At 67.3% G+C, this 56,921-nt stretch carries 46 protein-coding genes and 1 tRNA gene; 29 read left to right on the top strand and 18 right to left on the bottom strand.

Going from position 1 to position 56,921, the window contains the following annotated elements:
* Nucleotides 1–174: 174 nt before the first annotated feature.
* From CLG85_RS16900 to CLG85_RS16875, 6 genes are all read right to left on the bottom strand, one after another.
* Nucleotides 175–306 (bottom strand): hypothetical protein, encoded by a 132-nt coding sequence (locus CLG85_RS16900; RefSeq protein ID WP_260349665.1) that lies wholly within the window; start codon nt 304–306, stop codon nt 175–177.
* A gap of 268 nt (nt 307–574) precedes the next feature.
* On the bottom strand, nt 575–1,993 hold the full coding sequence (locus CLG85_RS16895) for a hypothetical protein (protein WP_260349663.1): 1,419 nt from the start codon (nt 1,991–1,993) through the stop codon (nt 575–577).
* Nucleotides 1,990–3,066 carry a family 8 glycosyl hydrolase gene (locus CLG85_RS16890; RefSeq protein ID WP_095882030.1) on the bottom strand — a complete coding sequence of 359 codons (1,077 nt, stop codon included), beginning with the start codon at nt 3,064–3,066 and terminating at the stop codon, nt 1,990–1,992. The genes CLG85_RS16895 and CLG85_RS16890 overlap by 4 nt, the downstream gene beginning before the upstream one ends.
* Nucleotides 3,063–3,611, bottom strand: coding sequence for a hypothetical protein (locus tag CLG85_RS16885; protein WP_260349662.1), 549 nt, complete (start codon nt 3,609–3,611; stop codon nt 3,063–3,065). The genes CLG85_RS16890 and CLG85_RS16885 overlap by 4 nt, the downstream gene beginning before the upstream one ends.
* A gap of 25 nt (nt 3,612–3,636) precedes the next feature.
* Entirely contained in the window at nt 3,637–5,271 is a 1,635-nt protein-coding gene (locus CLG85_RS16880; protein WP_260349660.1) for a cellulose biosynthesis cyclic di-GMP-binding regulatory protein BcsB, read from the bottom strand.
* A 4-nt stretch (nt 5,272–5,275) separates the two neighbouring features.
* Nucleotides 5,276–7,108 carry a glycosyltransferase family 2 protein gene (locus tag CLG85_RS16875; protein ID WP_260349668.1) on the bottom strand — a complete coding sequence of 611 codons (1,833 nt, stop codon included), beginning with the start codon at nt 7,106–7,108 and terminating at the stop codon, nt 5,276–5,278.
* 126 nt (nt 7,109–7,234) lie between these two features.
* Between CLG85_RS16875 and CLG85_RS16865 the strand changes: the two genes are divergently transcribed.
* The gene (locus CLG85_RS16865) at nt 7,235–7,429 is read left to right on the top strand and encodes a hypothetical protein (protein ID WP_260349670.1); all 195 of its coding nucleotides are present in this window, start codon (nt 7,235–7,237) and stop codon (nt 7,427–7,429) included.
* A 226-nt stretch (nt 7,430–7,655) separates the two neighbouring features.
* Here the strand turns inward: CLG85_RS16865 and CLG85_RS16860 are convergent, their stop codons facing one another.
* Entirely contained in the window at nt 7,656–8,186 is a 531-nt protein-coding gene (locus CLG85_RS16860) for a hypothetical protein (RefSeq protein ID WP_095882026.1), read from the bottom strand.
* Between the two features lie 1,076 nt (nt 8,187–9,262).
* Between CLG85_RS16860 and CLG85_RS16855 the strand changes: the two genes are divergently transcribed.
* A complete protein-coding gene (locus tag CLG85_RS16855; protein WP_095882024.1) occupies nt 9,263–10,693 on the top strand; it encodes a ferric reductase-like transmembrane domain-containing protein in 1,431 nt (476 codons plus the stop codon).
* Here CLG85_RS16855 and CLG85_RS16850 read toward each other — a convergent pair.
* Complete coding sequence (locus tag CLG85_RS16850) at nt 10,678–10,959, bottom strand: cytochrome c family protein (protein WP_095882023.1); 282 nt, start codon at nt 10,957–10,959, stop codon at nt 10,678–10,680. The genes CLG85_RS16855 and CLG85_RS16850 overlap by 16 nt on opposite strands.
* Before the next feature lie 180 nt (nt 10,960–11,139).
* Between CLG85_RS16850 and CLG85_RS16845 the strand changes: the two genes are divergently transcribed.
* Nucleotides 11,140–12,414 (top strand): MgtC/SapB family protein, encoded by a 1,275-nt coding sequence (locus CLG85_RS16845; protein ID WP_260349657.1) that lies wholly within the window; start codon nt 11,140–11,142, stop codon nt 12,412–12,414.
* On the opposite strand, the gene CLG85_RS16840 is transcribed toward CLG85_RS16845, so the two are convergent.
* Nucleotides 12,411–15,104, bottom strand: a complete 2,694-nt coding sequence (locus CLG85_RS16840; protein ID WP_095884209.1) for a cation-transporting P-type ATPase — start codon at nt 15,102–15,104, stop codon at nt 12,411–12,413. The genes CLG85_RS16845 and CLG85_RS16840 overlap by 4 nt on opposite strands.
* A gap of 471 nt (nt 15,105–15,575) precedes the next feature.
* Here CLG85_RS16840 and CLG85_RS16835 point away from each other — a divergent pair, with 471 nt between their 5' ends.
* Nucleotides 15,576–16,214 (top strand): hypothetical protein, encoded by a 639-nt coding sequence (locus CLG85_RS16835; RefSeq protein ID WP_095884210.1) that lies wholly within the window; start codon nt 15,576–15,578, stop codon nt 16,212–16,214.
* A 545-nt stretch (nt 16,215–16,759) separates the two neighbouring features.
* Nucleotides 16,760–18,085 carry a helix-turn-helix transcriptional regulator gene (locus CLG85_RS16830; RefSeq protein WP_260349666.1) on the top strand — a complete coding sequence of 442 codons (1,326 nt, stop codon included), beginning with the start codon at nt 16,760–16,762 and terminating at the stop codon, nt 18,083–18,085.
* Here CLG85_RS16830 and CLG85_RS16825 read toward each other — a convergent pair.
* Together CLG85_RS16825 and CLG85_RS16820 are read right to left on the bottom strand one after the other, a co-directional pair.
* On the bottom strand, nt 17,997–20,297 hold the full coding sequence (locus tag CLG85_RS16825; protein WP_095882113.1) for a TRAP transporter permease: 2,301 nt from the start codon (nt 20,295–20,297) through the stop codon (nt 17,997–17,999). The genes CLG85_RS16830 and CLG85_RS16825 overlap by 89 nt on opposite strands.
* A 68-nt stretch (nt 20,298–20,365) precedes the next feature.
* Nucleotides 20,366–21,421 (bottom strand): TAXI family TRAP transporter solute-binding subunit, encoded by a 1,056-nt coding sequence (locus CLG85_RS16820; RefSeq protein ID WP_095882114.1) that lies wholly within the window; start codon nt 21,419–21,421, stop codon nt 20,366–20,368.
* A 141-nt stretch (nt 21,422–21,562) separates the two neighbouring features.
* Between CLG85_RS16820 and CLG85_RS16815 the strand changes: the two genes are divergently transcribed.
* The 3 genes from CLG85_RS16815 to CLG85_RS16805 all read left to right on the top strand — a co-directional run bounded on the left by CLG85_RS16815 (nt 21,563) and on the right by CLG85_RS16805 (nt 24,569).
* Complete coding sequence (locus tag CLG85_RS16815; RefSeq protein ID WP_095882115.1) at nt 21,563–22,072, top strand: MarR family winged helix-turn-helix transcriptional regulator; 510 nt, start codon at nt 21,563–21,565, stop codon at nt 22,070–22,072.
* Nucleotides 22,069–23,715: a sulfatase-like hydrolase/transferase gene (locus tag CLG85_RS16810; protein WP_095882116.1), complete on the top strand. Its 1,647-nt coding sequence runs from the start codon at nt 22,069–22,071 to the stop codon at nt 23,713–23,715. Before CLG85_RS16815 ends, CLG85_RS16810 begins: the two co-directional genes overlap by 4 nt.
* Before the next feature lie 71 nt (nt 23,716–23,786).
* A complete protein-coding gene (locus tag CLG85_RS16805; protein ID WP_260349655.1) occupies nt 23,787–24,569 on the top strand; it encodes a hypothetical protein in 783 nt (260 codons plus the stop codon).
* Between the two features lie 100 nt (nt 24,570–24,669).
* On the opposite strand, the gene CLG85_RS16800 is transcribed toward CLG85_RS16805, so the two are convergent.
* On the bottom strand, nt 24,670–26,580 hold the full coding sequence (locus CLG85_RS16800) for a hypothetical protein (protein WP_095882118.1): 1,911 nt from the start codon (nt 26,578–26,580) through the stop codon (nt 24,670–24,672).
* Nucleotides 26,581–26,849: 269 nt separating this feature from the next.
* Here CLG85_RS16800 and CLG85_RS16795 point away from each other — a divergent pair, with 269 nt between their 5' ends.
* The 12 genes from CLG85_RS16795 (at nt 26,850) to CLG85_RS16740 (ending at nt 37,833) form a co-directional block, all read left to right on the top strand.
* The gene (locus CLG85_RS16795; protein WP_095882119.1) at nt 26,850–27,131 is read left to right on the top strand and encodes a hypothetical protein; all 282 of its coding nucleotides are present in this window, start codon (nt 26,850–26,852) and stop codon (nt 27,129–27,131) included.
* Nucleotides 27,128–27,496, top strand: a complete 369-nt coding sequence (locus CLG85_RS16790; RefSeq protein WP_095882120.1) for a response regulator — start codon at nt 27,128–27,130, stop codon at nt 27,494–27,496. Before CLG85_RS16795 ends, CLG85_RS16790 begins: the two co-directional genes overlap by 4 nt.
* A complete protein-coding gene (locus tag CLG85_RS16785; protein ID WP_095882121.1) occupies nt 27,493–29,394 on the top strand; it encodes a chemotaxis protein CheA in 1,902 nt (633 codons plus the stop codon). Before CLG85_RS16790 ends, CLG85_RS16785 begins: the two co-directional genes overlap by 4 nt.
* A complete protein-coding gene (locus CLG85_RS16780) occupies nt 29,391–29,900 on the top strand; it encodes a chemotaxis protein CheW (protein ID WP_095882122.1) in 510 nt (169 codons plus the stop codon). The genes CLG85_RS16785 and CLG85_RS16780 overlap by 4 nt, the downstream gene beginning before the upstream one ends.
* 10 nt (nt 29,901–29,910) lie before the next feature.
* Entirely contained in the window at nt 29,911–31,590 is a 1,680-nt protein-coding gene (locus CLG85_RS16775) for a methyl-accepting chemotaxis protein (protein ID WP_095882123.1), read from the top strand.
* A 9-nt stretch (nt 31,591–31,599) separates the two neighbouring features.
* A complete protein-coding gene (locus tag CLG85_RS16770) occupies nt 31,600–32,115 on the top strand; it encodes a chemotaxis protein CheW (RefSeq protein WP_095882124.1) in 516 nt (171 codons plus the stop codon).
* Nucleotides 32,091–32,918, top strand: a complete 828-nt coding sequence (locus tag CLG85_RS16765) for a CheR family methyltransferase (RefSeq protein ID WP_095882125.1) — start codon at nt 32,091–32,093, stop codon at nt 32,916–32,918. The genes CLG85_RS16770 and CLG85_RS16765 overlap by 25 nt, the downstream gene beginning before the upstream one ends.
* On the top strand, nt 32,915–34,048 hold the full coding sequence (locus CLG85_RS16760; protein WP_260349653.1) for a protein-glutamate methylesterase/protein-glutamine glutaminase: 1,134 nt from the start codon (nt 32,915–32,917) through the stop codon (nt 34,046–34,048). Before CLG85_RS16765 ends, CLG85_RS16760 begins: the two co-directional genes overlap by 4 nt.
* A 345-nt stretch (nt 34,049–34,393) precedes the next feature.
* Complete coding sequence (locus CLG85_RS16755) at nt 34,394–35,182, top strand: SDR family NAD(P)-dependent oxidoreductase (RefSeq protein ID WP_095882126.1); 789 nt, start codon at nt 34,394–34,396, stop codon at nt 35,180–35,182.
* A 4-nt stretch (nt 35,183–35,186) separates the two neighbouring features.
* Nucleotides 35,187–35,870 carry a TetR/AcrR family transcriptional regulator gene (locus CLG85_RS16750; protein WP_176476580.1) on the top strand — a complete coding sequence of 228 codons (684 nt, stop codon included), beginning with the start codon at nt 35,187–35,189 and terminating at the stop codon, nt 35,868–35,870.
* A 276-nt stretch (nt 35,871–36,146) separates the two neighbouring features.
* The gene (locus CLG85_RS16745; RefSeq protein WP_095882128.1) at nt 36,147–37,268 is read left to right on the top strand and encodes an outer membrane protein assembly factor BamB family protein; all 1,122 of its coding nucleotides are present in this window, start codon (nt 36,147–36,149) and stop codon (nt 37,266–37,268) included.
* Entirely contained in the window at nt 37,156–37,833 is a 678-nt protein-coding gene (locus CLG85_RS16740) for an outer membrane protein assembly factor BamB family protein (RefSeq protein ID WP_446323475.1), read from the top strand. Before CLG85_RS16745 ends, CLG85_RS16740 begins: the two co-directional genes overlap by 113 nt.
* Nucleotides 37,834–38,044: 211 nt before the next feature.
* Here the strand turns inward: CLG85_RS16740 and CLG85_RS16735 are convergent, their stop codons facing one another.
* From CLG85_RS16735 to CLG85_RS16720, 4 genes are all read right to left on the bottom strand, one after another.
* Nucleotides 38,045–40,345 (bottom strand): xanthine dehydrogenase family protein molybdopterin-binding subunit, encoded by a 2,301-nt coding sequence (locus CLG85_RS16735; protein ID WP_095882130.1) that lies wholly within the window; start codon nt 40,343–40,345, stop codon nt 38,045–38,047.
* 3 nt (nt 40,346–40,348) lie between these two features.
* Nucleotides 40,349–40,801: a (2Fe-2S)-binding protein gene (locus tag CLG85_RS16730; RefSeq protein WP_095882131.1), complete on the bottom strand. Its 453-nt coding sequence runs from the start codon at nt 40,799–40,801 to the stop codon at nt 40,349–40,351.
* 188 nt (nt 40,802–40,989) lie between these two features.
* A complete protein-coding gene (locus CLG85_RS16725; protein WP_095882132.1) occupies nt 40,990–41,385 on the bottom strand; it encodes a (R)-mandelonitrile lyase in 396 nt (131 codons plus the stop codon).
* Nucleotides 41,386–41,623: 238 nt separating this feature from the next.
* Nucleotides 41,624–42,709 carry an alpha/beta hydrolase gene (locus CLG85_RS16720; RefSeq protein WP_260349649.1) on the bottom strand — a complete coding sequence of 362 codons (1,086 nt, stop codon included), beginning with the start codon at nt 42,707–42,709 and terminating at the stop codon, nt 41,624–41,626.
* Nucleotides 42,710–42,888: 179 nt separating this feature from the next.
* Between CLG85_RS16720 and CLG85_RS16715 the strand changes: the two genes are divergently transcribed.
* The 8 genes from CLG85_RS16715 (at nt 42,889) to CLG85_RS16680 (ending at nt 54,523) form a co-directional block, all read left to right on the top strand.
* Nucleotides 42,889–43,785, top strand: coding sequence for a LysR family transcriptional regulator (locus CLG85_RS16715; RefSeq protein ID WP_095882134.1), 897 nt, complete (start codon nt 42,889–42,891; stop codon nt 43,783–43,785).
* Nucleotides 43,786–43,985: 200 nt separating this feature from the next.
* A complete protein-coding gene (locus CLG85_RS16710) occupies nt 43,986–45,110 on the top strand; it encodes an ABC transporter substrate-binding protein (protein WP_095882135.1) in 1,125 nt (374 codons plus the stop codon).
* Entirely contained in the window at nt 45,103–46,170 is a 1,068-nt protein-coding gene (locus tag CLG85_RS16705) for a FecCD family ABC transporter permease (RefSeq protein WP_095882136.1), read from the top strand. Before CLG85_RS16710 ends, CLG85_RS16705 begins: the two co-directional genes overlap by 8 nt.
* A complete protein-coding gene (locus CLG85_RS16700) occupies nt 46,164–46,940 on the top strand; it encodes an ABC transporter ATP-binding protein (RefSeq protein ID WP_224844910.1) in 777 nt (258 codons plus the stop codon). The genes CLG85_RS16705 and CLG85_RS16700 overlap by 7 nt, the downstream gene beginning before the upstream one ends.
* 176 nt (nt 46,941–47,116) lie before the next feature.
* A complete protein-coding gene (locus CLG85_RS16695) occupies nt 47,117–47,620 on the top strand; it encodes a hypothetical protein (protein WP_260349646.1) in 504 nt (167 codons plus the stop codon).
* On the top strand, nt 47,617–48,969 hold the full coding sequence (locus CLG85_RS16690; protein ID WP_260349644.1) for a GAF domain-containing protein: 1,353 nt from the start codon (nt 47,617–47,619) through the stop codon (nt 48,967–48,969). The genes CLG85_RS16695 and CLG85_RS16690 overlap by 4 nt, the downstream gene beginning before the upstream one ends.
* A 200-nt stretch (nt 48,970–49,169) precedes the next feature.
* Nucleotides 49,170–50,525 carry an FAD-binding oxidoreductase gene (locus CLG85_RS16685; RefSeq protein ID WP_260349643.1) on the top strand — a complete coding sequence of 452 codons (1,356 nt, stop codon included), beginning with the start codon at nt 49,170–49,172 and terminating at the stop codon, nt 50,523–50,525.
* 275 nt (nt 50,526–50,800) lie between these two features.
* The gene (locus CLG85_RS16680) at nt 50,801–54,523 is read left to right on the top strand and encodes an FG-GAP-like repeat-containing protein (protein ID WP_095881114.1); all 3,723 of its coding nucleotides are present in this window, start codon (nt 50,801–50,803) and stop codon (nt 54,521–54,523) included.
* Nucleotides 54,524–54,746: 223 nt separating this feature from the next.
* On the opposite strand, the gene CLG85_RS16675 is transcribed toward CLG85_RS16680, so the two are convergent.
* Nucleotides 54,747–54,821: transfer RNA gene (locus tag CLG85_RS16675), tRNA-Phe, on the bottom strand.
* Between the two features lie 148 nt (nt 54,822–54,969).
* On the opposite strand from CLG85_RS16675, the gene mnmH reads away from it, so the two are divergent.
* The gene (gene mnmH / locus CLG85_RS16670; protein ID WP_095881115.1) at nt 54,970–56,028 is read left to right on the top strand and encodes a tRNA 2-selenouridine(34) synthase MnmH; all 1,059 of its coding nucleotides are present in this window, start codon (nt 54,970–54,972) and stop codon (nt 56,026–56,028) included.
* On the opposite strand, the gene selD is transcribed toward mnmH, so the two are convergent.
* Nucleotides 56,010–56,921 (bottom strand): selenide, water dikinase SelD (selD, locus tag CLG85_RS16665; protein ID WP_260349641.1); only part of this gene is annotated, 912 nt, incomplete at its 5' end. The genes mnmH and selD overlap by 19 nt on opposite strands.

Genomic DNA, 56,921 nt, shown 5'->3' with positions numbered 1-56,921 from the left:
TCCCGCAACCAAAACCCAGATCACAATCCACCGCCAGCGCCCAAACGGGCGCTTTGCGCGTTTCGGCGCCGGGGTTCCGGGCGGGGCAGGCGCTTCGGCGTTGGTCTAGGACCTTCGCCTGCCCCCGCCAGGTGGCGCCTGACGGAGGCCGGGGGTTTTGGCGGGCTTTGAGCGTCAGCTGCCAGCGCCGAAGTGGGCGATGACCCAGAGGATGATCGCCGCGCCTGCCAGCAGTTCGACGATCTGGGCCCTGCGTCGGCGGCGGCTGTTCTGGTGGCGCTCGCGTTCGATTTCGATCTTGGTCATGAAGCAGTTCCTAAAAAAATTTGACTTGTGAAAAATGTGTCCGGGGACCGGCTAAACGCAGCGCGTTTAAAGTTATATTAACCTTTAAGCTGTTGAAAATATCGAGAAACGGAGAAATTCCCGTCAATCCCGGGCAAAGCGGTGGGTGGTGCTCATAGGGCGCCCTGTGAGACGCCCTATGCGTGTTTTATGGAGAGGGTCTCGACCCCTTCGGCGAAATCACCGCGCCGTCCGGGGCGTGCGCCAAGAGCAGGGCGAATCGGCACGCTCAGTGCAGTGCCCGAGAGAGGGCGCGGCGCGATTCGGGCGTGGCGAGCTTGTCATGGATGGCCTGGAATTCGGCCCGGGCGCGGGCGCGCTGGCCCGAGTTGAGGTAGGCGTAGCCCCGCAGCAGCGCGATGTCGCGTCGGACGACGCCGCTCAGCCGTTCGAGCTCGTCGAAATAGGCGATGGCGCGGCGGTAGTCGTGGCGCTGGTAGGCGGATATGCCGCGCTTGTCGAGGATCTGCGTCTCGACTTCCAGGCGCTGCTGCTCAGAGAAATGCGTGGTCGCGGCGACAGTTGCGGCCTGGTCGACCATGTTGAGCTGAAGCATCACCAGAGCCAGCCCGTAGCGGGCATCGCGTCGGCCCTCTGCCGTGGGTGACTGGCTCGCGGCGTATTTGAAATCGTTCAGGGCCTGCATGGGACGTTTCGCATTCAGCGCGCACCAGGCGCGCTGCGAGACGATCTGGGGGCTGGTGCCCTTGACCGAGGCGGCCAGGCAGGTGGACCAATCGGCGCGTTGCGCGGCAGCGCGCGCCTGTGTCAGCGCCGCAGTGTCGCCGCCGGACGATTTGCGGTTCGGGGCGGGGGCCAGCGGGCGCTGCGCTGGCTGCTGGCTCTTCGTCGAGGTGAGCCCGCCACCACTGTCGGGCGCTTCGAACCGGGCGGGGGTGCCGCTCGGCGTGGCCGAGGCGAGCTGGCGTGGCTGGGCCTGCAGCCCGGCGCGTAGGCGGGTCTCTACCGAGGTCAGCCGTTCGGCGGCGCCCGGCGCGAGGGCGCGCGCCGCGTCAGCCATTGCGGCGAGTTGCTCGAGGCTCGCGACGGCAACGGATTTCTCCAGCGTTGCGACAAGGATGTTGGGATCGGTGCAGCTGCGCACGATGGCGTTCAGCGTGGTCAGCGCAAGCGCGGGCTCGCGCGCGGCCTGGTATTGCTCGGCGAGGAGCCAGGCGTTGTTCACCCGCTCGCAGCGCAGCAGATCGGGGTTGGCGCGAGCGATCTTGATGGCGGCTCCCGGCTCGCCGCGCGAGACGGCCTGGTCGAAGTTTGATTGGGACTCGGCGATAGACAGGGCCGCGAGCAGCTCGGGCGAGGGGGCCCAGCTTGGGGTCGCACGGCCGGTCTCCTCGATGATGGCGCGGGCGCGGGCGAAATTGCCCGAGCGAATCTCGCGGTAGATGTCGGCGACCGCCGCGTCGGGCGAGCCTTGCTGCAGCGCGCCGAGATCCTCGGGAACCACCCAGTCGGGGTAGCGAAGCTGCAGGCGCCGCACCTCGGAGCGGGCGGCCTGGTCATTGGCCTCGTTCATGTAGAAGCGCAGAGCCTGAAGGTCGCTGTCGGTTGGCGACTGTGCCTGCCCGGGAAGCGCAGCGAAGGTTTGCGAAAAGGCGAGAAGTGCGAGGGTAAAATGGAACTTTTTCATAACGGTACACACGTGGGTAGGGCTTCGGCCTGGGCGAGAAGGGCGAAGAGTTGCAGGGTTGCCGGGTAGTAGGGGGCCCCGGGCGAGAAGGGCGGGATCCGCGCGCCGACCTCTTGGCGCGCCGAACAGGTGGCGAGCGCGGCGATGGCCTTGTAGCCCGGCTCCGCGCTGGTCGAGAGGGCCTCTCCGGTGCCGCGGCTGATCCGGGTGGCGGCGAGACCGGGGGGCACCCGCGACTGTGCCTCGGCGAAGCGCAGGACAGCGGGGTGATCGTGCAGGCCCGACCAGACGAAATACAGCGGCACCCGCATCGCCTCGTAACCGGCATCGAAGGAGAACCCCTTCGCCGGCCCGACGGCTTGCGGTGTCACCTCGACCCAGTCCGGGACAACACCTTCGAGCGCGAGCTGGCGGGCCAGCTCGACCGCGCCGCGGGCCGCCGCGGCAAGGACCGGCTGGTTGAATTCGGTCGCCAGCTCATGCATGGCTAGGGGCATCGTGTAGCAGGGATTGTAGAGGAACCCGGCCTCGGTCTCGAAGCCCCGGGCTGCGGGCAGCAGCAACGGGTCGGCGCCGGGGCGATGGACGATGCAGCTCTTGGCGAGGTCGCGCACGATGGCTTCTGCTGCCGCCCGGTACTCGGGGGCTTCGAAGCGCTGCGCGGCGCGCAGCAGCGCCCAGGCCCGGAAGAGGTCGCCATCGCTGGCATTGTTGAGGTCGGGCACCCGCACCGGCGCGTCGGGAAGCCAGCGCCAGGCCATCAGGGAGTCCTGCCGGATGGCGAGGTTGAGCCGGGTCCAGGCGTCCATCCGCTCGAAGGCCGCGCGGTCGCCCATCATGGCGGCCAGGAGCATGCCATAGGCCTGCCCCTCGGAATGGCTCGACGACTTCTGCAGCCGGTCGATCACCCGTCCGGTCGCGTCCATGTTGGCATCGCGCCAGGCCTCCCAGACATCGCGAAGGCTGGCCTCTAGGCCGGTGCCGGATGTCGCGGCCAGCGCTGCGGCCGGCAGGGACAGCGCGCCGGACAGGCTGGTTGCGCAAAGCGAGGCCAGAAGCTCTCTTCGGTTCATTTCTTCCTCCGTCGCGTGATGATCATGACGCCCATCGCGAGGATCGCGGAGACCAGGGACAGCGCCAGCATGGGAACGATGAAGACAGGCGGCGCGAGAGAGGCGTAATTGCCGACCACCTTGCGCGCATTGTCGAGGGTGAGCGGCTCGTGCAGCTCCAGGCGTCGCGCCGAGGAGTGCCAGCTCTGCCAGCCGGCGTCGGGTGTGAACAACGAGACCTGCCCGCGCGGGATATCGAGCGTCCCGCCGCCGTGGATCAGCGATGCGACGAGCTTCTCGAGGGGCAGGTTGGGCCGGAGGATGAGCCAGATGTTCCCGGGTCTGTCGAGGTCGGGCTGCAGCAGCATGGCGTCGGCGGCACGTCCGTCGAGCCAGGCATCGAGTTCCGACTGAGGGCCGCGCCAGATCGCGGCAAGCCTGTCGCGGAACGTTCGCACTATGGCGCCGGCCTTGGCAGGGTCGTAGACCGCCTGCCACCAGCGGCCCCCGTCGACCTTTGCCCAGGTGTCGATGTCCTTCGGCTCGGGGCGCGGCGCGATCAGCATCGCCTCCTGCAGCGTCGAGGTGGCGTCACCAAGAATGCGCCCTCCGAGTGTCGACAGGTCCGAGGGAACGCCGATGGTCAGCGATGCGGGTCCCGGTCCCTCTGTGTTCTGGCCGACGAAGACCGAGGCGAGGCGCGGCAGGAGGCCCAGCGGCAGGGCTTCCCCGGCGGCCTCGCTCAGCCGGACGCTCTCGGGGCTCAGCCCTGCGAGGACCTGGTCGAGCCGGGCGACGGACATGCTGGGTGCCGTGGGGATGTCCAGTGTCGTCGTGTCGAATATCTCGAAGATCGGTGTGCTTCGCGGCGCGCAGGCCTCGTCGGGGGGGATCGCCGGGAACCAGCGCTTCGAAGGTCAGGTGATTGACGCCAGGCTCGAGCATGTTCGCTGCGAAGGGAATGCGCAGCGTCTCGACCCGTTGTCCCGCCTTGTCGTCCTCGTCGAGCGGAAGGAGGTGGACGGTCGCATCGTTGATCTTCACCAGCAGCAGGGCGCCCTTCGGGAGATTGCGATCGAACCCGTAGTCGAGCCGAAGCTCCGCGCGTTGCGCCGAAAGCACCAGCCAGTCCCAGGGAAGCCTGAAGCGCACGGTCTCGCGGATGTAGTGGCCCTGTCCGACCAGGCGCCCAACGCCGAGATCGGCAAGGGATCGCGTCGTGCCGGGCTGCAGCGTCGGCACCGGGTTGGCGGGGTGTCCTTCGCCGAAGGCGCCGAGCATGACCTCTGCGACCTGCTCGGGATGGGCGGCATTTGCCACCAGCACCAGAGCCCCATCGCCGCCGCGGCGGAACTGCGGCAGATCGGGCGGAGATGTCTCATCGGGCAGCAGCGTCACCCGCGCCAGCGCCGGCGGGGTCGTTGCGACCGCGTAGGGATCGGTGATCTCGATCTCCGGGGGAAGGCCCTCGAACAGGCTTTCGACCCGGGCCATGGCGGAGCTCAACGATGCAACGTCGGTCGAGCCCGTGGTCTCGGCGACGACCAGCGGCTTCCCGCGCCCGAGCTGCGCCGCGACCGCGGCCAGGAAGCCGGGCGCGTCGGCGCCGAAATCGCCGGGCGCGACCCTGATGCCGCTCTGCGACAGCAGGACATGGGTCCAGAGATCAAAGGCTGCGTCGGGACCGCAGAACACGCGGTGGACCTGCTGGAAGCGCAGGGTCACGACGTTCCGTCCGGGCTTCAATGCGCCGCCTGGAATGGCGAGCGCATCGGTTCCGGCCTTGTCGAAATTATCGGGGATGATGGTTCCGATGGTGGTGCCGTTGACCTCGACCCGGATATTCGACTGCTCGGGAAGAAGGTTGATCGAACTCAGCGTGGTCAGCTCGAGCTCGGCGCCTTCTGCGGCACTCGGAAGAAAAAGGACGAAGCGGGCTTCGCCGAATTGCCCCTGAACGCGGTAACCCTCGGTCTCGGCGCCTTGTGGCATCGTCGGGCGCAGCGGCAGCAGAACCGGCAGCATGTCGGTCACCTCCGCCGTCGCCGCGGGTGCGGCGGGCGACCAGTCCATCCGGGGAACCGCGCTCTCCGCCGATCGCTCGGAAGGGGCGAGCGGAGCCTCCTGCACCGGCAGCTCGTTCAGGAGGATTTGCTGCGCGCGGCCACCGCCCGCGAAGGCGGGCAGGAGCGCGGCGGTCAGAATGGGAAGGATCCAGTGTTTCATGGCGTCACTCCTCGATCACAAGGTAATCGGCTGCGCCGACTGCCGCGGCGGCCTCGAGCGGGGCCCTTGCAGGTCGCGGATCCGGGCGGTCCAAGACCGGGGCCACGAACGCGGGCTCGCTGTGCATGGCCTCCTCGGTGGCCTCGCGGCGGCGGCGGGCCGGCTCGGTGACGAAGCCAATCGCCGACTTCGGCACCGACACTAGGCTCTTTCCGGCGACATAGGCGAGCCCCGCGATCAGCGTGCTGCCCTGGGGATAGACCTTGCGGAAGAAGTGCCATCTCAGGCTGTCGCCGTAGACCAGATGCGCGGTCAGCCGACTTGCCGCGATCATCTGCGCGGGCGCGACGTCGAGCTCGATCAATGTTCCGTCCACGTCGGAGCGTACGGTCCTTACCTTGAGGGGCAGGGGCGCTTCGAGCTCGGGGTTCCGCGGAAGGATCGGCGCGAGCTCTACCTGCAGGCCGGTCGAGGCCCCCTCGCGGAACACCCGCCCGTAGCGCGATCGCGTGTCATTGCCGAGATGCAGGCTGACGCGGCGCGGTGTGATGGCCACGATCTCGGCGGAGACCTCGGGAACCTGTTCGTCGTCACTCAGAGCGACCCCGCACCAGCGCAGCAGCGCGGCGCTGGAGATCCCGCAGCGCGGGCGTTCCAGCCGATCCGGGCGCTCGAAGACCGCCCGCAGCGCATAGGCGACCAGCAGGAAGTTGTAGAGGTTCCACGCGCCGACGATCTCGACCACCGCGCGGTCGCCGGGGAAGGCGGCCCAGCGGAACGCTCCGGCGACCAGACCCGCCAGAAGCAGCGCGGCCAGCACCGCAAGCGGGGCATAGACCGGGGACAGGAAGCTGTGGTCCAGCGTTTCATCCTTGGCCGTGACCTTGAAAGAGGCATCGCGCGGACGCAGCACTGTGTGCACCACCGCCTTGAGCAAGTAGGGCGTCTGGGCGATCTCGTAGACCTCCGAGATCTGCGGCCAGCGGAAGCTGCCGAACAGCGCGTTCTGCACCATGAAGCCGATCAGCAGGTAGGGCACGATATAGGCCAGCACCTCCTGCGTCGTGACCACGTAGATCTCGAGGCCGAAGAACAGGTAGAGCAGGGGCATGAGCAGGAAGACCATCCGGATGGCCGGGAACAGCCAGAAGCTCATGGAGTTCAGGTAGCACAAGCGCTGCTTCAGCGAGAGTCCGCTGCGGAAGATCGGGTTCTTCAGCATCAGCATCTGGATCATGCCGGTCGCCCAACGGCCGCGCTGCTGGATGAACGAGGCAAAGGTCTCGGGCTGCAGTCCGGCCACCATCGCGTGGTCGAGATAGAGGCTCTCCCATCCGCGCGAATGAATATCCAGTGCCGTTTCGGCATCCTCGGTAATGGTTTCGCCGGCGATGCCGCCCACCTCGTCCAGCGCCTGCCGCCGCAGCAGCGCCGCCGAGCCGCAGAAGAACGCCCCGCCGAAGCGATCGAGGCCGCGGTGAATCTGGGCGTAGAACATCTCGTTCTCGGAGGGCGAGGTCTCGGGCAGTTCGAGATTGCGCTCGATTGGATCGCGGTTGGTGAAGAAATGCGGCGTCTGCACGAGGAAGAGCCGCGGATTCTCGACCATGTAGCCGACGGTCCGCGCCAGGAAGTCACGGCTCGGCACGTGGTCCGCGTCCAACACCAACACCAGTTCGCCCTCGAGATGCTGCAGCGCGGCATTGAGATTGCCGGCCTTGGCGTGCTCGTTGCGGGCACGGGTGGTGTATACGACGTCGAGTTCCTTGCAGAGTGCCTGTAGGCTCGCCCGCCGCTCGCGCGAGCGCGCCGCATCTCGAGGTCTGTGTGGTTGCAGCGCTCGTCGGTGCCGCCGTCATCGCAGAGCACGACGGTCATCTTGCCTGCGGGGTAGGTGATCCGCTTCGCCGCGGCGAGGGTGACCGCGAGCAGCTCCTCGCTCTCGTTGTAGCTGGGGATGAGGATGTCGACCGTTGGCACGTCCTCGAGCCGCACCGGCGCGGGCTTCGGCGGGTCGACCGGATCGGAGTTGATCAGCGCAGTCAGGAAGAAGATGGCGACGGTGAAGCTCTCGGCCCCGAAGAGCACCAGCGCCGCGGCAAGCGAGACCGGGTCTTCGAACGAAGGAAGCGTTTCGAACAGCCGCCACAGCCAGTAACGCAGCACGAAGGCGCCGGCGATCGACAGCACGACGAAGCGTAGGGTCATGTTCGAGGTCACGCCCGGTTTCATCACGTAGATCAGGCTGCAGGCCAGAAGCGAGAGCAGCGCCTGCGTGGCGACGGAGGTCGGTACCGAGGCGAGGAATACCACCACGGCAAAGAGCACGGCCCATGCGAAGGAGAGGGCGGCGGCCCCCGATGCGGAAACAAAATCACGGAATTTCATGGCAGCGGTCCTGCGAGCGGCGACAACATCTTGGGGGCGGACTCTTCGGTCAGCCCCGTGGCGGCAAAGCTCGCCCCCTGCGGGCTGATCGGTGCGAGCGCCTCTTCCACGGTGCCGTAGACGCAATTGCGCATGGCGAGGTCCATGGCCCCGGCGCCGGCGGGAATGGTACGGTTCGCACCGTCGAAGCGGCGGAAGGCGAGCACGCAGGTCAATCCGGAGTAATTGGTCCAGAGCGCCCAGTCGATCTGGCCGAGCGCATCGGTCTCCGTCGTCATGCCGCGGATCGCGGCGGCGGTGAACGGATAGGGAATGCCTCCGGCGGATTTCAGCAGCTCGAACGGCCTGAAGCGCCCGATATTGGCACCGCGGCTGCCATGCGATCGAAGAAGGATGTAATTCTCGCCCGAAACCGCGGTCCGGTTGGGCAGCAGGATGTGCTGTTCGCTGCGGCCACGGAAGCGCCGTTCGAAAACGACCTGTGCGTTTCGGGTCGACAGCCAGGCATCTGATTGCGGCTGCACCACGAAGGGCGCCTGCTGAAGCTCCCTGTCGAATTCCGTCGGGGTCAGCGGGAAGGTGTCGCAGGCCGCAAGGAGGACAAAAGCGACGATCTCGAGTCGAATTCTACGTCTGCATTGCGCAATGCGGCGCAACGATAGGTAATTGCCAGGCAAAACAAGGCACCCCTCAAACAAACACACCAATTTACTTCACAAATATTCAAGTCAATTCATGTCGGGAGGGCAAAACGCCCCGGAGACACGGTCTTACCAAAAGCAGAATTCTCTCACGAATCCATGACAAAATTGGCGAGCATCCCAGTTTTTTGGATTTGTGCTCAAAAATCCATCACTCTGGAGGGGTCGTTTGGGCACATTATCGTCAAATTCTTCCGCAACTCGTGGCGACGAGTGGCGCGCCGGTCCGGTTCTCATCGGGCCGGCACAAGTGAGTCGGCGCACTGCGCCAAGCGTATCATGTGCGCGAAAATGGACGGCTGCGAGGTGACGTGACCGGGCGCACTATCAATGCCAGTGCCAGTGCCAGTGCCAGTGCCAGTGCCGCGGACGCGCACGCGATTGAGATGCGTTCTGCGGTGCTGAGAGCCCTTTGCCTAGTGTGCGGAGGCCCACATCGCGACGGCAACCAGCGCGGCCAAAGGAAGGCCGAGCAGCAGGGGCAACGGCAGGCGATTGATCTGCGGAGCCGGCTGGTAGCAGCTCCCGCATTCTGTGGCACCGAGCCGCATGTTGTGGCCGCACGACCGGCAATTGAACAGGCGACGGTTCCGTAGGCTCATGATGGCCTCCTCCCAAGATACTCGATAAAAATAAGGAACAATTAAGGCTACTCCCGCGGGCAGATAGCGTCTTCTCGATTGCAGTGGCAAGCGAAATGCGTGGAAACAATTGGTTGCTGTGGATGAAGGTATTTCCCCGAATTTCACCTCCGTTCTAGCGGGTTTCGGAATTGCGTGATTCCGTACGAAAGCGGCTCTTTGCGTGGGTATTTCTTGCGCTGTGTCCTGACGGCGCGTGATCCGTGTCAAGGAATGACTCGGCAATGCGGCTAGAGTCGCCGCGATCGAGGAGACATCGCCATGCCCCCAACACCGCCGAAGCGGCGCGGTCTGCCGCCACTTGTCCTTGCGCTCTGCTATGCCGCGTTGATCTCCCTGCCGCTGCTGCCGGCGCTCCTGACGGGGCAGGGGCACGGGCAGGCCGCGATGCGGCTGGCGACCGGCGCGGGGGTGGCTGCCGCTGCGATGATCCTGCTGCAGATGATCACCAGCGGTCGCTTCGAGGCGATCTCGGGGCGCATCGGCATCGATATCACCATGGCCTTTCACAAGTGGGCGGCGCCGGTGGCGCTGCTGCTGGCGCTGGTCCACGTGCTGGCCGTGATCGGGCTGCCGGACCCCGACCGCCCGGGACGGCTTTCCCGGCGTGTCGAGCTGGTCCTCTCCGGGCCCGGTTTATGGGAAGCACGCCTCGCGCTTATCCTGCTCGCGGTTCTGGTCGTTCTCGCGCTGCTGCGTGACCGGCTCGGGATGCGTTACCAGATATGGAGGGCCGGGCATGCGCTCGGGGCCGTCACACTTGTGGCGCTGATCGCCTGGCACGCGGTGGAGGATGGCAGGGCAGGCGCGCTTGCCGCGGCGGTCTGGATCCTCTTCGCGCTTGGCGTGACCCTTCCGGCGCTCTGGGTCTACGCGGTGCGCCTCGTTCGTCCGGCCGGGCAGGGCTGGACACTCCGCGAGGCGCGGCCCGCGGGGGAGCGCCTCTGGCTGCTGAGGGTTGCCCCGCCCGAGGGCGGTGACCTGTGCTTCGAGCCAGGCCAGTTCGCCTGGGTTGCCTTCGGGCGCAAACGCCTGCCGCTGCATGACCATCCCTTCTCGATTGCCTCCGCCCCCGGCGAGGCGGAGCTGCGCTTTCTCGTGCAGGAGGCCGGGGATTTCACGAATGGGGTCGGGCAACTCGCACCGGGAACGCGGGTCTCGGTCGATGCGCCGCATGGCAGCTTCGTACCGCGCGGCGAGGGGCCACTGGTCCTCGTTGCCGGCGGGGTGGGCGTCGCGCCGATCCTGTCGATCCTGTCGCATCTCGCGCAGAGCCGGAGCCGCCGTCCGGTGCGGTTCCTCTACGCTGCGCGCAGTGCCGAGGCGATGGTGCCGCCGGATCTCTATCGGCCCGCCTGCGCGGCGCTCGGGGTGGTGCCGATGCTGGTCTCCGACCGCGCCGAGCAGGGCGGCGCGTTGCTGCGCGGCCCCCTGACCCGGGCGCATCTGGCGGAAGCGTTCGAAGGGCTCGACCCTGCCAACTGCGAGGTGATGACCTGCGGCCCCGGGCCGATGATGACCTTCGTCGCGGACATGGTGCTGAAGATGGGGGTGCCGATGCAGGCGATCAGCTACGAACGTTTCAGCTACGCAGCGGGCCGCGCCTCGGCCAAGGATCGCAGGATCCTGTCAGGTTTCGCCGCGCTCTGGAGCGGGGTCGCGGCGCTGGTGCTCATCTATTGGCTGGCCTGATCCTGCAGCCAGCTGATGATCGCCGCGCGGGTCGACGCGTCCCTTGCGTGGTGATCGGCGAGAAAACGGTCGAGCCGTGCCGCGCCCGCCGTGTCGTTCGGGACAGGGATCGCCGAGGCGATGCGCGCGGGGTCGCGATGGCATTTCGCGCAGTTTGCGGTCCAAGCCTGCGCGCCGGTGGAGGGATCGGCAGCAGCGCCGGGGCTGGCGATGAGGCTACAAAGAACCAAAGCCGCGCCGCCGCGGCAGGAGAGGAATGCGTGCATGAAATGCCTTTTCGGTGCCAAGGCCCTGGATAATATCCCGGCGATGATGACGCTTGGGACGACCCGCGACAAGGATGGGGGCGCAAACTCGTGGGGAACGGCTGTTGATATGGATTGTGCAGCAACGGCCCCTCGCTCGCTAGGCTGGACGGCATCGAGACAGGGAGAGCTTCGACGGCGATGACGGACATGGAGCTTCTGCAGAGACTCGGGCTGGCGCTGGCGATCGGGCTTCTGGTCGGGCTCGAGCGTGGCTGGCACGGGCGGGCGGAACGCGAGGGCGCGCGGGTCGCCGGGGTGAGAACCTTTGCGCTCGTCGGTCTGCTCGGCGGGGTGACCGGCGGGCTGGCCCCCGTCTCGGGCGCTGTCCTGCCGGGCGCGGCCCTGCTCGCGGTGAGCGGCCTGCTGGCGGTGAGCTACTGGTTCACCCTGCGCGCCGAGGGCGATGCCGGGCTGACCACCGAGATCGCCATGTTGCTGGTGTTCGTGCTCGGTGCCGCCTCGGTGCTCGGAGAAATGGCCCCCACCGCTGCCGCAGGCGTCCTTTGCGCGCTGCTGCTGTCGCTGAAATCGCGGCTGCACGGCTGGGTGGCGCATATGGGCAGCGGCGAGCTGTCGGCGGTGCTCAAGCTTGCGCTGATCTCGGTGGTGGGGCTGCAGTTGATGCCTGACCAAGGTTACGGCCCCGGGGGCGTGCTCAATCCCTATGATCTGTGGTGGGCCGTGGTGGTGGTCGCCGGTCTGTCTTTCCTGGGCTACGTGGCGATCCGCCTCGGCGGGGCGAAGCTTGGCATGCTGCTGACAGGCCTCTGCGGCGGGCTCGCCTCGTCGACGTCCACGACTTTGGCACTGTCGCGGGTCGTGCGGGCGCAGCCGGGTCTTGCGCCCATGGCGGCGGCGGGCATCCTCGCGGCCGGAGCGGTGGCCTTCCTGCGCGTGCTCGCGCTGGTCGCGGTCTTCGGCCCCGCGCTGCTGAACCAGCTCACGCCGCCGGTGGGGGTCATGGCCGCTGTCGCGCTGCTCGCAACCGTCGCGCTCTCGCTGCGGGCGCGGGCGGGCACAGAGGCGGCGGGGCAGGTCGAGGGGATCGCGAACCCGCTCGAGCTCGGCGCCGCGCTCGGCTTCGGCGGGGTGCTCGCGGCGGTGCTGCTCGGGGTGCACTATCTCCGGCTCTGGCTCGGCGTCGAGGGGGTCTACGCGGCGGCGGCCCTGTCGGGATTGACGGATGTGGATGCGCTGACCATCTCGGTATCGCGGCTGGTGGGCCGGGACCTCGCGGCCTTTCACGGGGCGGTGGCGATCTTCATCGCGGTGTCAGTGAACTCTGTCGTGAAAGGGGCGATCAGCTTCTTCGCCGGGAGCCGCGCGCTGGGACTGCGGGTGCTGCCGGTCTACCTCCTGACGATCGTTGCGGGCGGCGCCATGCTGGCGCTCGGAGCGCCAGCGCAGCCCTAGGCCTTGCGCCTCCGCAGCTGCTTCTCGCCCTCCAGCAGGACCAGAAAGACGATGCCGATCCCGAAAGCGAGAAGCCCATCCGCAAAGGGCACAGGCGCGGTGTGAAAGATGGACTGCATCGCCGGCAGGTAGGTAATCGCGCATTGCGCGCCGGCCACGATCAGCACGCAGGCCCAGATGACCGGCGTGCCGCGGGCGGCCTTCAGGGTCAGCGAGGTGCCGTGGATGTTGCGGATGAAGAAGAGGTGGAAGATCTCAAGGATCACCATCGTGTTCATCGCGGTGGTCTGCGCAAGGGCGACGGGCTGGCCCCGGGCGATGGCGTGGAAATACATCCCGAAGACCGCCGCGAGAAACAGCGTCGAGACCAACGCGATGTGCCAGACCAGCGTGCCGCTGAGCAGCGGCTCGGTGCGCGGACGCGGGGCGCGGCGCATCGTGCCCTCCTCCGGCGGCTCGAAGGCGAGCGCGAGCCCCAGCGTGCCGGCGGTGATCAGGTTGACCCAGAGGATCTGTACCGGGGTGATCGGCAGCGCCATCCCGGCAAACAGCGCGACCACCACCGTCATCGCCTCTCCGGTGCTGGTGGGCAGAGTCCAGCTGATCACCTTCTTGATGTTGTCGTAGACCGTGCGGCCCTCGCGCACCGCCGCCACGATCGAGGCGAAATTGTCGTCGGCCAGCACCACGGCGGCGGCCTGCTTGGCGGCCTCGCTGCCGGTCAGTCCCATGGCGATACCCGCGTCGGCGCGCTTGAGGGCGGGGGCGTCGTTGACCCCGTCGCCGGTCATGGCGACGGTCAGCCCGTGCGACTGCAGCGCGGTGACGAGACGCAGCTTGTGGGCCGGAGAGGTGCGCGCGAAGATGTCGGTCTCGTAAACCGCCGCGGCCAGCGCGGCATCGTCCATCGCCTCGATCTCGGCACCGGTGAGCACCTGCGCGACATTCTGCAACCCGATCTCGCGGCCGATGGCGCGGGCGGTCGCGGCATGGTCTCCGGTGATCATCTTCACCCGGATACCGGCGCCCCGGCATTCTGCGACCGCAGCGATGGCTTCGGGGCGGGGAGGGTCGATCAGTCCGACGAGCCCGATGAGCGTGAGCTGCCCGTCAAGATCGGTCTTGTTCAGCACGGTCTTCTCGGGCGGCATCGCGCGCTGGGCGACGGCAAGCACCCGTTGCCCCTCGGCGGCGAGCCGTTCGACCATCGCCTGCCAATGCTCCCGGTCGAGCGGCGCAATGCCGCCGCCATCGCGGCGCTCGTCCCTGCAGAGCGCGATAACCGCCTCGGGCGCGCCTTTTACATGCAGGCAGGCATGGCCCTCGTGATCATGGTGCAGCGTGGCCATGTAACGGTGCGCCGCATCGAAAGGGATGGCGTCGGTGCGGCGCCACTGGCGGAAGGGAGCCGGGCCCGCGCCGGTGATCTTGCCTGCCAGCGCCATGAGCGCGCCTTCCATCGGATCGCCCTCCACCTGCCAGCCGGTATCGGTGTCGCGCAGCAGCGCGTCGTTGCAGAGCGCGGCGGCAAGGGCGAACTCGGCAAGGACGGCGTGCTCCTCCGGTGAGACCTGACTGTCGTGCCAGAGTACCCCGCCCTCTGGAGCGTAGCCTTCTCCATCCACCGAATAGAGCTGCCCGGAGGCGGCGAGGCTGGCCACAGTCATCACGTTGCGGGTGAGCGTGCCGGTCTTGTCCGAGCAGATGACCGAGACCGAGCCCAGCGTCTCGATGGCGGGCAGCTGGCGCACGATGGCGTTGCGCCGCGCCATGGTCCGGACCCCGACGGCGAGCGTGATGGTCAGCACGGCGGGAAGACCCTCGGGGATGGCGGCGACCGAGAGGCCGACGATGGCCATGAAAAGATCGCCAAAGGGCAGGTGCCGCACGAAGCTGCCATAGGCCAGCAGCACGGCGCCGACGGCAAGGATGACAGCGGTGAGCCAGCGGGCAAAGCGGTCCATCTGCACCAGCAGCGGGGTCTGCACGGTCTCGACGCGGGCGAGCATCCCGCTGATCTGACCGATCTGCGTTGCGGGACCGGTGGCGGTGACGACAGCCGTTCCGGTCCCGGCGGCGATCATCGTGCCCGAATGGAGCATTGAGCTGCGATCCCCGAGCGCGCAATCTTCGGCCACCGGCGCAGCGGTCTTCTCGACGGGAACGGACTCGCCGGTCAGCACGGCCTCCTGCACCTTCAGCGCATGCGCGTCGAGCAACCTCAGGTCGGCCGGCACCAATGCCCCCGGTTCGACGAGGACGATATCGCCGGGCACCAACCCGGCCACGTCGAGGCTCTGCCGCTTGCCGTCCCGTAGCACCGAGGCCCGCGGCGCCAGCATGCGGCGGATCGCGGCCATCGCATCCTCGGCGCGTCCTTCCTGAACGAAGCCGATGACGGCGTTGATCAGAACCACAGCGAGGATGACGCCGGTATCCACCCAATGGTGGAGGGCCGCGGTGACCACGGCCGAGCCGAGCAGCACGTAGATCAGCACGTTGTGGAACTGCCTCAGGAAGCGCAGGGCCGGGGTGCGCTGCGCCGGCTCTGGAAGCAGGTTCGCGCCATGCCGGGCCTGCCGCCCCGCGGCCTCCGCGGTGCTGAGGCCCGAGGCCGAAGTCTCGAGCCGGTCGAGCGCGGCCTCGGGTGAGAGTGCGTGAAGCGGCGGACTGGTGTCGGGCGACGGCATCAATGCGGTCCTTCCGGCAGGGATCGAGGCGTCCGTGGCCCGGCGGGCGGCTGTCCACGGCGAACAAGGGAGAGGCGGACCCATTGTTACCCGGAGTCGGCGATCTGGCACTTCGAGTTTTGCACTTGCGAAGAAGAGTCGCAGCGCGCGGTTGGCGGGGATATGGGGGGGACTGGGAAATCCGTGCTGCGCCTTCTGTTCGATCTTTGGGCTAATCCGTCGCCCACGCAGGTTTCTCCTTTTGATAGGGACACGCTGGCTCCCCTCGACTGCCCGGGCAGCGGCGCGGGTGGAGGCATGGAAAGTCGTTTGAATCGAGGCGCGTCCAAGCTCCCTTGAGGTGGTCCCTTCGATCTTCCGGGTGGCGATATCGTAAGACACTCGAAAAGTCTCGAAATAGCGGATCAATATTCTCCCATTCAATTTATTATTGTGTTCGAGGGAGTGAGATTATTTGGAGGAGGGTCGTTCATGTATTGGGCTGCTTTAGCGCGCGCGGGAAGGATGCTCGAAAAAGGAGATTGGTCCGACAAGGCCATCGCGCTGGTCGTGGACTACCTCGAGCATCTCGCTGAAACCATCGCTGGCGCTCTGGAATCGCCTCTGGACGAGTACTCCTCTGCCATGGACGTTGAGATCGGGGGCACCGCGGAGGCGGAGGGCGAACACACTAGGGCGAGGGCGGATCTGACCGCGGAACTCAGCGATACGGAGTATGGGTCCTTCGCGGTGGGCAGCGGGACCTTCTCGGCGGCCGCCGAGGGCGGCGCCGAGACCGCGACAACGAACGCATTTTGCGATGTGGACGGCGCGGATTTCGTCTTTACCCGAACCACGACCACGACGGGCGAAAACTGGTCAGAAACCAGAACCCAAATGATCGCTGTGGACTTTGCCTGTATCGATATGGACAGCACGCTGATGATCACGCCGGAGAGCAGCTACCGGCTCGGGACCTACCAGCATGTGGAAAGCGGGAATGTCGCGACCGTGGATTTCGACGTGGAGGTCAGTGCGACACACTCCTATGCCGAGGTCAGTACCGGCGCGATCGCGGTCGAGGATACCTATTCCGGTTCGTCGATCGAAGCGACCCTGGCTATTGGATGAGCGACTTCGGCGAGGCATTCCCTCGCCGCGCCTTGTTCCGAAGGGGGGGCGGCGCGATGCGCCTAGTCAAGGCCCAGGCGCAAAACGCCTGTCTCGTGCATGCCACTTCGTGTTCGGGTCGGGCCATGCGCAGCCCATGGCCGCCCGGTATCGGGTCTCTGGACGTCAGGGGCTTGAGCCACGATCCGCTGCTTGGAACGGCGATCAATGACTGTTGGGTAACACGCTATAGATAAACGATAAGCCATCCTCACATCCTATCCGGGTGTCGCGCTGCACCGTCATATTTGAAATATAGGCGGGGTCTTCTTTCAGCGATAATCCGCCAACTCGTCGGTGGGGCATATATTCGTAAGTGCCCAGCTCATCGCAGTGGTATACTGAAATTCCTCGTGAATTGTTCTAAAATTTGCATGTTTTCCAATAAAGAAGATTCTGAAATCCATCTTTAATGAGGTCCCGTTCCACAAGGGGCCCAGCGACGGAAGATTGATGCAGTGAGTATTTCAAACTCAAAGGAGCCCATCCTCTACATCGTGGATGAGATGCCCCTGACTCGAGCGCAGCTTTCCCAGTTCCTGTCTGGGTTTGCGCGGCTTCACGGGTTGCGGATCGAAGAGATCGCCGCCAGTGATGCCGACGACATATTTCCGCAGGCGGCGGGCGGCATGTGCGTCATCAATACCGGTGCCAGCACCAGCGATGAAATCTGGTTCGGCATCGTGCGCAAGCTCAGCCAGACCGCGCGTTTCGGACCGGTCGTGCTGTTCTGTGAAGCAGCAAGTGCAGAGTTCGTGCGGGGTGCGCTCCAGGCCGGGGCACGCGGCGTGGTTCCGGCATCGACCAATCCGGCAGTCGCGCTCAAGTCCCTGGATCTGACCTTGCACGGGGGCATCTTCGTGCCCCCATCCGTGCTGGACCTGTTGCAGTCCTCGGAGCCGTCCAGAGAGCCGGGCGAAGCGCCGCCCGGCGACCCCGAGCAATTGCCCGACCTGTCCGGGCGGACAACCGGTGACCATGGCGCGGCCCCGCGCCCTGTGGCCGCGGCCCCGCGTGTGAGCCCGCGGCAGACACGGCCCGAGCAGCCGGGCGACTCCGGCGCCGCGGCGGAAAGCGACGAGCCCGACCTCGCCGATCTTACACCTCGGCAGATGGCAGTGCTGGATCATCTCGGCAAGGCCTGGTCCAACAAGGAGATCGCCCGCGTTCTGGACACCACCGAAGCGACTGTGAAGCTGCATGTCCGGCAGGTCATGCGCAAGCTTGGGGCCAAGAACCGCACGGAAGCCGCGCTGATCGCCGCGCGCCGCGAACTCGCGAAGTATCCGGCGCCAAGGCAGCGGACGGTGTCGGGGCTGGAGCCGGTGACGCCTGCCCGCAAACCGATCTACCAGCCGATGCAGAACCATCGCGACCTGCATGCCGCCACGCTGATCGCCGACGCCCCAAGCCCGGCGCACGGGTTTCTCACCGCCGGTCGGGGCGGCGGCGATACCCGCGCGGCCGAACACCTTCGCCGCATGGAAAAAAGCGCGCCGGTGCATTTTCCCGGTATCTTCCCGGGCCGGCCGCTTGAGCTGAGTGTTCTTCGCGCCGACGCGTTTCGCCAGAGGCGTTTCAGCGTCTCGATGGCCATCTTGCTGTCGCGGTCAAACACAAGCTGCAGGAACTCGGCGCCCTCGTCCTTCCGGTGGTGCGGCGCTTCGCCTCCCACCGCTCGCGTTCTGACTGCCCCGGGGGGCTCTACGGACTGCGGTGAGGCGCCGAGCCGCTGCACAAATGTCAGACCGGATTGCGGGCAGGCTCGGCGCGGGCCATGGCGGCGTGCAACGCAATCAGCCCGGCGCCGAGGGCCAGCCCCACCGACATGAGCGGAACCGTCTTCCACAGGATGAGCACCGCCGCGAGCAGACGCAGCGCCAGCTCCCAGCGGCGCAGGCCCTGCCGGTCGAAGCGGGTCAGCGCCGAGGCGAGCAGGTAGAGCGCAAACACCAGCCGGGCGCCCAGCAGGAGCAGGGCGGTGACCTCGACCTCGCCGCTATAACCCTCGATCAGGGCCCGGCGTCCCATGTCGTCGGTGATCGTCACCGCCTCCTCGATCAGCAGAAGCTCGGGATACCAGGCAAAGACGAAGGGGATCGCGAACATGACGATGCCCACGCGCACGGCGGCAAGGCCGGTGCGCATCGGCTCGGTGCGGGTGATCGAGGCCGCGGCGAACGCGGCGATGGCAACCGGCGGGGTGATCGCCGAGGCCACGGCGAAGTAGAAGACGAACATGTGCGCGGTGAAAAAGCTGACGCCGAGGCTCGACAGCAGCGGGCCGAGCAGCAAGGCGACGTTCACATAGGCGGGCACGGTCGGCATGCCCATGCCGAGAAGGATGGCGCAGAGCATGGCGCAGACCAGCGCCAGCATCAGGTAAACGCCGCCGACGATAGGGATCTCGAACCCGAAGAGATGCAGCACCTGCGCGTGCTCGAGCCAGGTGGTGACGGCGCGGGTCAGCTCTCCGGTCAGGCCGCTTTCATTGAGGAAGGCCGAGATGATCGACACCGCGAAGAGCAGCAGGAACAGCCGCGATATGAGGATGCCGCCGTCGGCGAGCGAGAGCAGCACCTTCGACGGCTTTGCTCGCGTCTCGGGGTCGAGGAACAGCAGCGGCAGCAGCACCGCCACGGCCCACCAACCCGCCGAGACCGCGTCGCCGGTGGCATTGGTGATGATCTGGGTCACGAAGTTCGGCAGCAGCGCGGCTAGCATGCTGTCGCCGATCGTGTCCTTGGAACCGAGCAGCAGGAAAAGGATGGTCAGGATCGGCAGCAGGATGATCACCAGGTTCAGCCAGTCCTGCCGGTGCATCACCAGGTCCTCGGGGATCTCGCGCATCGCCTCGATCCGGTCCTTGCGGGCCTGGAACATCACCGCGAGAAAGATCGAGAAGAAGAAGGCCAGCGCCGGCAGGAAGGCGGCGGTGATCACCTTGGTGTAGGGAACCGCGGTCAGCGCCACGAGAACAAAGGCCGCGACCCCCATCACCGGCGGCATGATCTGCCCGCCCGAGGAAGCTGCTGCCTCGACCCCACCGGCGAACTGCGGCGAGAAGCCGTTGCGCCGCATCATCGGGATGGTCAGCCGCCCGGTCGAGAGCACGTTCGTCACCGGTCCGCCGGTGATCGTGCCGAAGAGGGCAGAGGAGACGATGGCCGCATGCGCCGGTCCGCCTCGCAGCCTGCAGGTCATCCGCACCGCCAGCTTGATCAGCGAGGTGCCGCCTGCCGAGGTGCCGAAGAGCGCGCCCAGCACCACATAGGGGAAGACCTGATTGACCACGATGTCCATGAACCGCCCCATGAAGCCGTCTGGGGTGACAAAGACATTTGTCGCCTTCTGGATGGCAGCGGCGCGCAGGTCGCCCCCGTCGGCACCGAGCTTGGTCAGCAGGAAATTGTTGTCCGACAGATCGAAGATCCAGATAAGCGCGGTCGCCACGGTATAGAGCACCACCACGCTCGCCACGGCCACCAGCGGAAGCCCCCATACCCTCACGTTGTAGAGGAAAAACAGCGTGATGATGGTGAAGAGCAGCGGGATGATCCAGATGCCGAAGCGGGCCTGGCAGGCGGGGACCTCGGCCTCGAAGGAGATGCCGGGGATCACCCCTGCGGAGCGCTCCGTGGCCTCCTGTATGAGCCGCGCGCGCTCGCCGGTGAGCTGGTCGATGAGGCAGATCGAGTCGACCTCCACCAGGAAGCCGACCGCCGCGAGCACGGCGGCGAGGATCAGCCCCGCGTCGAGGAGCGCGCCGAGCCAGGCGCGCTGCGGGTGGTCCCATTTCCACGCCCGGTAGACGCTGGAATCGAGCGCCACGATCAACATCATCACCAGGAAGACCGGCGGGTAGAAATACTCCGGCGGAAAGCCCGAGACCCGGAAGAACGGGCGCCCGGTAATCTCACGCGCCCAGTCCTGCAGGCCGGGGATCTCGGGCATCGTGTTGATCATGCCGACAATCACCAGGATCACGGCGAGGACCAGGGCGATCCGCTTGCCCAGCGGGCGGGTGATGTCTTGCTGTGTCATGTCACCGGAGCGTTGCTCGGGCGGGGCCACAGGCGCGGCCCCGCCAGGTTGACGGGATCAGGGCCTGCTCAGGGGCGCAGGCAGTCGGCGATGCTGTAGCCCGCCTCCTCGAAGGCGCGGATGGCGCCGGGGTGCATTTTGATCTGCACCGCGCCGCAGGCGCCCTGGCTGGTGCCGTCGATATCGCCGAAGCTCATCCGGGCGAAGGGGCCGCGCGGCGAGCCGGTGATGAAACGGTCCTCGCCGCCGAGGTAGGCCTTGGTGATCTGGTAGACGAGATCTTCGTCGAGCCCGGCGGGCACGATCTGGCCGAAGGCGGTGGCGAAACTGTCGAAGGTGTCGTCGTCGGTGACCACGGTGATGTCATTGCCCGCGTAGGCGGCGCGGAAGTCCTCGACCGGCACCGAATAGGGCGCATGCCCCGGCGCGGCGACGATCTGCTGGCCGAGCTCGCTGGCGAGCAGGTCCGAAGGCACGTCGTGGATGGTGATGCCGCCCGCCGAGGCAATGGCGATCTGACGGCCCGAGGGCAGCCCTTCGGGGATCGTCCAGACATCGGCGCCGCCGCCGGTGATCGTCGGGACGGTGTCGGGCCAGTCGGTCTGGATGCCCTCGTAGCCCTCGCCGTCCTTGAGGCCCGAGAGCAGCTGGATCATCGCCCGGCCGGAGGTCAGCGCGGCGCCGCGCGGCGGACCGTTCCAGATGCGCTTGCCGGTCAGGTCGCGAATGTCCTCGACCGGGTTGCTGTTGTAGTAGCCGAGCATCTGCGCCGAGCCGGCGTTGAAGAAGATCGCGCGGATGTTGGATGCCAGCTCGGCGCCGCGCTCGGGGCCGACGCCGGCATAGGGGCCGATGCCCCGGGACAGCAGGAAAGGCAGGATCAGCGGGGCAGGGGCCATGTCGAGCCGGCCCTCGGCGACGGCGAGCACCGAATTTGTCAGCGTCGCGCCCTCGGTGATCTGCATGGTCGCGACACCGGCGCTGTCGAGCACCGCGGCGAGGGTGGAGTCGATGTAATGCGGCGTCGAGCCGGGCGTCGTGGTTTCGGCGGTCAGCGTGGCCTGGGCCGAGGCGAGCATCGGCGCAAGCGCCAGAACGCCGCCCATGAGCGTCTGTTTGAACATGGTTCCTCCCTTTGGTCGCCGCCCTCCTCCAAAGGCGGACGCCCCGCGTTTCCCGGGGACGTAGGGGAAACGCTCGCAGAATATATATGACTTGTCACGTATTATTTATTCGGGCTTTATCTGGTCAACGGGAGGCTCAAGATGACCAATGCGACCAAACGCGATAGCGCGCGCATCGCGGCGCGGCAGGCGCGGGAGGACCACAACCTCTTTTCCCGCCTGCCGGCGATCTATGCCGCGTCGCGCTCGCAGGGGCAGCAGTTCCTCCAGCGGGGCGGGGAGCTGTCGATCGTCGAGTGGCGCACCCTGTGGGACCTGCACGAGGTCGGGCCGATGACCATCCGCGACCTCGCGGCGACGCAGCGGGCGGATCATTCGCTGCTCAGCCGGGCGCTGCCCGAGATGCGTCGCAAGGGCTATGTGACCATGCGCCGGGACGAGGACGACGGGCGGCAGACCATCGTCGAGATCGCCCCCGCAGGCCGCGCCGCCTATCACCGCGCCGCGCCGGTGATGGCGCGCCGCCGCGCCGCCCTGCGCGAGGTATTTTCCGAGGAGGAGATCGGCGTTTTCGTGGGCTATCTCGACCGGCTCGAGAGCTTCCTGCGAAGACCCGTGGACGAGGTGCTGAAGGAGGAAAGCGCAAAGTGACCAAGCCCCCCAACGTTTTGTGGATCATGGCGGACCAGCTTCGCTTCGACTACCTCAGCTGCACCGGCCACCCGCATCTGCACACCCCGCACATCGATGCCCTCGCGGCGCGTGGCGTGCGCTTCTCCAACGCCTACGTGCAGTCGCCGGTCTGCGGCCCGTCGCGCATGTCGGCCTATACCGGGCGCTACGTACGCAGCCATGGCTCGACCTGGAACGGCATGCCGCTGCGGGTCGGCGAGCCGACGCTGGGCGATCACCTGCGCGAGGTCGGCGCCCGCGCGGTGCTCGTGGGCAAGACGCATATGACCGCCGATGCCGAGGGCATGGCCTGGCTCGGCATCGATCCGACCAGCGAGATCGGGGTGCGGGTCTCGGAATGTGGCTTCGAGCCCTTCGAGCGCGACGACGGGCTGCACCCGGACAGCCCCCGGCAGAACTGGTCGGCCTATGACGATTATCTCGTGGCGCAGGGCTACAGCTCCGAAAACCCCTGGGAGGATTTCGCCAACTCGGGGCTCGACGACGATGGCGAGCTGCTCTCGGCCTGGCTGCTGAAGAACTCGCGGCTTGCCGCCAATGTCCCCGAGGAGCACTCGGAGACCGCCTATATGACCGACCGCGCGATGGACTTCATGCGCGAGGCGCGGGCCGACGGGCGCCCCTGGGTGTGCCACCTCTCCTACATCAAGCCGCACTGGCCCTATATCGTGCCCGCGCCCTACCACGACATGTACGACGAGAGCCACATCGTGCCGCCGGTCCGCTCCGAGGCGGAGCGCGAGACCGATCACCCGCTGCTGCGCGCCTACCATGGCGCAAGGGTCTGCCGCAGCTTCTCGCGCGATCATGTCCGCGAGCACGTGATCCCGGCCTACATGGGGCTGATCAAGCAGCTCGACGACAACCTCGGGCGGCTGTTTGCCTGGATGGACCGCGAGGGGCTGAGCGAGAATACCATTGTCGCCTTCACCTCGGACCATGGCGACTACATGGGCGACCACTGGATGGGCGACAAGGACTTCTACCACGAGATGGCGGTGAAGGTGCCTCTGATCATCGCCGACCCGCGCCCCGAGGCCAACGGCACGCGCGGTCTCGTCTCGGACGCGCTGGTCGAGATGATCGACCTCGCGCCGACCTTCATGGCGGCCCTCGGCTGCCCGCCCAAGCCGCATGTGATCGAGGGCCGCGACCTGACGCCGGTCCTGCATGGCACCGGCGGGGTCTCGCGCCGCTACGCGATCAGCGAACACGACTACCACTGGTCCGACATGGCCCGCACGCTCGGCCAACCGCAGGAAGAGGCGCATACGGTCATGCTCTTCGACGGGCGCTGGAAATTCATCCGCTGCGAGGGGTTCCGGCCCGTGCTCTTCGATCTGGAAACCGATCCCGCCGAGCTGGAGGACCTTGGCGCCTCGGAGGCGCCCGAGCATGTGCAGGTGCGGGCGCGGATGGAGGCGGCACTGCTTGACTGGTCGCGGCGGCACCATACCCGCATCACCGCCACGCCGACCGTTCTGGCGCGGCAGAAGATGGCGGCGGAGACCGGCATCCTGATAGGCTTCTGGGATGAGCAGGAGTATCAGGAGGCGACAGGCAAGGCGTTTGACAGCCTGAGCCCCGTGGGCCGCGGGTAGGGGCGCCAGCGCGCTTGTCCGGGGTCTGCGAATGCGCTAGCCCGACCTGCGGGGCAAAAAGGGGACCGGCCATGGCGAAGGCGATCGAGACGCTGGAGGTCGGCGAGCTGCGGTTTCTGACCACGCACCGCACGTTGGCGCTCGTGGCGCGCACCCTGAGCGGCAGCCTCGCCACGCTCACCGAGAGCTTCGGCCCGACCGACATCTGGCTGGGGGCGCATCGCGCGCGCCGCATACCGCGCACCCGGGGACGGCGGCTGGTGGTGGTGCAGACCGAGCAGATCCTCGGCGCAGACGGCCGCGCCATCGAAACCAAGCTGACCCGCAGGCGCATCGCACGGCTGGCGCTGCAGGCCGATCTCTTCGTCGAGTGGAATCCGCAGAACCGCGCGTTCTATGGCCTTCTGCCCCGGCTACTGCCCCGACGCTTCCTCTTCGGTCCCTATGTCTTCGGTCTCGGGCCGCGGGCGCAGAGCCCGGGTGAGGGGGTGGTCTTCGTCGGCAGCCTCAACGCCGAGCGGCAGGCCAAGCTCGCGCAGATCCGGGACGTGCGCGCTCTACCGATGAAGGCGGGCATCGACGAGATCGAGCGGGCCATTGCCTCGGCGGCGGCGATGCTCAACCTACACTCGCTTCCCGGCGCCTACACCGAGGTGCCGCGGGTGCTGATGGCGCATCTGGCGGGCAAGCCGCTGGTCTCCGAGCCGCTCGGGGCGCCTTTCGAGGCGGGGGAGAGCTACCTTCTGCCAGACGCACCTGTCAACGCCGAGGCCCTGGCCCATGTCTGGCAGGGGCTGAACGCCGTTGCGGCGCGCTATCCGATCACCGAGATGCTCTGGACCCCGCGCGGGTGATGGTGGCGAAGGTGCGAGACGTCGAGCTTCACGCTGGGGACAGATGACCTCGTTCTCCTGACTCTCGGGTGACCGCGTCACGAGCGGAGCGGCGTGCCGCTCAGGCCGAGCCAAGTCTGCATCGTCTAGTCCAGCTCGCGACGGCCTCATCTCGAGCCTGCTGGCGGCCCTGAAGGTCGTGAGGCCCATCCAAACCTCGGCCATGGTCCGCAGACCCATGGTGACGAAGAGATCGACCTCGGTGCCGGGGCCGGCGAGGCAGGGATCGACCGCGCCGTTCGCCTCGACCATGAGCCACGAGAAGCGCTTGGCGGGCGGCTGCCCGGGAAAGTGGACGTTGAGGACGGCGCGCCGCGGGGAACCCTTGCCCGGTCAGAACCATTCGAAATCCTGATCGTCGGCAGCAGTCCCGGCCCCGGCTTCCTGCGCGGCCTGTGCCACTATTCCTGCCTGCGCGCCGAGGAGCCTGTCGTGGATTTCGCGTTCCTCGGCCATCGTGTAGCGCCTTCGCAGCTCTGCGGCGAGGTCGAGCGTATCGGCGCGAAATCCGTCTTCGGGTTCGGCAACCGTCAGACTCGAGGCCAGCTCTCGAAGGAGCTGCGCCGAGTGGCGTTGCGCGGTCATCTCCCCCGCGCATTGAGCGAAGGCGGCGCGCGCGCGGTGCCTCGTCCAGCAGCTCCCGCAGCGAGGCCAGCAGCGCCTGCGACAGTTGTATGATCGTCTCCAGCTCGGAGAGTTCCGAGGCGATCGCGTCCATCGGCGCGGACCGCTCGCTTTCTTCGGACATCAGCGCCTCGGCCTCTGTCTCGATGTCGCGCAGTTCGCCGACGATCTCCGACTGGAGGCGCGCGCATTCGGATGTGAGCTCGCCGAATTGCTTCGCGACCACCTGCATCGCCGCGCCGGCATCGCCCGAGTGCACGCTGCGCAGGAGCACGTTGACGCTGGCAAGGCGCATCTGGGTGCGGATCTCGTCGAGCTCGGCAATTCCGGTTTCCATCGCGCGTACCGTGGCCATCAGGTCTCCGATGCGGGCGTCGAGATGGGATCGCATCGCAGCACTCTTTTCGAGAAGCGCGAGCCCACGGGAAAAATCCTCGCGCAGGGCCTGCATGTCCGAGGCGAGTGCCAGATCCTCTCCCTGGGACATGGACCGGGCGAGGTCGAGCATGTTGCTGGTGACGGTGGAGAGCGTCTCCAGCTCGCGGGACAGGCTTTCGAGACTGTCCTCGAGCGTGAGTCCGGTGGCGCTGAGCTGAGCCGCCGCGAGCTGCAGCAGAAAGGACGTGGTGTGCTCGTCAGGGTGCCGTTCCAGATCCTCGGAGAGGAAGGCAACCACATGTTCGAGCCGCTGCCGAAACCGGTCGCCGATCTGGAGATCACTGATCGCCTGCGAGATGCGATCCCAGACCTTGCCGACGTTTGCCTGCCTGGCGTCCATGTTCGCGCAGAGCGTGCGGATGTCGGCGCCGGAGGACTTGACCTTGCCCGCAAGACCCGCGCCCATGGCGAGGAGGCTTTCCAGATCTTCTTCGCCGAAGGCCCGCTGGGATTGGTCGAGCCCGAGCGTCCGGTGCTTCAGTTCCTCGTGCTTGGCGAGGAGCCCGTTGTAGCTTTCCCGGCTGCGCGTCGCGAGAAGCCGTATCTCGTCGGAGAAGCCCTTGCCCGCCTGAAGCGTGCTGTCCGTTTCCACGATCCGCGCCGTGCTGGCATAGCATTCGATCATCCAGACAATCCTGGCCAGCGCGTCGAGGCGCGGCCGGGCCCTTGTCAGGGCCGCGCTGATGGCGGTGACGGCCTGCGCCTCGGCGGCGTTGCGGCGACTGGCGGACAAGGTCCGGGCGACCATCCAATCGATCGCGGCTTCGATCCGGCCGCCGCGGATGTCGTCCAGTCCGCGGCGATAGTCCTGCAGGGTCGCCATGAGGAATGACAGCGCGTCCCGCCCCGCGATCAGCGAGTCCGCCGCTTCGGTAAAGACCTGCTCCACCGGTAGCAGAAGCGCCTGCACCTTCTGGGCGGGCTGCCCCGGTTGCTCTGTCACTGCCGCCGGCGGTGGCGAGCCCCGGGTCGGGAGCGGGCCGGTTCGGAGGGGGAAATGCGCCGATGCCAATGACTGCTCCACTGTCGTTATGTCGGCGTAGGTAGTCCTGAGGTGTGAAGCCTGCGTTATGGCGAGCCCCCGTACCGCTAAAGATGGCGCGAAATCCCAAATCTGGTCTTAACGCGAATCGCGCATGTGGTGTCGGCAACGAAAGAGATCGCCGGAGCGCGTGGACCATGGCCCTGACAATTTCCTCGATCCAGGAGGCCGCCGGCCATCTGAAGGCGCAGATCGCCTCCGGGCAGGACGTGCTGACCGTCAGGCGCGGAGCGGCGCTCGATGCCGCGGGCGCCCAGCTCCTGGCGAGCGCGGCGTTGGCGATCTCGGCGCGCGGCGGCACCCCGGCAATCGAATTCGCAGAAAACGGGGACGCGTTGAAGCTCTGGAAACGCCTCGGGCTCGAACAGCTTTTCGAGACCCGTATTGCCGATCCCGCGCCGGAAGGGGAGGAGAGATGACGAAGCGCATTCTCGTCGTGGATGATTCCCCCTCGGTGCGGCGGCTCATCTGTTCGACCCTCAGGAGCGCCGGCTACCAGCCTGTCGAGGCGGTGGACGGGGCGAACGCGCTCCAGGTGGTCGGAACGACCCGGCCGGATGCGGTCATCACCGATCAGAATATGCCGAACCTGGATGGTCTCGGCTTCATCCGCGCCTTTCGGCAGCGGCCGGAAAGCCTCGGCGTTCCGGTGATCTTCGTGTCGACCGAGACGGACGCCGCGCTCAAGGCCAAGGCGCGGGAAGCCGGGGCCATCGGCTGGATGGCCAAACCCTTCGACGATCGCAAGCTGCTGAGCGTCGTGACGAAGGTGCTGGGCGGATGAGCGCGCCGGAGATCGACCCGCTCTTCACCGCCGAGGCACAGCAGCTTGTCGAGAGCATAGAGGGCGGGTTGCTCGATCTGCGCGCGCGCCCCGAGGACAGGCAGCTGGTCGACAGCGTGTTCCGGGATCTGCACACTCTCAAGGGGACCGGCGCGATGTTCGGCCAGAGCGCGATGGCGCAATTCCTGCATGACTTCGAGACCACCTTCGAAGCAGTGCGGGACGGTGCGATGGCGGTGACGGAGCCGCTGATCGGGCTCAGCCTGCAGGCTTGCGATCACGTGGTCTCGCTGCTGGCTGGCGGGCCGGAAGAGCCGGGCAGGCGGTTGTTGCTGGCGCTGCGCGATCACGTCGCCTCGGCGCGGGACCGCGAGGGTCCGGCGGGCGCGGGTGACGGCGGCTCGAGGTGGCAGCTGGAATTCGGCCTGAGTGCCGACACGCTTGTACTCGGCGGGCATCCCGAGGCGATCCTCGACGAGCTGCGGGCGCTCGGGGCCGATGACATCCGTCCGCTTCTCGACGGGCTGCCGCCAATCGACGCGCTCGAGCCCGAGACGTGCTATCTGCGCTGGCGCGCGAGCCTGCCGGAGACGGTTGGCGAAGATCAGATTCGCGACGTTTTCCTGTTCCACGAGGACGGGCTGGATCTCACGCTGGCAGGGCCCGCGCAGCCGGGTCCGCCCGCGCCGCTGGACGAGGCGGAGATGGTGCCGGTGCAGGCCCTGAGTGATGGCGGATTGATGCGGGTCTCGGCGGTTCGGCTCGACGAGATGATGGACCGGGTCGGCGAGCTGGTCATCGCCGAGGCCCGGCTCGCCGAGCTTGCAGCGCGCTCGGGGGACGCGCAGCTTGTCGCGGTGGCAGAGGAAATCCAGCGCCTGTCTACCGGCATGCGCGAGACGACCATGTCCATCCGCATGACGCCGATCGGCTCGATCACCGGGCGCTTCCGACGGCTGGTGCATGATCTAACGCGGCTTCTGGGCAAGCAGATCGTGCTCGATTTCGAGGGGCTCGACACGGAGCTCGACAAGACCGTCGTCGAGCTGCTCGCCGACCCGCTCATGCATCTGATCCGCAATGCGGCCGATCACGGGCTCGAGGACCGCGGAACGCGGGCCTCGATGGGCAAGCCAGAGCAGGGGCACATCCGTCTTTCGGCCCGCTATTCCGGGGCAGAGGTGGTGATCGCCCTCTCCGACGACGGCCGCGGGCTGAACCTCGAACGGATCCGGGCGCGGGCGGTCGAACGCGGGCTGATCCCCCCTGACGCGGAACTGTCCGAGCTGGAGACGCGGGGGCTGATCCTCGAGCCGGGCTTCTCGACCGCGGCGGAGGTGACCGAGCTCTCGGGGCGCGGCGTGGGCATGGACGTGGTCCGCCAGACCATCGACAAGCTGCGGGGCAGCATCGAGATCGACAGCGAGCCCGGACATGGAACCGCCGTCCGGATGCGCCTGCCGCTGACTTTGGCGATCATCGACGGCCTTCTGGTCGAGGTCGCGGGCGAGCGCTATACGCTTCCGCTCGCGGCGGTCGAGCACATCATCGAGCTTCCCGAGGTCAAGGCGCGCGATGGGGATGCGACCCGGTTTCTCGATATCCGCGACCGGCTCGTGCCTTACCTTCGCATGCGCAGGATGTTCTCGAGTCCGGGCGTGGCCGGCCCGCACCAGAAGGTGGTTGTCGTCACCTCGGGCGAGCTGCGGGTCGGGCTGACGGTCGACCGCATCATCGGCTCGAGCCAGACGGTCATCAAGCAGCTCTCACCCCTGCACGCCGAGCTCAAGATGTTCTCGGGGGCGACCATACTCGGGGATGGCAGCGTGGCGCTCATCCTCGACGTCCCGCAACTCGTGGCCTTCGGTCAGGCACTTGATGAAAGGCACGTCGCATGAACGAGCTGTCCACCCTTCGGCCGGGTGCAGAGACGAGCGGCCGCGATGTGGTCACCTTCCGACTTGGCGGTGAACTGCTCGCGATCAGGACGGCGAACCTGCGCGAGGTGCTCGAGCCCGGGGCAGTCACGCGGGTACCCAATGCCTCGCCCTTCGCGGCGGGGCTCATCAACGTACGCGGCGCTGTCGTGCCGCTCTGCGACCTGCGCATTCCGCTGCGCATGCCGGTCGCCGGGGCCGACACCGACACGCGGGTGCTTGTGCTCGATCTGGAGCTGGGCGGCGTGGCCTCGACCGTCGGCGTCATCGCCGAGCGGGTGCACGAGGTGACGCGCATCGAGACCGCCGCACTCGAGGAGGTGCCGGATGTCGGCAGCCGCTGGCCTGCGCATCTGGTCTCGGCCGTCGGACGGCGCGGCGACGAATTCCTGATCATCCCCGATCTTGACGCGATCTTCTCGGCCCATCTCGGCGGTGCCGGCCCTGCGTCAGCCAACACTGCCTGAGGAGCCCGACATGCGCCTGACCCTGAAGCTGAAACTTTCGGTGATCCTGATCTTCCTCGTGGCCGCCTCGACCGGCGCCAACCTGATGTCGCTCGATCGGTTGGGCGGCATGCAGGGCCGCATGGAGGATGTGGTCAACCTCCAGTCGGAACGTATCCGGATGGCCGAGGAGCTTGCCGTCGAGCAGCTGCGCGTGCAGCGCGACGTGCGGGAATACATCCTGTCCGAAACCGAAGCGACAAAGCGCGAGATCGGCACGTCGATGGAACAGGCCCGCAGGTATCATGACGAGACTTTCAACCGGCTCAAGAGCATCGTCACCGAAGAAGGGGCGCGCATTCTCAATTCCTATTCGGAAATCCAGACCCGCATCCGCGAGGTGAACCAGCGAGCGATGACGCTGGCCGATGCCGGCGACAGTCTCCGAGCGTTCCGGCTCGTGAACACCGAAGGCAAGACCGCCTGGAGCGAGATGGAAGTGGAGCTGGGCACCATTCTCGCGCTCAACAAGGACGGCATGCAAACCGCCGCCGAGGCCGCCGCGGACAATTATCAATCCTCGCGCATACTGACGATCGCGATCATGATCGGCATTGCCCTGGCAAGCGCTGCCGCGGGTCTCTGGATCGTCCTGACGATCTCGCACGGGCTGCGCCGGGCGATCCTGCTGTCGCGCAAGGTGGCCGAGGGAGACCTGACCGAAACCGCAGACATCCGCAGCAACGACGAGATAGCCGATCTCCTCGGGTCGATGAATGACATGACGGCGAACCTGCGCCGCGTGGTTGGCGAAGTGAGCAGCGGCGCGGCCCAGGTCGCGGCCGGCTCGACCGAGATGGCCTCGACGGCAGAGCAGCTGAGTCAGGGCGCGACCGAACAGGCGTCCTCCACCGAGGAGGCCTCGAGCAGTGTCGAGCAGATGACGGCGAACATTCGCCAGACCGCGGACAATGCCGCCCAGACCGAAGAGATGGCGCGCAAGTCGGCGAGCGATGCGCGCGAAAGCGGCACCGCAGTAGCCGAGGCGGTCGAGGCGATGAAGACCATCGCCGAGCGGATACTGGTCGTGCAGGAGATCGCGCGACAGACCGATCTGCTCGCGCTGAACGCCGCCGTCGAGGCGGCCCGCGCCGGGGAGCATGGACGCGGCTTCGCGGTGGTCGCCTCCGAGGTGCGCAAACTGGCCGAGCGCAGCCAGACCGCCGCCGGCGAGATTTCCTCGCTCTCGGGCAACACCGTTCGCGCCGCGGAAGAGGCTGGGCACATGCTAGAAGGTCTTGTTCCCGATATCGAACGGACCTCCGCGCTGGTCAGCCAGATCAGCTCGGCGAGCCAGGAGCTGGCCTCCGGGGCTGTGCAGGTGAACCTCGCGATCCAGCAGCTCGACAAGGTCACCCAGGAGAACACGTCCGCCTCGGAAGAGATGTCCGCGACCGCCGAAGAACTTTCGGCCCAGGCGGAAAGCCTGCGCGCCTCGATCGGCTATTTCCGCGCGGATACCTCGGCCCCTGCGGTCCCGGCCCAACGCGCGCGCAAGAAGACGCCCGGTCGAGCGAAGGCAAAACCTCGGCAGAAGAAATCGCTCTCGGGCGGCGGGTTCGATTTCGACCTTGGCGCTGCCGAGGACGACCTGGACGCCGCCTTCTCGCGGCACGGGACCACGCCGTCGCGCGGAAGCTCCGCGGCTTGAGGGGACGACATGGACCGGTCTTCCACCGTCGTGGCCTTTTCCATCTCGGACAGCCTGTTCGCGGTCGAGGTGCAGAACGTGCGCGAGATTCTCGCCTCGCGCCAGCCGCGGCGCTTGCCGAATGCGCCGAAACACCTGCTGGGGCTTATCGATGTGCGTGGCGAGGCCGTGGCGCTCGTCGATTTGCGAATCCTACTCGGTGAGCCGCCCAACGAGGATGTGGACGCGCGCATCCTGATCCTCACGGTGCCCGACACCGCCGGCGCGCATCTGGTCGCTCTGCGGGTCGATCGGGTGATCGCGGTGACGATGCTGGACAATGACGGTCAGCTGACCTCGGTCGCCGAGGCGGAGATGCTCGACTGGGATCAGCGCATTGTTGTCGGAGTGGGGCGTCACGAGGGTGACCTTGTCTTCCTTCTGGCCCTCTCGGCGCTCTTCGACCCGGCCATGATGGCGTCGCTGCGGTTGGCGGGAGGGGCGAGGGGGATGGCAGCGCCATGCAACGCCGTTTCCGCGAACTGATCTACCGCGAGACCGGCATCAAGATGCCGGCAAGCAAGAACCACCTGGTGTCCTCGCGTCTGCGCAAACGTCTCATCGCGCTTGGTCTAGAGACGCTCGACGACTATCTCGCCCATATCTTCGACGACGGCGGGCTCGAGGAGGAATGGGCCGAGATCATCGACCTGGTGACCACGAACAAGACGGATTTCTTCCGTGAGCCCGCGCATTTCGAGTTCCTCGCCAAGGTGGCGGTGCCCAAGGCGCTCGCGCAGGCACATGGCTCCGGGCCCGTACGGTTCCGGCTTTGGAGCGCAGCGGCCTCGATCGGCGCCGAGGCGCATACCGCGGCGATGATCCTGGCCGAGGCCGCGATCGCCTCACCCCGGCTGGACTGGAGGATCCTCGGCACAGACATCTCTGTCGGGGCGCTCGAAGTGGCGCGGCGAGGGGTCTACCCGGCCGATGACCTGGTTCCGGTTCCGGCGCATCTGCGCCTGCGATACGCGATGACCGGCCGCAAGTCGGAGACCAGCAGCGAGGTCCGCATCGTCCCGGAGCTCAGGCGCCGGATACGCTTTGACCAGCTCAACCTGATCGATCCGCCATATCCGGTCGCCCATGGGCTCGACGTGATCATGCTCCGCAACGTGCTGATCTACTTCGATGCGCCGCAGCAGGCGCAGGTGATCTCGGCGGTGACCGATCACCTGCGCAGCGGCGGCCATCTCCTCGTCGGGCATGCGGAGTCGATGATCGTCGCCGATCCGAGGCTGGTGCAGCTTGCCCCGGCGACCTTTCGCAAGAAGGAGCCCAGTGCATGACCCGGCCCAACGCGCCAGTTCGAGTCCTGATTGTCGACGACAGCGCGGCGGCCCGTGCGGCCTTCCGCCGCCTGCTCGAGGACGATCCCGGCATCGTTGTTCACGGCGTTGCAGGCGATCCCTTCGAGGCCGCGAAGCTCATGCGCGCGCAGCTCCCGGACGTCATGCTGCTCGACCTGCAACTGCCGCGCATGGACGGGCTGACTTTTCTGCGCAAGGTCATGGCGCAGCATCCGCTGCCGGTGGTGATCTGTTCCAGCTTCACCGAGAAAGGCTCGCGCAAGGCGATGGAAGCGCTTCAATGCGGCGCTTCCGAGGTGATCGGCAAGCCCTCGCTGGTGACGGCTGAGCAACGCTCCGAGGCGCAGATCCAGCTCTGCGATGCGGTCCACGCCGCGGCCTCGTCACGGTTGGGGCGAAAGGGGGTGGCAAAGGCGCAGCAGGAGCCGCTCCGGCCAGGTCCGAAGTTGACCGCGGACGTCATCCTCCCGCCGCGGCCTGCCAGTCCCGATGTCGGCCCCCCGAAGGGTCATATCATTGCCCTGGGCGCCTCGACCGGCGGCACCGAGGCCTTGGCCGCGGTCCTGGAAAAGCTCCCGGCCGATATGCCGCCGATCATCGTCGTCCAGCACATGCCGGAGCATTTCACCCGCAGCTTTGCGGAACGTCTCGATACGCTGTGCGACCTCGACGTGAGCGAAGCGCGGGCGGGCGACCGGCCGGAGCGGGGCCGTGTCCTGATCGCGCCGGGCAACCGCCACATGCTCCTGCGTCGCAACGGCGGGGGCTATCGCCTGGACCTTCTGGAGGGCGCCTATGTCTCGCGACACCGCCCCTCGGTGGATGTGCTCTTCCGGTCGGTCGCGCAGGCCGCGGGCAACAAGGCGCTAGGGCTGATCATGACCGGCATGGGCGACGATGGGGCGCAGGGCCTGCTGGAGATGCGTCAGGCCGGGGCCGAGACCTTCGGGCAGGACGAGGCAACCTCGGTGGTGTTCGGAATGCCGAAGGAGGCCATGGCAAAAGGCGCGGTGGACCGGATGCTGCCTCTTGGCCGGATATCGTCGACATTGGTGAACTGGGCCAATCTTCGCAGGAGCGGACCGCTCGCAGGTCCAAAATCCAGGTAGGTTCGGGAAGTCGGCGGCCGGGCACCGCGAGGCAGCCCCACTGGACTGCGATCTCGATGGCGACACCGACTCCGTGCTCTACCAAGCCGGACAGGGCGCTTGCCTCGTGCCTGTGCTGCTGCACGACGGAACCGGACGGGTCCAGGATGTGGGGCTGATCATTTCGCCCCGCGGTTCGGCGGGCCTGGCGCTTTTGGGGGTGTTCTGGTCACCGACCGCGTCGCCCGGGAAGCCGCGCGCCGTTGCCGCCGAGCCTCAAGCTGACCTTGCGGGAAAGGGCGCTCAGGGGCTTGAAAATGACTGCTGGTCACCATACCGGTGACCGGCGGTCATTTGGGGGTGAGAATGAAGATCGAAGGGCGATGGGCGTTGGTGACGGGCGCGACCGGAGGGCTGGGCGCCGAGCTTGCGGGCAGTCTTGCCAAGCGGGGTTGCAACATCGTGCTCTCGGCCCGCAGGCAGGGCGCGCTGGAGCGGCTCGCGGCGCGGCTTCGCGAGCGCCATGGCGTCGAGGTGCTGATCGAGCCCTGCGATCTGGGCGAGCCGGGGGCCGCCACCGAGCTCCACCGCCGGCTCACGCAGCGCGGGGTTACGGTCTCGATCCTCGTGAACAATGCCGGCTTCGGCCTGCATGGGGACTTCGTGTCCCACCCGGTCGACGCGACGGACGAGATGCTGCGCGTCAACGTCCAGAGCCTGACCGCGCTGACGCGGCTCTTCGGCTCGGACATGGCCCAGGCGGGCAGGGGCGCGATCCTGCTCGTGGGCAGCCTGACCGCCTATGCCCCCTGTCCGAGCTATGCGGCCTATGCCGCGAGCAAGGCCTTTGTGCTCCACTTCGGCGAGGCCCTTCATCAGGAACTCGCCGGCGCGGGGGTCGCCGTCACCGTGCTGTCGCCGGGGATCATGGCGACGGGCTTCTTGGACACCGCGGGCCATCAGCCGAGCGCCCTGCTGCGCGCGACCATGCTGTCCCCCGCCCGCGTGGCGGAGATCGGCATCGCGGCGCTGCTGAAGGGCAAGCGGAGCGTTGTTGCCGGCCGGATGAACCAGATGACCGCCTTGTCCGCGCGCCTGTTGCCCCGCAGATTGGTTCTGCGCCTCATGGCGCGCACGCTTGCGAATGCGGGGTAAGCAGATGATCAGCTATGCATCGGCCGCGGAAGACAAGGAAGCCCGCCGCGAGGTCATCCTCGAGGCGGCCCTCGCGCTCTTTCTCGAGGACACCCGACGTCTGCCCACCGTGGCCGCTGTCGCGTCCCGCTCGAAACTCGCGAAGGGCACGATCTACATCTACTTCGACAGCAAGGAGCAGATCTTCGCGTCGCTCCTGATCCGCGAGCTGCGGGCGTTCATCGCCTTTGTCACGCGGTACTTCGAAAATGCCCGCGGCGACGGCCCCGAGATCGTCGCGGAATTCGTGGCGCAATACGTCTCCTACGTCCGCGATCATCCGTCGCTGATGTGGCTCGACTCCATGGGCTACGCGATGCTCGAGCCCAATCTCACCGATGCTCAGGCGCTTGATCTGAATCTTCAATTTGCAGAGGCGCTCGAGGATGCCGGCCGCGCCATGGACGCCGTACTTGGACTGCCGCAGGGCGAAGGCGTCGAACTTCTGATCCGCAGCTTCGCGCTGACTCGCGGCCTTTGGCAGTTGGTTGATATCCCGCAGTCCGTGCGGACCAATCCGAGCTTTGCCTCCCACCCGTTCGCACGCATGGATTTCGGTCGCGACCTGGCGCGGGCGCTTACGCAGTACTGGCGCGGCGCTTGGGAGATGTCGCCGCGGCCCGATGCCCCAGACGCGGGCGGCAGCTAGGCAATCACGCCACTGAGGGGCGGCCGGCACCGGAGCGTGTCCAAGAGGCGCGGTCCGGACGGCACCCCTTTGTTTCGCGCCGGAACGCGCACCCCTCATTCTCATCTCAATCAAGGGAGAACTGCCTGTGACCGAGGTCGCAAATCGCCCCCGTCCACCCGTCCTTCTCCGGGGTTTCGGGCTTCTTCTCGCCGTGGTCGGACTTATCCTCGCCACCGCGGGGTCTACCTGATCAGCTTGGGAGGGTCGTGGTAATACGCCATCGCCGGCCTGCTCATGCTGGTCTCCGCCGTGCTCACCTTCCGCGGCCGCACCGCCGGTCTCACGCTCTACCTCGGGGTCTTCGCGGGCACGCTGCTGTGGGCGCTCCGGGAAACCGGCCTGCACTTCTGGCCGTTGGTCCCGCGCCTCGTTGCGCCGGTCTTCCTGGCCGGGGTGGCGCTGCTGCTGCTGCCCGCCGCCCGCTGCGTCGAGGGCAAGCCTGCCTGCACGCGCGGCGCGCGACTTGGCGGCGCCGGGATGCTGGCGGTCTTCGCCGCCTTCTTTGCGCTGATGTTCGTGCCGCATGACGTGATCCGCAACAAGGTGACCCTCGAGCCCGGCGAGATCTCGGCGACCACTGAGGCCTCCGGCCAGAACTGGTCCGCCTGGGGCAAAACCGGCGAGGGTCTGCGCTACTCGACCGCCGAGCAGATCACCCCCGAGAACGTCGGCGAGCTCGAGATCGCCTGGACCGCCCGCACCGGCTTCATCGCCGACCAGTCGGAAAGCAAGCAGGACCAGAACACCCCGCTTTATGTCGATGGCACGCTCTTCCAGTGCGCTGCCGGATCGCAGGTGACCGCGCTCGATGGCACCACGGGCGAGATCAAGTGGCAGTTCGATCCCGAGGGCCAGTCGCCCTTCTGGAAGCGCTGCCGGACCGTGGCCTACCACGCCTCGACCCCCGGCGACGCCTGCGGTCCGCGCATCGTGATGAGCACCACCGACATGCGGCTCATCTCGCTCAAGGCCTCGGACGGCTCGCTCTGCGAAACCTTTGGCGACGGCGGCACGGTGGATCTTGCGGAGGGCATCGGCCAGATCTCCGTGCTCGACCGCCGCGACGGCACGCCGATCAATCCCGTCGAGGAACGCCCCGTACCACAGGCCGCGACCGAGGTTGCCGGCGAGTACTACGCCAAGACGCAGCCCTATTCGCCGCAGATGGCCGTCATCGGGGGAGAGCTCGCTCAGCGAGAAACGGATGTGGGGCGCGACGCCGATCGACCAGATGCTTTGCCGGATCCTCTTCAAGCAGGCGAATTACGAGGGCGACTTCACCCCGCAGACCACCGAGAAGACCATCGTCTACCCGGGCAACAACGGCGGGATGAACTGGGGCAGAGTTTCCTATGACCAGGGGCGCAACCTCATGGTCGTCGCCGACATGCGCATGCCGGTGATCACCCAGCTCACCGAGCGCGAGCAGTTCCGCAAGGAACATCCGGACTTCCTCGGCGACGCCCATGGGGTGATCTCGGCGCAGTTCGGTCTGCCCTATGCGCATTCGATCGTGAACTTCATGTCGCCGGCGGGCGTGCCCTGCCTCGAGCCGCCGTGGGGCACAGTCTCGGCCGTCGATCTCGCGTCGGGCGAACTGGTCTGGCAGCAGCCCGCTGGCACTGGCAAGGACGCGAACATCGAGGGCCTCGGCCTGCAGAACCCGCTGCCCTTCTACCTCGGGATGCCCGCCTTGGGCGGCGCGATCACCACAAAGTCGGGCCTGTCGTTCCACTCCGGCACCCAGGACTACTACCTGCGTGCCTATGACACCGAGACCGGCGAGGTTCTCTGGAAGGGCCGCCTGCCGTCGGGCTCGCAGTCCACGCCGATGACCTACGTGGGCAAGGACGGGCGGCAGTACATCGTGCTGACCGCCGGGGTGCGCGCTACAATCCGAACGACTGGGCGGATTACGTGATCGCCTTCGCCCTGCCGAAGTGACCCAGTGCCCCCGCGCCCGACTGGCGCGGGGGGGGCTCATTTGGTGAGCGAGGGCCCGCGCGGGGGGGATGCCGCGTGTCGTCTTCCAGCGCGTTCCTGTGCCGGCGAAGGTCAACGTTGCCACCGGCTCAACAGCTCTCGGCACACAGCCCACGCCCGTCATCAGGAAGGGCGCGGGCCTGCGTGCACTACGCCTCCACGCCCATCGGCAGGTGGCGGCGGCGGTCGCCGGTCGCGGCGAAGAGCCCGTTCGCGATGGCCGGTGAGACCGGCGGAACCCCCGGCTCGCCCACGCCCGTTGCGTGCACCGAGAAGGGGTGCGGCACGATGTGGGTGACCACGGTCGGGAAGTTGTCCGAGCGGACGACGTCGTAGTCGTAGTAGTTCGACTGCATCACCGCGCCACCCTCGAAGGTGATCCCCGAATGCAGCGCCACGGTCATGCCCATGACCGCCGCGCCCTGCATCTGGCTCTGGATGCGCTCTGGGTTCGCGGCAAAACCGCAATCGATGGCCATGTGCATCTCGGGCACGGTGATCCGCCCGTCCGCGACCTTCACCCGCGCCGCGCAGGCGACGTAGGAAACAAAGCTGCGGTGCACCGCAAGGCCAATGCCCTCGCCCTCGGGCAGCTCCTTTCCGTAGCCGATGCCATCGGCGGCGATGTTGAGCACATCGGCAAGCCGCCCGGTCTCGATCGGGAACTCTGCAATGGGCTCACCGTAGTTCCAGAAGTCCTCGGGCAGGCCTGCCGCCTTGAGGTCGAGGCTGCGCGGAGCGCCGATCAGCTCGAGCCACATCTGCCGCTGGTCCTTGCCGAGCTCATGCGCCAGCTCGCCCACGCAGGAGCCGATGGCCCAGGCGTGCGGGATGTTCGACACCGAGCGGAACCAGCCGATGCGGGTGTGCGCCAGCGCCTTGCCGTGCTCGCAGCGGATGTTCGGAAGATCGAAGGGCAGGTCGGTCATTCCCATCGCCAGCTCGAGCGGCAACACGTTGCCCTCGTCGGGGGCAAAGGTCGACAGGATCGAGGGCGCCACCGAGCGGTGCCGCCAGCCTGTGACCGCGCCGCTCTCGTCGAGCGCGACGTCGATGCGCTCTGCCGAGGTCGTGTGGTAGAAGGAATGCTTCACGTCGTCCTCGCGCGTCCATTGCACGCGCACAGGGGCGCCAACCTTCTTCGAGAGCAACGCCGCCTCGGCGACGTAATCGGCCTTGGACTTCCGGCCGAATCCGCCGCCGAGCAGCGTAACGTTCACACGGACCATTTCCGGGTCGAGCCCGACCGCCTTTGCGGCATCTTTCCGGGTGGTGTAGGGGCTCTGCACCGGCGCCCATATCTCCAGGCCCTCGGCGGTATAGCTGGCGATGGCCGCCGGTGGCTCCATCGGGATATGCGCGACATGGTCCTGCGTGTAGGTCGCGGTGAAGGTCTTCACGGCGCCGGCAAGCGCTGCTTCGACGTCGCCCTGGTCGCGGGCCACGGTGCCAGGATGCTCGGAGGTCGCGATCATCTCGGCCATGTAGGGCTCGGAGCTGTACCCGCCGTTCGGCCCGGCGTCCCATTCGATCTTCAGCTGGTCGCGCCCCTGCGTTGCCGCCCAGGTGTTGCGGGCCACTACGGCGATCCCGCCGAGCGGCGCGAACTGGGTCGGCATCGAGGCATAGGGCAGCTCGTGCACGCTCTCGACACCGGGCACTTTCAGCGCCTCGGTGGCGTCATAGGAGAGCGCCTTGCCCCCGACCACCGGCGGGCGGGCGATCACCGCGTATTTCATCCCGGGCAGGATTACGTCGGCGCCGTAGACTGCGCTGCCGGTGGTGATGTCGTGCAGGTCGGTGATCTGCACCTCACCCTTGCCGATGTAGCGGAACTGGTCCTCGGTCTTGTAGGCGACCTCCTCATGCGCGGGCACGGGTTGGGCCATCGCCGCGGCGGCAAGATCGCCGAAGCCGAGGCTCTGGCCCGAGGGGCCCTTCACCTCGTGCATCTCGACGATGACCTGCGCCGGATCGACGCCCCATTCTTCGGCCCCGGCGCGGGCGAGCATGGTGCGCACCGCGCCGCCGATCTTCCGCGCCATCTGGATGTGGTGGCGCATCGAGCGCGAGCCGTCGGTGTCCTGGTTGCCGTATTTCGGCTCGTCGCCAGGTGCCTGGATGATCTTCACGCGGGTCCAGTCGGCCTCCATCTCGTCGGCCATGACCATGGGGATGGACGTCCGGCTGCCGGTGCCCATCTCGGAGCGATGCGCGACCAGTGTGACGGTGCCATCCGGGTCGATCGACACGAAGATCAGCGGGTCCTCGACGAGTCCGTGCTCCATGCCCAAGCCGCCGGTGGCATAGGCGTCGAAGGCGCGGGCGGGCATCGCGTAGGCGGCCAGCGCGAAGGCACCCGCGGTGCCGAGAAAGCTTCGGCGGGTGACCTTGGTGAGCCGCACCGTTGCGATGCCGGTCTCGAGAAGCGGTTCAAGATAGTTCAGCATGGCTCAGATCCCCGTGCTGGCGTGGCGGACGGCCTCGACGATGCGCTGGTAGCAGCCGCAGCGGCAGACGTTGCCGGACATGGCCGCGAGGATCTCGGCGTCGGTCGGCTTCGGGGTCTCGCCGAGAAAGGCTGCCGCCTGCATGATCTGGCCGGGCTGGCAGAAGCCGCATTGCGGCACGTTGAGATCGCGCCAGGCAACCTGGACGGGGTGGTTGCCCTCGGGGTCGAGCCCCTCGATCGTGGTCACCGCCTTGCCCTCGACCGAGCGCAGGCTGGTCTGGCAGGCGCGCACCGCCTTGCCCTCGACGTGCACGGTGCAGGCCCCGCAGAGCCCGGCGCCGCAGCCGTATTTCGTGCCGGTAAGCCCGGCGATGTCCCGGATGGCCCAGAGCAGCGGCATGGTGGGGTCTTCGTCGAAAACCTGCTCGACGCCGTTCAGCGTAATCGTGGTCATTTCTTCCTCCCGCGGTGCAACCCTTGGCGGCCGGAATGAAACGGGCGATCGAAGAAAAGGGAGACGCTCAGTTCAGAATCGCCGCCTGGTTGAGCAATGCTAGCACAGAACGCCCACCCTCTCAGCAACGCTGAGTTAGTTGCCTGACGGACAACGCCGGATTGCCCGGCGCGCCCGTCTCGGTGCCTTCAGCCGGTGTAGTCTGCGTCGGACACTTTCTCCAGCCATGTGACCGCGGTGCCGTCGACGCTTTCCTGTATCGCGATATGCGACATGGCGGTCTCCGGCGAGGCGCCGTGCCAGTGCTTTTCCTCGGCGGGAAAGAAGACGACGTCACCCGCCGTGACCTCCTTGATCGGGCCGCCCTCGCGCTGCACCAGGCCGCGGCCAAAGGTGATGATGATCGTCTGCCCGGCCGGGTGTGTATGCCAGGCGGTGCGGGCGCCGGGCTCGAAGGTGACATGGGCGCCGCCGGTGCGGCCGGGCGCCTCGGCCTGGAACATCGGGTCGATCCGCACGGTTCCGGTGAAATAGGCCTCCGGACCGGGGGCCGAGGGCGTGCTGCCGGCTCGGATGATTTTCATGGGGTCTCTCCTTGGTGAGGCGGCGGGCCGGGGCCGCGCCGCAAGATTTCGGATCGGGGGGCTCGAAGCCTCGCCGCGCAACGGGCATCGCCGGGACCACACTGGGCCAGCCGGTGCAGAAGGCAAGGTGGGACGGCATCGCGCCCGCCTCGGCCTGCGCCGGTTCTTTGGCCATCTCGCGGTTCGGCTGAAAGCTCATCTGCCCGGGCCAGCCGCCATCGGAGGCCGCTCCGGGATCCTACACGAGGTGGCCATCGAAGAACGCCTGCAACTTGTCGAACGGAATGATGTCCTTCTGGTCATAGAGGTCGCAGTGATCCGCGCCGTCGATAATCATCAGCTCCTTGGGCTCGCGCGCCGCGGCGAAGGCATCTTCGCTGAAGTAGCGCGAATGCGCCTCGGAGCCGGCGATGATCAGCGCCGGGCGGGGCGAGATCTCGTGGATGTAGGTGAGCTGCGGCATGTTCATGAAGGACATGGCCGAGGTGATGTTCCAGCCGCCGTTCGAGTTCAGCGAGCGCGGGTGATAGCCGCGGGCCGTCTTGTAATAGGCGTGATACATGGCGATCACCGGGTTATCGATGCCATCCAGCGTGTCGGGCAGACCGCCTGCCAGCTTCGGGGCCTCCTCGGACGCGGCGTCGTCCCAGCGCTGCAGGCTCATCGCGGTCAGCGCCTCGGCGCGCTGTTCGTCGGTCATCGAGTCGAAATAGCCGCGCGCGGTCACCCGGCTCATGTCGTACATCGAGGACACCGCCACGGCCCTGACCCGCTTGTCCGGGGCCGCCGCGTTCAGTGCCATGCCGCCGAAACCGCAGATGCCGATCAGGCCGATGCGGCCCCGATCCACCGCGTCCTGCAGGCCGAGGAAATCGACCGCAGCCATGAAGTCCTCGGTGTTGATGTCGGGCGAGGCGACGTAGCGCGGCATGCCGCCGCTCTCGCCGATGTAGGAGGGGTCGAAGGCCAACGCCGCATAGCCGCGCTCGGCCATCTCCTGCGCGTAGAGGCCGGCGGCCTGTTCCTTGACGGCGCCGAAGGGGCCGGCGACGGCGAGGGCAGGAAGTGGGGCGTCGCCGCGATCTTTCGGAAGGTAGAGATCGCCCACCAGCGCGATGCCGTAGCGGTTGGTGAAGCTGACTTTGCGGTGGTCGACGCGGTCGCTTTGCGGAAAGGTTTTGTCCCAATCGGTGGTGGCCTGCGCCAGCGCGGCCTTGGCGCTCAGCGCACCCGTGCCAAGCGCGGCGGCGCCCATCCCGGCGGCCAGCAGCAGCTCGCGGCGGGCGGGGTTCTGGGGGTCGGTTGTGGGGATCGGGGTGGTCATGTCGGGAACTCCGGGTCAGATGTGTCGTCTGCCTCTCAATCTGGAGCCGCCGGCAGGGGCGGATAAGGCCGTCTTGCCTTATCGTCGCCATGAGCTGGATTCATGTTTGGGCAGCGCTTTTCCTTTGCACCGCGTCGTCCGATGCCCCAGAAAATCGCGAGTTACAGGAGGAGCGCGCCATGGACCGCGAATTGCTCGGGGATCTTTCGACCTTGCTCGCCGTCAGCGAAGAGGGCAACTTCACCCGCGCCGGGCATCGCCTCGGCGTGTCCCAATCCGCCGTGAGCCACACGATCCGGCGGCTCGAGGACAAGATCGGGGTGCGGCTGCTGAATCGCAATGCGCGCAGGGTGACCCCCACCGATGCGGGCGAACAGCTGCTTGCGGCGCTGCGCCCCAGCTTCCAGCAACTCGGCAATCGGATCGAGGAGATCCGTACATTGGGGGAACGCCCCTCGGGGCTGGTGCGGGTGACCTCCAGCGTGCCGGCGACGCGCGACATCCTCTGGCCGGTCGCCTCGCAGCTGGTGCGCGACTATCCGGATGTGCGGATCGAGATCAGCAGCGAGGGGCGGCTCTCCGACCTGGCCGAGGACCGCTTCGACTGCGCAATCCGGCTCGGTGAACACCTGAGCCCGGACATGATCGCGGTCCCTGTCGGGCCGCAGATGGAGATGGCCGCGGTCGCCAGCGCGGACTACCTCGCCCGGCGCGGCACGCCAAGGCACCCCGACGATCTCGATGCCCATGACTGCATCCTGATGCGGCACCGCTCCGACGGGCCGGTCTATGACTGGGAATTCGAGATCGAGGGCGCCGATGTGGTCAAGAAGCTGACCGGTCCGTTCATCCTGAACGACCCGGGTCTCGTCATCGAGGCGGTGCGGGCGGGGCACGGGATTGGCTACCTGCCGCTGCCCGAGGTCCGCGCCGACCTCGAAAGCGGCCGACTGCGGCGGGTGCTTTCCGAGTTCTGCCCACCCTTCGACGGCTATCACCTCTGCTACATGGGGCGGCGAAACCTCAGCTCGGCGCTGCGGCTGCTCATCGACCGTTTGCGTGGAAGAAAACGATGAGTTGTGTTCATGCGAGCGCAGGGCCTCCCTGTCCTTGAGGATGCGGCCCGCTCGATCGGCGTTGCGCAAGTCGAGCCTCGTCTTCTCGCGGTCGCCTTGCCGCCCGAAAAAGCGACTCTTTCAGTAAGAAATTATTGTTGATTCATTTAGTCGAATACCTTAGGCCGCCCGCGAGTTCGACCTGCGCACAGGATAGTTCGATGATGCACCGCCTTGCCGGCCCTGCGGCCCTTATCTTCACCCTTCATGCCGGTGCCGCGCTGGCCGACCCGGTGACCTTCACCGACATTGCGGGGCGCGAGGTCACCGTCGAGGCACCCGTCGAGCGGATCATCCTCGGCGAGGGGCGGCAGGTCTACCTGCTCGGCATTCTCGACCGCGAGGACCCCTTCGAGCGGGTTGTCGGCTGGCGTCAGGATCTGCTGGAGGCGGACCCCGACAGCTACCAAATCTACGCCGAAAAATTCCCGCAGCTTAAGGAGCTGCCCACCTTCGGCGGCTTCAAGGACGGCACGTTCGACGTCGAGCAGGCCGCGGCGCTGAAGCCGCAACTGGTGCTGATGAACCTCGAGTCCAAGGCGGCGACCGAGGACGCGGGCTATGACGAGAAGCTGGCCAAGCTGGGCATCTCGGTCGCCTACGTCGACTTCCGCGAAGACCCGATGGCGCATAGCGTCGAGTCCATGCGCATCATGGGCAAGGTCACCGGCAAGGAAGCGCAGGCCCAAGAGTACATCGACTATGTCGAGGCGCAGATGGCACGGGTGACCGATGTTCTGGACGGGGCCGAATTCGACCGCCCCAAGGTCTTCGTCGACCGCGCCGGGGGATATTCTGATGATTGCTGCATGACCTTCGGCCCCGGCAACTTTGGCGAATACGTCGAAATCGCGGGCGGCACCAATATCGCGGGTGACATCCTGCCCTCGACATTCGGCACGCTGAACCCCGAGCAGATCATCGCCGCCAACCCCGAGCAGGTGATCGTCACCGGCGGCCAGTGGGATGCCTACGTGCCGGGTGGCAACTGGGTCGGCATGGGGCCGGGATCGGACATGGACCGCGCGCGCGACAAGCTCGAGGCGCTGACCCAGCGCACCGCGATGACCGGCATCACGGCGGTCGAGACCGGCGAATTCCACGCCATCTGGCACCAGTTCTACGACAACCCCTACTATTTCGTGGCGGTGCAGAAGATTGCGACCTGGCTGCATCCCGAGCTTTTCGCAGACCTCGATCCCGAGGCGACGCTGAAGGAGCTGCATGAACGGTTCCTGCCGGTCGACTACAAACCCGGCTACTGGGTGTCGCTGAGCGATGAGTGAGATCGGGTCCGCAACCGGATCGAAGACAGGGCGCGATTTCTATCGCGCCCTCGTACTTCGCAGGCAGCTGATCCTGCTGGCGCTTGGCCTTGCCCTCGTGCTGGCCTTCTGCGCAGACCTCGCGCTTGGCCCGGCGCGCTATTCGCTGGCCGAGGTGGCGCGCACGCTGGTCAGCCCCGGCGCGGTGGACGAGCGGATGCGGGTGATCGTCTGGGACATCCGCATGCCCGTGGCGCTGATGGCGCTGGTGGTCGGCGCGAGCCTGTCGATCGCCGGCACGCAGATGCAGAGCATTCTCAACAACCCGCTCGCCAGCCCCTTCACGCTGGGCATCTCGGCCGGGGCGGGCTTCGGCGCCGCACTGGCGCTGGCCTTCGGCGTGGCGCTGTTTCCCTTCGCGGTGGACTACATCATCCCGGTCAACGCTTTCCTCATGGCCATGCTGACCGCGCTGGCGATTTATGCGCTCAGCCTGCGGCGCGGGGTGACCAGCGAGACGATCATCCTGCTCGGCATCGCACTGGTCTTCATCTTCAACGCGCTGATGTCGCTGATCCAGTTCTTCGCCAGCCAGCAGGCGGTGGCGGCGGTGGTGTTCTGGACAATGGGCAGCCTCACCAAGGCCACCTGGCCGAAGCTCGCCATCGCCTCCGCTGCGCTGGCGCTCTCGCTGCCACTCCTGGCGCGGCGGGGCTGGGCGCTGACCGCCATGCGGCTCGGCGACGCAAAGGCCGAGAGCATGGGCGTGCGCCCGGGCCGGGTGCGGCTCGAGGTGCTGATGATCGTCAGCCTGCTGGCGGCGATCTCGGTCTCCTTCGTCGGCACCATCGGCTTCATCGGGCTGGTCGGCCCGCATATCGCGCGGATGCTGGTGGGCGAGGACCAGCGCTTCCTGCTGCCCGGCGCGGCGCTCTCGGGAGCGCTGATCCTGTCGGTGGGCTCGGTGCTGTCGAAAATGGCGATCCCCGGCACGGTGATCCCCATCGGCATCGTCACGGCGATCGTCGGCATTCCCTTCTTCCTCTATCTCATTCTCAGTAGGAGGGGTGGCGCATGGTAAGCCTCGAGCTGCGGAATCTGGCGGCCAGCTACGGCGGGCGCGAGGTGCTCTCGGGCATCACCACGCCGAAGCTGACCGGCGGGCAGGTGGTGTCGCTTCTGGGGCCGAACGGGGCAGGCAAGTCGACGCTCTTCCGCCGCATCTTCGGCATCCTGAAGGGTGCGGGCGAGGTCCGCATCGAGGGTGGCTCGTCGCCCCGTCCTATCGCCTACATGCCGCAGGATGACGGCATGCGTCCTGCGCTTTCGGTTTACGAGGCGGTGCTGCTGGCCCGGATGCAGGGGCGGCGGCTGCAGGTTTCGGCCGAGGATCATGCCGAGGTCGACCGGGTGATCGCCCTGCTTGACATGGGGCGGCTGCGCGGCCGTCCGGTGGGTGACCTGAGCGGCGGCCAGCGGCAGATCGTTGGCGTCGCGCAGGCTCTCGTGCAGCGCCCGCAGATCGTGCTGATGGACGAGCCGACCTCGGCGCTGGACCTCTCGCGGCAGATCGGGCTGCAGACGCTGATGCGCAGCCTTGCGCGCGAGCAGGGGCTGTTGGTGGTGATTGCGCAGCACGATCTTGGACACGCGCTGCGCTTCACCGATGTTAGTCTGGTGATCGCGGAAGGCGGCCTGGCGGCCTGCGGGCCGACCGACGAGGTGATCACGCCCGCGCTGCTGCGCGACATCTTCGAGGTGGAGGCCCGGGTCGAGCGCTGCTCGAAGGGCATCCCGCAGCTGATGGTGGATCACCGGCTGGGGGACCTGGGCGCGGAAGCACGGCACTAGGCGGGGGGCTGCCCCGACCGGCTCTGCCGAGGCCTCTCGGCAGGCCGCTCCGGCGGAGGTTGGCCTGCGGTCATGCGGCCCCCGAACTCTGCACTTGCAAAAATGCGGCTCCTTCCGTGAAATCACTGCGCCGTCGACGCGCAGACGGTGGTCGCGCGCGGGAGGGAGGGAAGGCCATGGCAGACGAATCCCCGATGCCCTCGGAGAGCGTGACCCTGCCGCCGGACCTGCGGGCGCTTGCCCAGAGCGGCTGCGGCGTGGCGGTGGCGAGCTGCGGTCCGGGTGGGACGCCGCTGCTCGGGCTCGGCGCGGGCTGCCGCATCGGCGTTGGGGGCAGGGTGCGCGTCTTGCTGCCCCGCGCTCCGAACCTCGCGCTCCTGACTGCGCTTGAGGGTGGCGCGCCGGTCGCGGTGACCTTCACCGCCACCCGCGACCACTGCTCCTTCCAGATCAAGGCGCGAAGAGCCCGGCTCTGCCCCGCCTGTTCCGACGACCTGCCCGAGATCGACCGGCAGATGGCACTCTTTCAGGACGGGCTGGTGGAGATCGGCTATTCGCGGCTGCAGGCCACGGGATATTGTGCGCATCAGAGGGCCGATCTCATGGCGCTCGAGCTCATCCCGGAGCGGGTCTTCACCCAGACGCCGGGGCCCGGCGCGGGAACGGAGCTCGGGGCGTGACGGGCCTCTGCCTCGACGGGCTGCGCCCCGCGCTCGAGGGTGTAATCGCCTCGGTCCTCGCGACCTGCGACGCGACGGGCACGCCAAACGTGTCGATGATCAGCCAGGTCCATTACGCCGGGCCGGAGAGGGTCGCGCTCTCTTACCAGTTCTTCAATAAGACCCGCCGCAACATCATGGAGACCCGCCGCGCGACGGTGCTGGTGACCGACCCCGAGACGCTGGCGCACTACCGGCTGACCCTGTGCTACGAGGACACCCACACCGAGGGGCCGCTTTTCGAGAGCATGAAGGCCAAGCTCGCGGGGATTGCCTCGCACCACGGGGTCGAGGACGTGTTCCGCCTGCTCGGCTCGGATGTCTTCCGGGTCGAGGACATCGAGCCGATGTCCGGCCCGGTCACCGCACCGCCGCCCAACCGCCCGTCGCTGCTGGCCGCGACCCGGCGGGTCTGCGCGGGGCTGGCGGGCGCCGAGGATCTCGACGGGCTGTTCGATGCGCTGACCGGGGGGCTTGGCGCGCATCTCGGCATCCGCTGGTCGATGGTGCTGATCGCAGAGCCGGCGACCGGGCGGCTCTATACCGTCGCGACGCAGGGCTACCCGGTGACCGGGGTCGGGGCCGAGGTCGCCCCGGGCGAGGGGGTGATCGGCGTTGCCGCCCGCGAGAACGCCCCGATCCGCATCGGTCACATGACGCGCGATTATCGCTATGGAGCCGCGATGAGCGACGGTGCCCGGCGCAGCGGCCTTTTCTGCGACGTGCCGCGGCTCATTCCCTTTCCGGGGCTGGCCGCGCCGCGCAGCCAGATCGCCCTGCCGATCTCGGAATGTGGCGAGGCGGTGGGCGTGCTCTTTGCCGAATCCGACGAGATCAACCGCTTCGGCTACGAGGAGGAGGATGCTCTTGCGCTGGTCGCGGCGCATCTTGGCGCGCGCATGGCCCTGCTGCGGCAGGAGGGGGCGGAGGCGCCTGACCCGCCGCGTGCCCAGCTGCCCGCCGCGCAGGGGCAGGTCACGGTGCGCTATTTCAACGCCGACCAGAGCGTCTTTCTCGACGGAGATTACCTGATCAAGGGCGTGGCCGGGGCGATCCTCTGGCGGCTCCTGCGCGAGCATGACGCGCGCGGGCGCACAGAGTTCACCACTCGTGAACTGCGTCTCGATCCGGGCCTGCGTCTGCCCGCGCAGGCCGAGAACCTCGATGCGCGGCTGATCCTGTTGCGCAAGCGGCTCGACGAACGCTGCGCCTGCCTGAAAATCGAGAAGGCGGGACGCGGACGGTTCCGGCTCTTGCCCGGCTGCCGGCTGATCCTCGAGGAGCCAGACGCGGTTTCGGCCCCGCATTAGCACTCTTTTAGCATCCGTGAGCATTCCGCGAGGGATCACTTAGCATGCCGGTGCGGCGTGGCGGGCGTATCAGTCTGGGCACGGACGGATCGGCACCCCCAGCTGCGGAGTTCCCGGCCCGCCCGGTTTGAAACGTCACCGATGCGAGCGCGCCGGGCTTTGGTCCGGGCCGCTCCTAGAGACTGAAAAGATTTGGAAAAATGACCTATGATATTCTCAAGGCCCGCCTGCGCGGGACCGTGATCACCGTCTTCGACCCGGATCATGCCGCGGCCTGCGACGCGCTCATCTGGAACGGGCGCAAGCCGGTCCGGCAGGCCGAGGTGATCGTCCGGGCGGCGGATGCCCGCGACGTGCAGGAGGCCGTCCGATATGCTGCCGAGCACGGCATGACTGTCTCGGCACGCGGCGGCGGGCACCAGTTCACCGGCATCGCCGCCCGCGCGGAGATGGTGATCGACCTCGGCGCGCTCGACGGGCTGCGCATCGACGTTGCGGGCCGCTGCGCCGTTGTCGGCCCGGCGGTGACCAACCACCGTCTCGCCGCGGCGCTCGAGCGCCATGACCTCGGCTTCCCGGTCGGCCATTGCGGCGAGGTGACGGTCAGCGGCTACCTTCTTGGCGGTGGCATCGGTTGGAACTCGGGCAGCTGGGGGATCGCCTGCCACTCGGTCCTCTCGGTGGACGTGGTGATGGCCGACGGTGCTCTGCTCACCGCCAGCGCCGAAGAGAACCCCGATGTCTTCTGGGCGGTGCGCGGCGCGGGTCCGTCCTTCTTCGGCATCGTCACCGCCTATACGCTGCGGCTCCACGAGGCCCCGCGCGCGCCGACCTCCTGCGTGCGGCTCCATTCCGCGGCGCAGGTCGGGGCGGTGGCCGACTGGGCGGAGCGGGCGGTTGGCCGCGCCCCGGCGACGCTGGAGTTCACCGCCAAGATCGGAGCAGACCCGCAGGGGCCGGTGATCGCCGTGGTCGCCAATGTCTTCGCGGCGAGCGAGGCGGAGGCGCGGGCGGTGTTCGACGATCTATTCCGCGACGCGCCCGAAGCCCTCGAGGTCGTCGGGCCGATGCCGACGCCCATCGTGACACTCTACCAGATGACCGCCGAATCCACGCCGACGGGCGCGCGCTACGCCGTCGACTGCCTCTGGTCCGACGGCAGCTTCGGCGAGGCCCTCGACAAGGCGGTGACGGCCATGGCGGCGGCACCTTCGGCGCAGAGCTTCGCCCTTGTCGCGCTGCGCTCCAACGCGCTGCCGATCTCCGAGGACACGGCCTTCTCGCGGGCCGGGCGGGTCTTCACCACCTTCTACGGGATCTGGACCGACGAGGAGGAGGATGCGGTGAACCGCGACTGGCTGCATGTCTCGGTTCAGGGCTGCAGCGCCTTCGCGACCGGACGCTATGTCGGCGAAGCCGAGCTGGACCAGGGAGGGCGCGCGCTGCCGACGCTCTCCGAGGCGGCCCGGCATCGGATCGAGGCGCTTCAGCGGCGCTACGACCCCACTGGGCTCTTCCGCATCGTTCGTGCCGTCGCAGATCTTTCCGTGGCGTGATGGCGTCTACGGGCCTTCGGACCCGGAGGTTCTCGAGGCAGCGGGCCCTGCTTTCATGATATTCGAGAGCCCCGGCGCTGCCGGGGCTCTTGCTTTACGGACGGGAAGATCACCTGCGGCACCGACGTTCTGCCACCAACGCGAGGGCATTTCGGTGATCCGCCTTGACCGAGGTCAACGGGGACGCTGCGCGCGCGTGGTCTCATGTGGGGTTCCCGAGACGGAGAGCGCCCTGGGATCGAAGCACGTCAGGCAGACCAAGGGAGGACCGGGTTATGGCGACGCAACTGAAGGTCGTATCGGTGGAACGGGTTTCAGTGGGCAGCGACGGCGAGCAGGGCGAGGGTGCGAGCATACGCGGGGCCTTCAGCGCGGATGGCGCGACGCTGCTGATGCAGACTGGCGCCCGCTTCGTTCCCGAAGACCTGAATTCCTACGGCGACATCTACCTCAAGGACATGGCGAGTGGCGCGGTCGAGCGGCTCACGCTCGATCCGGGCATCGCGGACCCCGAGTCGGGAGGCTACGAGCCCGCGATCTCCGCCGACGGCACCCGCGTGGCCTATACGTCGACCTTCGCTGTCACGATCGGCGGAATTGCAAGTCTGCAGGAGACGGTGGTCTTCAAGGATCTGGTCACCGGTGAGGACAAGGTGATCTCTGCAAGCGCCGAGGGGGAGCCGGGGAATGACTCCAGCTTCTATGCGCATTTCTCGCCGGACGGAAAGCAGATCGCCTTTACCAGCTACGCGACAAACCTCGTACCGGGGCTGACCATGGTGGGCGACGCGGTCTTCCTCAAGGACATCGCCAGCGGCGATATCCGCATGCTGTCGAGCAACTCTGCGGGCGAGGCGGCGAACAACTACAGCGTCGGCGTCGGCTTCACACCGGACGGATCGCGCTTCGCCTTCTCGAGCCTCGCGGACAACCTGATCGAAGATGACGGGAACGGCGTGCGCGACATCTTCACCAAGGACCTGACGACCGGCGAGGTGCTGCGCCTTTCGGTCGGGGCGGATGGGGCGGAGGGCAATGGCGACAGCTCGGAAGGCAGCTTTTCCCCCGACGGCAGCAAGCTGCTGTTCGCCAGTCGCGCGACGAATTTTGTCACCGGCGATGGCAACGGGTCGCAGGACCTCTTCATCAAGGACCTCGTGAGCGGAGAAATCACGCTGGTCTCCACCGACAGCCTCGGCAACCAGTGGGTGGCGGACAGCTATGGCGGGGTGTTCTCTCCGGACGGCACCAAGATCGCCTTCTACAGCGATACTGCCGGCCTCGCCGTGCGCGATGACAACGGCGCGCAGGATGTCTTCGTGAAGGATCGCGTCTCGGGCGCGCTCACCGTGCTGTCGGCCAATATCACGGGCGAAATCGGCGACGCGCAGAGTTTCTGGCCGCAGTTCTTGCCCGATGGGTCGGGCGTGCTGTTCACCAGCTACGCGACGAACCTCGTCCCGGAGGACACCAACGGCGAGCGCGATCTTTTCATCGCCCGCTTCGAGGAGAAGCAGCTTGGCGCGCCGGTGCAATGGACCGAGGCCGAAGGCGGCAATGGCCATTGGTACGAATTTGTCGAGGACCCGTTGACTTGGGTGGAGGCTCGGGCTGACGCCGAGAGCCGCGATCACCTTGGTTCGCCGGGCTACCTGGCCACGATCACCTCGGAGGAGGAGAACGCCTTCGTGCTGTCGATGACACCGCCGAACGTCTGGGCTGGCGGGTCCGATGCGGCGAGCGAGGGGGTCTGGAGCTGGGCCGGCGGTCCTGAGGCGGGGCAGGTGTTCTGGAACGGCACCGTCGGGGCAATCGGTTACGCCGATTGGGGCGGGGAGGAGCCGAACGACGCGGGCGGCGAGGACTACCTGCTGGCCCATGCGCTCTATCCGACCGGCACCTGGGCCGACGCCGGGGTGCCGCCGAACCCCAACTCCCGCTTCGGCTATGTGGTCGAGTACAGCGCGTCGGGCCCCAGCTTTGCCGAGATCGTGCCCGGCCGGACCGAGGCCGAGGCGCTCGGCATCGAAAGCGGCTTCACGCCGTGGTGCAATGTATGGGCCTCGGATGGGTCTTTTCTGCAGGCCACCGGCACCGGCGAGGCCAGGGCCACCGGCATGTTTTCCGGGGCCGCGGGCACCTATAGCTTGACGATCGGCTATTTCGACGAGAGCGACGGCGCGAGCTGGCTGCGGGTCGAGCTGAACGGCGAGACACTTGACGAATGGGTCTGGGATGCGGATCCCGCGGGCCGGATCGTGACCGGGAACGCGCTGATGCACCATGTGCTGTCCGCGGTCGATCTGGCCCCGGGGGACGTGCTTAGCCTCGCCGGGACGGCAGACGGCGGCGAGCCTCTCCGCGTCGATTTCCTCGATATCCGCGAGGCGCCGCCCGAAGGCGCCCCCTTGCGCGTCGAGGCAGAGACCCTCGAGATCTTGAGGGGCTTCGAGGTGGTCACGAACCCCTGGGCCTCGGGTGGGGCCTACCTGCAGGCCGGCAGTTCCGACACCCAGCGTGCGGCCTTTTATTTCACCGGCACCGATGGACGCTACGATCTGACCGTCGGCTATTTCGACGAGACCGATGGCGTGAGTCGGATGCGTGTCCTCGTCAACGGAGTTCAGGTTGACGACTGGCGCTGGAACGGGACCTTCGGCGACGCCATCGTCACCGGGGCCGGCGCGGCGGAACAGGTGATCGAGGGGCTTGATCTCTCCGCCGGCGACAGGATCGAGCTGGTTGGCAGGTCCAACGGCGGCGAGCCGCTCCGGACCGACTTTCTGGAGTTCACCCCCTCTGCGCCCGCCTCGGGGCCGAGCCCGGACCTGTGGTTCCTGCGGGGTGACGAGGTGATGCTCGCGCTCAACGATGGCACCGGAAGGTTCACCGTGCAGCCAACCGGGATCCTTCGCGGCGACGGCACGCTGCTCACAGCCGATCTCGACGGCGACGGGGACAACGACTTCCTGCACCTTCTGGTCGCGCCGCCCTATCTTCCGCCGGACACCGGCGTGGACGACTTCGAGTTCGATCTGGTCACCAGCATCTACGAGAACGACGCAACCGGGCATTTCGGCGCCCCGCATGTGTCGACGGCGCCGGTAATCATGAATGTCTCGCCTGTCTACATCAGCGGCATGGCATCGCTCTACGAGCTGCTCAACCCGGTCGACCTGGACGATGTAGACGGCGATGGGGACATCGATTTCATCGCGAACAGCATCGCGGCCATGCAGGTCATGATCTTCGAAAACGATGGCGCGGGGACCTTCGCCTTACAGGCGGCGACGCCCTACGACCTTGGAGAGCAGCGGAGCGATGCCATGTTCGCCGACCTCGATGGCAACGCCGCTCTGGACGCGGCGATCTTCACCGGAAGCGACTGGTACCGGCTCAACGCCTTTGTCAACGACGGGTCCGGCGGTCTGCAGGTGGCCGGCTTTGGTGCCTCGGGGGAGGGCGGCATCGGAGATGGCCAGCTGCACGATCTCGACGGCGATGGCGACAATGACATCATCTACATCGTGACCGGCGAGAACCGGGCGATCGTCACCTACATGAACGACGGGGCAGGAGGGCATCAAACGGGGCTGGAACCCTCCTTCCGGGGCGACTCCGACGGGCTCATCGGCACGATCGAAGCCGGACAGTTCGATGATGATCCAGCCATCGAAGTCGTCAGTGCGGGGATCGTGGGGGATGACGCCGCGCGTGCGCCGGGCCTTCGGGTGTTCGAGATCGTGGAGGTCGTAGGTGGCACCGAATTTGCGCTCTCCTCTTACGATCCGTCGATCTCGGGCAATGTCCAGGCGCAGGCGGACTATGACCTTGATGGGGATCTCGACCTGCTCCTCTGGGAGGACGGCGGCCTCGCTCTTCTGCGCAATGACGGGAATGCGGTGTTCAGCAATGCCGCCGTGGCGCTGACGGGGGAGGTGACCTTTGTCAGCAATGGCGATGAGGTGGGCTTTTTCGACGATGCGCTTGGTGCCTAGGTGGCCGATTAAAGGGGCGATGAACCCGTCGGGCGCTGGTGTCCAAGGCTTGCCCCGCATCCTCGCAGAGTGGGGGACGCCGCGTCTCGGCGATGGAAAGGCACGCGTCAACATCTGAGCAGCAACTGGCTGCGCCCGGGAATGCAATCGACCGATCGTGGGGGGGCTGCGATAGCATGCAGACCACATAAGTGGCTGTCATCACTGTCTTCTTGGGAAGAAGTGGTGCCCGGGGGCGGAATCGAACCACCGACACGAGGATTTTCAATCCACTGCTCTACCCCTGAGCTACCCGGGCACGGGAGAAGGCATCGCCTTCGGGTGAGGGGGGATTTAGCCGAGGCATTGGGGAGTGTCCAGAGGGTTTTGCGGAAAAAATTCGCATGCCCTCGCGTCGCCCTAGATCGCACTTTCTTCGCCTCGCGCGGCGGGGTACCAAATGCGCCATGCCACGCAAGATGACACAGCTTTCCGACTTCCTCCGCCACGGTTGCGACACGGTCATCGACGTGCGCAGCCCGGCCGAATTTGCCGAGGATCACGTCCCCGGCGCGATCAACCTGCCGGTTCTCGACAACGAGGAGCGGGCGCGGGTCGGCACGATCTACAAGCAGCAGTCGCCCTTCCTTGCGCGCAAGCTCGGGGCGGCGCTGGTGTTCCGCAACGCCGCCGCCCATATCGAGGGGCCGCTGGCACACCACGAGGGGGGCTGGAAGCCGATGGTCTACTGCTGGCGCGGCGGGCAGCGCTCGGGCTCCTTTGCCTGGATGCTGCAGCAGATTGGCTGGCGCGCCGAGGCGGTAGAGGGCGGCTATCGCACCTACCGGCGGCTGGTGACCGCGGCGCTCTATGATGCGGAGCTGCCCTTCAAGCTGATCCAGCTCGGCGGACACACCGGCACGGCCAAGACTGCGCTGCTGCCTAAGCTCGCGGCGCGCGGCGTGCAGGTGATCGACCTCGAAGGGCTGGCGCGGCACCGCGGCTCGCTGCTCGGCGACATGCCCGGCGGCCAGCCGAGCCAGAAGTGGTTCGAGACAGAGCTGGTGCAGGCGCTCGACGCGCTCGATCCGGCGCGCCCGGTTCTGGTCGAGGCCGAGAGCAGCAAGATCGGCCAGCTGCTTATTCCGCCCGCGATCTGGGAGGCCATGAAATTTGCCCGATGGGTCGAGGTCGCGGCACCGCTCGAGGCGCGCGCAGGCTACCTGAACGCCGCCTATGACGACATCCTTTCGGACGGGCCGGCGCTGAAGGACAAGCTCTCGCCGCTGCGCTATCACCGCGGTCACGAGCTGGTCGACCGGTGGGAGGCGATGATCGATGCGGGCGAACGGCTTGCTCTTTGCGCTTCACTTGCGGCGGATCACTACGATCCGGCCTATGACAAGTCGATGCGGGCGATGGCGCCGCAGGTGATCGAGCGCTTCGAGACCCCGGCGCTGGACGATGCGGCGCTCGAGGCGCTGGCCGACCGCATGGCGGAGCGGCTTCAGACCATGTCGATCTGACCGCGGCGGTCGGTGATCTCGCCGATTTCCACCGCCGGGAAGCCCGCCGCGCGCAGCTGCGCCAGCGTTCTGCTCACATCGCCGGGCACCGCCGCCAGCAGGCCGCCTGCGGTCTGCGGGTCGAACATGAGATCCTCCTTCGGGCCCACCGGCTGGAACGGCAGGGCGGCGCGGTTCTTGGGGTAGAGCGTCGACGCATGGCCTGCCGCCGAGAGCGCCTCGGCTCCGGGCAGCAGCGGGACCTTTCCCACTTCGAGGCGGGCGCCGACCCCCGAGGCAGTGCAGATGTTCAGCAGGTGCCCGGCGAGGCCGAAGCCGGTGACGTCGGTCATCGCATGGGCATGGCTCAGAAGGCGCGCGGCAGCACCCTGCGGCGTGGTCATGTGGGCGAGCACCTGCGCCACCCAGTCTCCCCGCGCGGCGCCGGCCATCTCGGCGGCCATGATCACGCCGGTGCCGATCGGCTTGGTGAGGATCAGCCGGTCGCCGGGGCGGGCGCCGCCGAGCGTGATCGGCGCGCGCTCGCAGAGACCGGTGATCGTCAGTCCGATGCTCAGCTCGTCGCCCATGGCGGAATGGCCGCCGACCAGCTCGGCACCCTCGGCGCGGAGGATCCCGGTAATCGCGCCGAGGCATTCGGTCAGCGTGCGCTCGGCCAGCGGCTCGGACATGCGCGGCAGGGTGAGGCTTGCGACCGCCGCCTGAGGCGCGGCACCCATCGCCCAGACGTCGCCGAGCGCGTGGATGCAGGTGATGCGCGCCATGACCTCGGGGTCTTCCACGAAGGCGCGCAGGTGATCGACGGTCATCACCTGCCGCGCGCCGCCGGTGAGCAGCAGCGCCGCATCGTCGCCGGGCAGGGCGGTGACGTCGGGGCGCACCGGCGCGGGCAG

Source organism: Alloyangia mangrovi, assembly GCF_002300555.2.
Taxonomy (GTDB): domain Bacteria; phylum Pseudomonadota; class Alphaproteobacteria; order Rhodobacterales; family Rhodobacteraceae; genus Salipiger; species Salipiger mangrovi.
Note: the sequence above shows the minus strand (reverse complement) of the source record. Positions and strands in the feature narration are given on the sequence as shown.

Bases quoted from the DNA above. Each gene is read 5' to 3' on its own strand.
- CLG85_RS16835 (WP_095884210.1), top strand. From the start codon at position 15,576: ATGTATTGGGCTGCTTTAGCGCGCGCGGGAAGGATGCTCGAAAAAGGA.
- CLG85_RS16720 (WP_260349649.1), bottom strand. From the start codon at position 42,709: ATGACCACCCCGATCCCCACAACCGACCCCCAGAACCCCGCCCGCCGC.
- CLG85_RS16840 (WP_095884209.1), bottom strand. From the start codon at position 15,104: ATGCCGTCGCCCGACACCAGTCCGCCGCTTCACGCACTCTCACCCGAG.
- CLG85_RS16765 (WP_095882125.1), top strand. From the start codon at position 32,091: ATGCAACGCCGTTTCCGCGAACTGATCTACCGCGAGACCGGCATCAAG.
- CLG85_RS16745 (WP_095882128.1), top strand. From the start codon at position 36,147: ATGCTGGTCTCCGCCGTGCTCACCTTCCGCGGCCGCACCGCCGGTCTC.
- CLG85_RS16825 (WP_095882113.1), bottom strand. From the start codon at position 20,297: ATGACACAGCAAGACATCACCCGCCCGCTGGGCAAGCGGATCGCCCTG.
- CLG85_RS16795 (WP_095882119.1), top strand. From the start codon at position 26,850: ATGGCCCTGACAATTTCCTCGATCCAGGAGGCCGCCGGCCATCTGAAG.
- CLG85_RS16770 (WP_095882124.1), top strand. From the start codon at position 31,600: ATGGACCGGTCTTCCACCGTCGTGGCCTTTTCCATCTCGGACAGCCTG.
- CLG85_RS16710 (WP_095882135.1), top strand. From the start codon at position 43,986: ATGATGCACCGCCTTGCCGGCCCTGCGGCCCTTATCTTCACCCTTCAT.
- CLG85_RS16735 (WP_095882130.1), bottom strand. From the start codon at position 40,345: ATGCTGAACTATCTTGAACCGCTTCTCGAGACCGGCATCGCAACGGTG.
- CLG85_RS16855 (WP_095882024.1), top strand. From the start codon at position 9,263: ATGCCCCCAACACCGCCGAAGCGGCGCGGTCTGCCGCCACTTGTCCTT.
- CLG85_RS16755 (WP_095882126.1), top strand. From the start codon at position 34,394: ATGAAGATCGAAGGGCGATGGGCGTTGGTGACGGGCGCGACCGGAGGG.
- CLG85_RS16695 (WP_260349646.1), top strand. From the start codon at position 47,117: ATGGCAGACGAATCCCCGATGCCCTCGGAGAGCGTGACCCTGCCGCCG.
- CLG85_RS16700 (WP_224844910.1), top strand. From the start codon at position 46,164: ATGGTAAGCCTCGAGCTGCGGAATCTGGCGGCCAGCTACGGCGGGCGC.
- CLG85_RS16685 (WP_260349643.1), top strand. From the start codon at position 49,170: ATGACCTATGATATTCTCAAGGCCCGCCTGCGCGGGACCGTGATCACC.
- CLG85_RS16890 (WP_095882030.1), bottom strand. From the start codon at position 3,066: ATGAACCGAAGAGAGCTTCTGGCCTCGCTTTGCGCAACCAGCCTGTCC.
- CLG85_RS16805 (WP_260349655.1), top strand. From the start codon at position 23,787: ATGGCGAAGGCGATCGAGACGCTGGAGGTCGGCGAGCTGCGGTTTCTG.
- CLG85_RS16830 (WP_260349666.1), top strand. From the start codon at position 16,760: ATGCCCCTGACTCGAGCGCAGCTTTCCCAGTTCCTGTCTGGGTTTGCG.
- CLG85_RS16705 (WP_095882136.1), top strand. From the start codon at position 45,103: ATGAGTGAGATCGGGTCCGCAACCGGATCGAAGACAGGGCGCGATTTC.
- CLG85_RS16780 (WP_095882122.1), top strand. From the start codon at position 29,391: ATGAACGAGCTGTCCACCCTTCGGCCGGGTGCAGAGACGAGCGGCCGC.
- CLG85_RS16880 (WP_260349660.1), bottom strand. From the start codon at position 5,271: ATGAAACACTGGATCCTTCCCATTCTGACCGCCGCGCTCCTGCCCGCC.
- CLG85_RS16715 (WP_095882134.1), top strand. From the start codon at position 42,889: ATGGACCGCGAATTGCTCGGGGATCTTTCGACCTTGCTCGCCGTCAGC.
- CLG85_RS16775 (WP_095882123.1), top strand. From the start codon at position 29,911: ATGCGCCTGACCCTGAAGCTGAAACTTTCGGTGATCCTGATCTTCCTC.
- CLG85_RS16750 (WP_176476580.1), top strand. From the start codon at position 35,187: ATGATCAGCTATGCATCGGCCGCGGAAGACAAGGAAGCCCGCCGCGAG.
- CLG85_RS16850 (WP_095882023.1), bottom strand. From the start codon at position 10,959: ATGCACGCATTCCTCTCCTGCCGCGGCGGCGCGGCTTTGGTTCTTTGT.
- CLG85_RS16730 (WP_095882131.1), bottom strand. From the start codon at position 40,801: ATGACCACGATTACGCTGAACGGCGTCGAGCAGGTTTTCGACGAAGAC.
- CLG85_RS16760 (WP_260349653.1), top strand. From the start codon at position 32,915: ATGACCCGGCCCAACGCGCCAGTTCGAGTCCTGATTGTCGACGACAGC.
- CLG85_RS16865 (WP_260349670.1), top strand. From the start codon at position 7,235: ATGTCGACCGTTGGCACGTCCTCGAGCCGCACCGGCGCGGGCTTCGGC.
- CLG85_RS16815 (WP_095882115.1), top strand. From the start codon at position 21,563: ATGACCAATGCGACCAAACGCGATAGCGCGCGCATCGCGGCGCGGCAG.
- CLG85_RS16820 (WP_095882114.1), bottom strand. From the start codon at position 21,421: ATGTTCAAACAGACGCTCATGGGCGGCGTTCTGGCGCTTGCGCCGATG.
- CLG85_RS16785 (WP_095882121.1), top strand. From the start codon at position 27,493: ATGAGCGCGCCGGAGATCGACCCGCTCTTCACCGCCGAGGCACAGCAG.
- CLG85_RS16845 (WP_260349657.1), top strand. From the start codon at position 11,140: ATGACGGACATGGAGCTTCTGCAGAGACTCGGGCTGGCGCTGGCGATC.
- CLG85_RS16895 (WP_260349663.1), bottom strand. From the start codon at position 1,993: ATGAAAAAGTTCCATTTTACCCTCGCACTTCTCGCCTTTTCGCAAACC.
- CLG85_RS16790 (WP_095882120.1), top strand. From the start codon at position 27,128: ATGACGAAGCGCATTCTCGTCGTGGATGATTCCCCCTCGGTGCGGCGG.
- CLG85_RS16680 (WP_095881114.1), top strand. From the start codon at position 50,801: ATGGCGACGCAACTGAAGGTCGTATCGGTGGAACGGGTTTCAGTGGGC.
- mnmH (WP_095881115.1), top strand. From the start codon at position 54,970: ATGCCACGCAAGATGACACAGCTTTCCGACTTCCTCCGCCACGGTTGC.
- CLG85_RS16900 (WP_260349665.1), bottom strand. From the start codon at position 306: ATGACCAAGATCGAAATCGAACGCGAGCGCCACCAGAACAGCCGCCGC.
- CLG85_RS16885 (WP_260349662.1), bottom strand. From the start codon at position 3,611: ATGCTGATCGCGCCGCGCCCCGAGCCGAAGGACATCGACACCTGGGCA.
- CLG85_RS16725 (WP_095882132.1), bottom strand. From the start codon at position 41,385: ATGAAAATCATCCGAGCCGGCAGCACGCCCTCGGCCCCCGGTCCGGAG.